Annotated in this window: 49 protein-coding genes and 18 pseudogenes (1 of these 67 running past the window's edge); 16 read left to right on the plus strand and 51 right to left on the minus strand. The window is 36.9% G+C overall.

The annotated features are described in order from the left end of the window. The first annotated feature begins 332 nt into the window (after window positions 1–332). Window positions 333–932 (plus strand): IS3 family transposase, encoded by a 600-nt coding sequence (locus J7E77_RS04340; RefSeq protein WP_214712647.1) that lies wholly within the window; start codon window positions 333–335, stop codon window positions 930–932. Between the two features lie 114 nt (window positions 933–1,046). On the opposite strand, the gene spoIIP is transcribed toward J7E77_RS04340, so the two are convergent. From spoIIP to J7E77_RS04355, 3 genes and pseudogenes are all read right to left on the minus strand, one after another. Beyond that, window positions 1,047–2,228 carry a stage II sporulation protein P gene (gene spoIIP, locus J7E77_RS04345; protein WP_214712648.1) on the minus strand — a complete coding sequence of 394 codons (1,182 nt, stop codon included), beginning with the start codon at window positions 2,226–2,228 and terminating at the stop codon, window positions 1,047–1,049. Window positions 2,229–2,437: 209 nt separating this feature from the next. Then, on the minus strand, window positions 2,438–3,166 hold the full coding sequence (locus J7E77_RS04350; RefSeq protein WP_214712649.1) for a hypothetical protein: 729 nt from the start codon (window positions 3,164–3,166) through the stop codon (window positions 2,438–2,440). A 35-nt stretch (window positions 3,167–3,201) separates the two neighbouring features. Next, window positions 3,202–3,387, minus strand: a pseudogene (locus J7E77_RS04355) (hypothetical protein); the annotation flags it as partial. On the opposite strand from J7E77_RS04355, the pseudogene J7E77_RS31075 reads away from it, so the two are divergent. Beyond that, window positions 3,387–3,653 (plus strand): annotated as a pseudogene (locus J7E77_RS31075) (YncE family protein); the annotation flags it as partial. The pseudogenes J7E77_RS04355 and J7E77_RS31075 overlap by 1 nt on opposite strands. A gap of 297 nt (window positions 3,654–3,950) precedes the next feature. Here the strand turns inward: J7E77_RS31075 and J7E77_RS04365 are convergent. Then, the gene (locus J7E77_RS04365) at window positions 3,951–4,955 is read right to left on the minus strand and encodes a polysaccharide deacetylase family protein (RefSeq protein WP_214712655.1); all 1,005 of its coding nucleotides are present in this window, start codon (window positions 4,953–4,955) and stop codon (window positions 3,951–3,953) included. A 591-nt stretch (window positions 4,956–5,546) separates the two neighbouring features. Here J7E77_RS04365 and J7E77_RS04370 point away from each other — a divergent pair. Then, on the plus strand, window positions 5,547–5,762 hold the full coding sequence (locus J7E77_RS04370) for a hypothetical protein (RefSeq protein WP_214712656.1): 216 nt from the start codon (window positions 5,547–5,549) through the stop codon (window positions 5,760–5,762). A 59-nt stretch (window positions 5,763–5,821) separates the two neighbouring features. On the opposite strand, the gene J7E77_RS04375 is transcribed toward J7E77_RS04370, so the two are convergent. The 11 genes and pseudogenes from J7E77_RS04375 to J7E77_RS04425 all read right to left on the minus strand — a co-directional run bounded on the left by J7E77_RS04375 (window position 5,822) and on the right by J7E77_RS04425 (window position 17,799). Continuing rightward, window positions 5,822–6,751 (minus strand): F510_1955 family glycosylhydrolase, encoded by a 930-nt coding sequence (locus tag J7E77_RS04375; RefSeq protein ID WP_214712657.1) that lies wholly within the window; start codon window positions 6,749–6,751, stop codon window positions 5,822–5,824. 126 nt (window positions 6,752–6,877) lie between these two features. After that, window positions 6,878–7,264 (minus strand): response regulator transcription factor, encoded by a 387-nt coding sequence (locus J7E77_RS04380; RefSeq protein WP_214712659.1) that lies wholly within the window; start codon window positions 7,262–7,264, stop codon window positions 6,878–6,880. Between the two features lie 380 nt (window positions 7,265–7,644). After that, window positions 7,645–7,983 carry a YolD-like family protein gene (locus J7E77_RS04385; protein ID WP_214712661.1) on the minus strand — a complete coding sequence of 113 codons (339 nt, stop codon included), beginning with the start codon at window positions 7,981–7,983 and terminating at the stop codon, window positions 7,645–7,647. A 425-nt stretch (window positions 7,984–8,408) separates the two neighbouring features. Beyond that, window positions 8,409–9,794, minus strand: coding sequence for an amino acid permease (locus J7E77_RS04390; RefSeq protein ID WP_214712663.1), 1,386 nt, complete (start codon window positions 9,792–9,794; stop codon window positions 8,409–8,411). A gap of 91 nt (window positions 9,795–9,885) precedes the next feature. Continuing rightward, window positions 9,886–11,268 (minus strand): NAD-dependent succinate-semialdehyde dehydrogenase, encoded by a 1,383-nt coding sequence (locus J7E77_RS04395; RefSeq protein ID WP_214712665.1) that lies wholly within the window; start codon window positions 11,266–11,268, stop codon window positions 9,886–9,888. Window positions 11,269–11,286: 18 nt separating this feature from the next. Continuing rightward, the gene (locus tag J7E77_RS04400) at window positions 11,287–12,630 is read right to left on the minus strand and encodes an aminotransferase family protein (protein WP_214712667.1); all 1,344 of its coding nucleotides are present in this window, start codon (window positions 12,628–12,630) and stop codon (window positions 11,287–11,289) included. A 144-nt stretch (window positions 12,631–12,774) separates the two neighbouring features. Beyond that, window positions 12,775–14,178: a sigma-54 interaction domain-containing protein gene (locus tag J7E77_RS04405; RefSeq protein ID WP_251029001.1), complete on the minus strand. Its 1,404-nt coding sequence runs from the start codon at window positions 14,176–14,178 to the stop codon at window positions 12,775–12,777. A gap of 279 nt (window positions 14,179–14,457) precedes the next feature. Continuing rightward, a pseudogene (locus tag J7E77_RS04410) lies at window positions 14,458–15,789 on the minus strand (glutamate synthase-related protein); the annotation flags it as partial. Between the two features lie 361 nt (window positions 15,790–16,150). Then, window positions 16,151–16,972, minus strand: coding sequence for an ATP-dependent DNA ligase (locus tag J7E77_RS04415; RefSeq protein WP_214712672.1), 822 nt, complete (start codon window positions 16,970–16,972; stop codon window positions 16,151–16,153). Window positions 16,973–17,170: 198 nt separating this feature from the next. Further along, window positions 17,171–17,350: a hypothetical protein gene (locus J7E77_RS04420; protein WP_214712674.1), complete on the minus strand. Its 180-nt coding sequence runs from the start codon at window positions 17,348–17,350 to the stop codon at window positions 17,171–17,173. A gap of 248 nt (window positions 17,351–17,598) precedes the next feature. Then, on the minus strand, window positions 17,599–17,799 hold the full coding sequence (locus J7E77_RS04425; RefSeq protein WP_285289982.1) for a DUF2798 domain-containing protein: 201 nt from the start codon (window positions 17,797–17,799) through the stop codon (window positions 17,599–17,601). A gap of 345 nt (window positions 17,800–18,144) precedes the next feature. Between J7E77_RS04425 and J7E77_RS30415 the strand changes: the two are divergent. The 3 genes and pseudogenes from J7E77_RS30415 to J7E77_RS04435 form a co-directional block, all read left to right on the plus strand. Further along, window positions 18,145–18,225 (plus strand): annotated as a pseudogene (locus J7E77_RS30415) (hypothetical protein); the annotation flags it as partial. 80 nt (window positions 18,226–18,305) lie between these two features. Further along, a complete protein-coding gene (locus J7E77_RS30420) occupies window positions 18,306–18,566 on the plus strand; it encodes a LysR family transcriptional regulator substrate-binding protein (protein WP_251027991.1) in 261 nt (86 codons plus the stop codon). Between the two features lie 231 nt (window positions 18,567–18,797). After that, window positions 18,798–19,691: a LysR family transcriptional regulator gene (locus J7E77_RS04435; RefSeq protein WP_214712675.1), complete on the plus strand. Its 894-nt coding sequence runs from the start codon at window positions 18,798–18,800 to the stop codon at window positions 19,689–19,691. 71 nt (window positions 19,692–19,762) lie between these two features. On the opposite strand, the gene J7E77_RS04440 is transcribed toward J7E77_RS04435, so the two are convergent. From J7E77_RS04440 to J7E77_RS04460, 6 genes and pseudogenes are all read right to left on the minus strand, one after another. Beyond that, on the minus strand, window positions 19,763–20,797 hold the full coding sequence (locus J7E77_RS04440) for an amidohydrolase family protein (RefSeq protein ID WP_214712676.1): 1,035 nt from the start codon (window positions 20,795–20,797) through the stop codon (window positions 19,763–19,765). A 34-nt stretch (window positions 20,798–20,831) separates the two neighbouring features. Then, entirely contained in the window at window positions 20,832–21,746 is a 915-nt protein-coding gene (locus J7E77_RS04445; RefSeq protein ID WP_214712678.1) for a VOC family protein, read from the minus strand. A gap of 99 nt (window positions 21,747–21,845) precedes the next feature. Next, complete coding sequence (locus J7E77_RS04450) at window positions 21,846–22,325, minus strand: aromatic-ring-hydroxylating dioxygenase subunit beta (protein WP_214712680.1); 480 nt, start codon at window positions 22,323–22,325, stop codon at window positions 21,846–21,848. Then, the gene (locus J7E77_RS04455; protein WP_214712681.1) at window positions 22,322–23,605 is read right to left on the minus strand and encodes an aromatic ring-hydroxylating oxygenase subunit alpha; all 1,284 of its coding nucleotides are present in this window, start codon (window positions 23,603–23,605) and stop codon (window positions 22,322–22,324) included. Before J7E77_RS04455 ends, J7E77_RS04450 begins: the two co-directional genes overlap by 4 nt. 90 nt (window positions 23,606–23,695) lie before the next feature. Further along, the gene (locus J7E77_RS31620; RefSeq protein ID WP_256942308.1) at window positions 23,696–23,788 is read right to left on the minus strand and encodes an SDR family oxidoreductase; all 93 of its coding nucleotides are present in this window, start codon (window positions 23,786–23,788) and stop codon (window positions 23,696–23,698) included. A 122-nt stretch (window positions 23,789–23,910) separates the two neighbouring features. Then, a pseudogene (locus J7E77_RS04460) lies at window positions 23,911–24,608 on the minus strand (SDR family NAD(P)-dependent oxidoreductase); the annotation flags it as partial. 520 nt (window positions 24,609–25,128) lie between these two features. On the opposite strand from J7E77_RS04460, the gene J7E77_RS04465 reads away from it, so the two are divergent. From J7E77_RS04465 to istB, 3 genes and pseudogenes are all read left to right on the plus strand, one after another. Continuing rightward, the gene (locus J7E77_RS04465) at window positions 25,129–25,389 is read left to right on the plus strand and encodes a helix-turn-helix domain-containing protein (protein ID WP_214712682.1); all 261 of its coding nucleotides are present in this window, start codon (window positions 25,129–25,131) and stop codon (window positions 25,387–25,389) included. A 616-nt stretch (window positions 25,390–26,005) separates the two neighbouring features. Next, window positions 26,006–26,224 (plus strand): Mu transposase domain-containing protein, encoded by a 219-nt coding sequence (locus J7E77_RS31625; RefSeq protein WP_374102945.1) that lies wholly within the window; start codon window positions 26,006–26,008, stop codon window positions 26,222–26,224. Between the two features lie 463 nt (window positions 26,225–26,687). Continuing rightward, window positions 26,688–27,413, plus strand: a pseudogene (gene istB, locus J7E77_RS04475) (IS21-like element helper ATPase IstB). A gap of 160 nt (window positions 27,414–27,573) precedes the next feature. Here the strand turns inward: istB and J7E77_RS31635 are convergent. The 21 genes and pseudogenes from J7E77_RS31635 to J7E77_RS31385 form a co-directional block, all read right to left on the minus strand. Next, window positions 27,574–27,879, minus strand: a pseudogene (locus J7E77_RS31635) (transposase); the annotation flags it as partial. Between the two features lie 62 nt (window positions 27,880–27,941). Next, on the minus strand, window positions 27,942–28,247 hold the full coding sequence (locus J7E77_RS04485; protein ID WP_214712686.1) for an IS3 family transposase: 306 nt from the start codon (window positions 28,245–28,247) through the stop codon (window positions 27,942–27,944). Window positions 28,248–28,273: 26 nt separating this feature from the next. Further along, complete coding sequence (locus J7E77_RS04490) at window positions 28,274–28,759, minus strand: helix-turn-helix domain-containing protein (RefSeq protein ID WP_374102947.1); 486 nt, start codon at window positions 28,757–28,759, stop codon at window positions 28,274–28,276. A gap of 176 nt (window positions 28,760–28,935) precedes the next feature. Next, the gene (locus tag J7E77_RS04500) at window positions 28,936–29,109 is read right to left on the minus strand and encodes a hypothetical protein (protein ID WP_176541128.1); all 174 of its coding nucleotides are present in this window, start codon (window positions 29,107–29,109) and stop codon (window positions 28,936–28,938) included. Between the two features lie 443 nt (window positions 29,110–29,552). Then, the gene (locus tag J7E77_RS30430) at window positions 29,553–29,765 is read right to left on the minus strand and encodes a YolD-like family protein (RefSeq protein ID WP_308160402.1); all 213 of its coding nucleotides are present in this window, start codon (window positions 29,763–29,765) and stop codon (window positions 29,553–29,555) included. Between the two features lie 330 nt (window positions 29,766–30,095). Continuing rightward, window positions 30,096–30,454, minus strand: a pseudogene (locus tag J7E77_RS31640) (DDE-type integrase/transposase/recombinase). Beyond that, window positions 30,435–30,509, minus strand: a complete 75-nt coding sequence (locus J7E77_RS31645) for a DDE-type integrase/transposase/recombinase (protein WP_374102948.1) — start codon at window positions 30,507–30,509, stop codon at window positions 30,435–30,437. The pseudogene J7E77_RS31640 and the gene J7E77_RS31645 overlap by 20 nt, the downstream one beginning before the upstream one ends. 464 nt (window positions 30,510–30,973) lie before the next feature. Further along, complete coding sequence (locus J7E77_RS04515) at window positions 30,974–31,246, minus strand: amidohydrolase family protein (protein WP_214712690.1); 273 nt, start codon at window positions 31,244–31,246, stop codon at window positions 30,974–30,976. 250 nt (window positions 31,247–31,496) lie between these two features. Then, window positions 31,497–34,940, minus strand: coding sequence for a pyruvate carboxylase (gene pyc / locus J7E77_RS04520; RefSeq protein WP_374102949.1), 3,444 nt, complete (start codon window positions 34,938–34,940; stop codon window positions 31,497–31,499). A gap of 80 nt (window positions 34,941–35,020) precedes the next feature. Beyond that, window positions 35,021–35,248: pseudogene (locus J7E77_RS04525) on the minus strand (FtsW/RodA/SpoVE family cell cycle protein); the annotation flags it as partial. Window positions 35,249–35,759: 511 nt separating this feature from the next. After that, window positions 35,760–35,948 carry a 4-oxalocrotonate tautomerase gene (locus J7E77_RS04530; protein WP_144566435.1) on the minus strand — a complete coding sequence of 63 codons (189 nt, stop codon included), beginning with the start codon at window positions 35,946–35,948 and terminating at the stop codon, window positions 35,760–35,762. 59 nt (window positions 35,949–36,007) lie between these two features. Beyond that, on the minus strand, window positions 36,008–36,796 hold the full coding sequence (locus J7E77_RS04535; RefSeq protein ID WP_214712695.1) for a 2-keto-4-pentenoate hydratase: 789 nt from the start codon (window positions 36,794–36,796) through the stop codon (window positions 36,008–36,010). A gap of 44 nt (window positions 36,797–36,840) precedes the next feature. Then, on the minus strand, window positions 36,841–37,620 hold the full coding sequence (locus J7E77_RS04540) for a 2-keto-4-pentenoate hydratase (RefSeq protein WP_214712696.1): 780 nt from the start codon (window positions 37,618–37,620) through the stop codon (window positions 36,841–36,843). A gap of 125 nt (window positions 37,621–37,745) precedes the next feature. Continuing rightward, window positions 37,746–39,233: an aldehyde dehydrogenase gene (locus tag J7E77_RS04545; protein ID WP_214712697.1), complete on the minus strand. Its 1,488-nt coding sequence runs from the start codon at window positions 39,231–39,233 to the stop codon at window positions 37,746–37,748. A 613-nt stretch (window positions 39,234–39,846) separates the two neighbouring features. Next, window positions 39,847–40,140, minus strand: coding sequence for an SRPBCC family protein (locus tag J7E77_RS04550; RefSeq protein WP_214712700.1), 294 nt, complete (start codon window positions 40,138–40,140; stop codon window positions 39,847–39,849). Between the two features lie 1,049 nt (window positions 40,141–41,189). After that, window positions 41,190–41,923 (minus strand): annotated as a pseudogene (locus J7E77_RS04555) (globin domain-containing protein); the annotation flags it as partial. Between the two features lie 308 nt (window positions 41,924–42,231). Beyond that, window positions 42,232–42,495 (minus strand): annotated as a pseudogene (locus J7E77_RS04560) (transposase); the annotation flags it as partial. Window positions 42,496–43,230: 735 nt separating this feature from the next. Then, window positions 43,231–43,347 (minus strand): hypothetical protein, encoded by a 117-nt coding sequence (locus tag J7E77_RS31650; RefSeq protein WP_168246131.1) that lies wholly within the window; start codon window positions 43,345–43,347, stop codon window positions 43,231–43,233. Window positions 43,348–43,567: 220 nt separating this feature from the next. Then, on the minus strand, window positions 43,568–43,888 hold the full coding sequence (locus J7E77_RS31655) for an aromatic-ring-hydroxylating dioxygenase subunit beta (protein WP_374102950.1): 321 nt from the start codon (window positions 43,886–43,888) through the stop codon (window positions 43,568–43,570). Then, a complete protein-coding gene (locus J7E77_RS30435; protein ID WP_251027993.1) occupies window positions 43,848–44,099 on the minus strand; it encodes an SDR family NAD(P)-dependent oxidoreductase in 252 nt (83 codons plus the stop codon). The genes J7E77_RS31655 and J7E77_RS30435 overlap by 41 nt, the downstream gene beginning before the upstream one ends. Then, window positions 44,030–44,452 (minus strand): SDR family NAD(P)-dependent oxidoreductase, encoded by a 423-nt coding sequence (locus J7E77_RS31385; protein WP_308160404.1) that lies wholly within the window; start codon window positions 44,450–44,452, stop codon window positions 44,030–44,032. The genes J7E77_RS30435 and J7E77_RS31385 overlap by 70 nt, the downstream gene beginning before the upstream one ends. A 503-nt stretch (window positions 44,453–44,955) precedes the next feature. On the opposite strand from J7E77_RS31385, the pseudogene J7E77_RS04575 reads away from it, so the two are divergent. The 3 genes and pseudogenes from J7E77_RS04575 to J7E77_RS04585 form a co-directional block, all read left to right on the plus strand. After that, window positions 44,956–45,108 (plus strand): annotated as a pseudogene (locus J7E77_RS04575) (IS3 family transposase); the annotation flags it as partial. 314 nt (window positions 45,109–45,422) lie between these two features. Further along, a pseudogene (locus tag J7E77_RS04580) lies at window positions 45,423–46,758 on the plus strand (gluconate:H+ symporter). A 164-nt stretch (window positions 46,759–46,922) separates the two neighbouring features. Further along, complete coding sequence (locus J7E77_RS04585) at window positions 46,923–47,888, plus strand: 3-hydroxyacyl-CoA dehydrogenase family protein (protein ID WP_214712701.1); 966 nt, start codon at window positions 46,923–46,925, stop codon at window positions 47,886–47,888. A 322-nt stretch (window positions 47,889–48,210) separates the two neighbouring features. Here J7E77_RS04585 and J7E77_RS31080 read toward each other — a convergent pair. From J7E77_RS31080 to J7E77_RS04605, 5 genes and pseudogenes are all read right to left on the minus strand, one after another. After that, window positions 48,211–48,397: pseudogene (locus J7E77_RS31080) on the minus strand (IS110 family transposase); the annotation flags it as partial. 212 nt (window positions 48,398–48,609) lie between these two features. Then, on the minus strand, window positions 48,610–49,413 hold the full coding sequence (locus tag J7E77_RS04590) for a hypothetical protein (protein ID WP_214712702.1): 804 nt from the start codon (window positions 49,411–49,413) through the stop codon (window positions 48,610–48,612). Window positions 49,414–49,468: 55 nt separating this feature from the next. Then, complete coding sequence (locus tag J7E77_RS04595) at window positions 49,469–49,945, minus strand: GNAT family N-acetyltransferase (protein WP_214712769.1); 477 nt, start codon at window positions 49,943–49,945, stop codon at window positions 49,469–49,471. A gap of 224 nt (window positions 49,946–50,169) precedes the next feature. After that, window positions 50,170–51,534: pseudogene (locus tag J7E77_RS04600) on the minus strand (IS1182 family transposase). 146 nt (window positions 51,535–51,680) lie between these two features. Beyond that, window positions 51,681–52,124: an ArsI/CadI family heavy metal resistance metalloenzyme gene (locus J7E77_RS04605; protein ID WP_214712771.1), complete on the minus strand. Its 444-nt coding sequence runs from the start codon at window positions 52,122–52,124 to the stop codon at window positions 51,681–51,683. 282 nt (window positions 52,125–52,406) lie between these two features. Between J7E77_RS04605 and J7E77_RS04610 the strand changes: the two genes are divergently transcribed. The 3 genes from J7E77_RS04610 (at window position 52,407) to J7E77_RS04620 (ending at window position 53,234) form a co-directional block, all read left to right on the plus strand. Beyond that, the gene (locus J7E77_RS04610) at window positions 52,407–52,733 is read left to right on the plus strand and encodes an ArsR/SmtB family transcription factor (RefSeq protein ID WP_214712706.1); all 327 of its coding nucleotides are present in this window, start codon (window positions 52,407–52,409) and stop codon (window positions 52,731–52,733) included. Between the two features lie 75 nt (window positions 52,734–52,808). Continuing rightward, on the plus strand, window positions 52,809–53,000 hold the full coding sequence (locus tag J7E77_RS04615) for a hypothetical protein (RefSeq protein ID WP_214712708.1): 192 nt from the start codon (window positions 52,809–52,811) through the stop codon (window positions 52,998–53,000). A gap of 27 nt (window positions 53,001–53,027) precedes the next feature. Next, window positions 53,028–53,234 (plus strand): hypothetical protein, encoded by a 207-nt coding sequence (locus J7E77_RS04620; RefSeq protein WP_214712709.1) that lies wholly within the window; start codon window positions 53,028–53,030, stop codon window positions 53,232–53,234. Between the two features lie 303 nt (window positions 53,235–53,537). Here the strand turns inward: J7E77_RS04620 and J7E77_RS04625 are convergent, their stop codons facing one another. The 4 genes and pseudogenes from J7E77_RS04625 to J7E77_RS04640 form a co-directional block, all read right to left on the minus strand. Next, on the minus strand, window positions 53,538–53,918 hold the full coding sequence (locus tag J7E77_RS04625; protein WP_214712710.1) for a YidH family protein: 381 nt from the start codon (window positions 53,916–53,918) through the stop codon (window positions 53,538–53,540). Window positions 53,919–53,932: 14 nt separating this feature from the next. Beyond that, window positions 53,933–54,745: pseudogene (gene lgt, locus J7E77_RS04630) on the minus strand (prolipoprotein diacylglyceryl transferase). Window positions 54,746–54,988: 243 nt separating this feature from the next. After that, window positions 54,989–55,338 (minus strand): annotated as a pseudogene (locus J7E77_RS04635) (DUF302 domain-containing protein). A 25-nt stretch (window positions 55,339–55,363) separates the two neighbouring features. Further along, a pseudogene (locus tag J7E77_RS04640) lies at window positions 55,364–56,014 on the minus strand (sulfite exporter TauE/SafE family protein); the annotation flags it as partial. Window positions 56,015–56,328: 314 nt separating this feature from the next. Here J7E77_RS04640 and rnjA point away from each other — a divergent pair. Further along, on the plus strand, window positions 56,329–57,671 hold the 5' portion of the coding sequence (gene rnjA, locus J7E77_RS04645) for a ribonuclease J1 (protein ID WP_214712712.1). Its footprint extends 331 nt past the window's final position; the window shows 1,343 of its 1,674 coding nt (coding positions 1–1,343); it begins with the start codon at window positions 56,329–56,331; its stop codon lies beyond the right edge, outside the window.

Genomic DNA, 57,671 nt, shown 5'->3' on the forward strand with positions numbered 1-57,671 from the left:
TATCAAACCCTGTTTCTTCTGAAATTGCAGTTTGAGTCCATCCTTTCTGATGTAACTCTCTGATCATAAAAAATTCCCCATCCTTTAACATGTTGTCTCTCCACTCAAAAAAAATTTGATGTATCGAGACAATTATCCGTTATTTTTGGGGAATTTTTAACCGTTTATATTGGGGATTTTAACACCGTTTTTCACATATGAGTTAATCAAAAAAATCTTTGATGAAAAGAAGGCAAAAGCAGGTGCTCTTGTTATCAAGATGATCTTGGAGAACGATTACTATATCGTAATGAACCATAAAAAGATTTAGAAGAATTATGAGGAAATTCAACTTGGTAGCGAAGATCAGGCAGATAAATCCTTACAGGAAAATGGCAAAGGCAACTCAGGAGCACAAAACCCTATTTAATCTACTTGATAGAAAATTTGATCAAAGTGAACCAGGGAAAGTGTTACTTACTGATATTACGTACATTTACTATGGATCAGCTCAGCCAGCTTATTTATCCTGTGTTAAGGATGCAGCTACAAAGGAAATTGTTACCCACCATCTTTCCAGGAACCTGAAGATGGATATCGTTTATGATACTCTTAAGAAACTTTCAGACTCACTTAAAGGTATGGTACACCCAGAAGCAATGCTTCACTCAGACCAAGGCTTTCACTACACGCACCCGGAGTTCCAAAAGCGAGTGAAAAAGATGAAACTAACCCAGTCAATGTCCCGTAAGGGAAACTGTTGGGACAACGCACCAATGGAATCCTTCTTTGGTCATTTAAAGGATGAAGTTAACTATTCAGACTGTGAAAGTTTTGAGGAATTACAGGAACTAATAGGAAATTACATTGAGGAATATAACAATGAACGTTATCAATGGGGGTTAAATAAAATGACTCCGGCCCAATACCGGAGTCATTTACTAGCTGCATAAAAAGGTCTTTTTTTAAACTGTCCACTTTATGGGTCACAGTTCAATTAAGGAGGTTGTTTTCTATATTTTCCGCTTTGAAAAGAGGAGGATTATACTGTCACATGCTTTCTACATTTAAAATTCTTCCGAGCTACTATCCCCATTTACCTCCTGAGCATTTCGATAAAATTCACTAAAAACTTCCGAAAATGCTTTTATTGTATTGTCAAGTTCTACCTTAGTATTATCAACACCACCAAATTCGAGTAACATAGAATTGCTGGATAGATCTTGATTATAAACTCCGTTTCCGTCGTCTTTTGTTTTTACAAATACTCCTCTACTAATGCCCGGATACCTATCTTCCAATTTTTTATTTAATTCTTTAGCTAAGTATAAATTTTTATCATAATTTTGGTTCTCCTTACCAACGACAAAGAATAGTCTGGCAAATGGCTTACCTTTAATATTTATTGTAGTAACCTTTTTGGATTGTGAGTCCCTGTGTATGTCTATCAAATACTGAATTGACTTTTCCCGTGCCATTGTTTCTTGAACTATTTCTCTTGAAAGAGTATAAGAATTATTGTAATTCCAATTCTTTTTTTTCAGTTCCTCAGTAGCATTAGTTGTACTATGAGCTGTCACTATTCCTTTTTTTATTAATTCTGCTTGCAAACTTTTTCCTACATCAATAACATTTTTGTTTTGATTAAAGCTAACAGCTTCATTTGGATTTTTAACGCCATTTAATTGTGGCAAAAATGATTCCCAACTATGTGAATGATATATAAAGACTACTTCTTTACCAGTTTTTATAGGAGGGGGATTACTTGTTGATTTATCTGAATCTGCCAACTCCTTTTCTGCCATTTCTTTTTCTTTTAGTAAGATTTCTACTGGTGGTGCGGACTCGAATGGGAGATTTGTAAGATTTGTTCCAATACCCGCAACTGCAATTTCTGTATTAAACTCACGAAAACCAGGTATTTCATTACCAAAAAATGTTCTAATATCTTTGTGCCATATATCAAATACTGACATTGTAATAATTTTAGAGACGGATGGCATTTTTTGATCATTATTTTTACTTATTTTCATATCTGATGCATCTAAAAGAGCAATTTCATTTGACATTAGATTAAGGAAAAATTCTGTCGGTAGATTAACACTTGTACTATATAAAAAATCTGAAGTAAATTTATTTTTAATTCCAGAAAAGTTTAATATAAAAACAATACAAAATATCAATAAAAAGATAGTGAAATAAATGGTTTTTAAATTAATATAGACCATTATAGGATCTTCATTCCTCATACTTTCCCTCCTACGTAATTGAAATCTATTAATTTCAATATATGCGGAAGTAATAATAATAGAATTAATACTTTTGGTAGCTATAAAAAACCTATTTTTATAAAAAGACTATTGAAAGCAGCTCTTTTTCCTTTAGTCAATTCTCTGTTCATTAGGATAAATATTCATATTTCTGGAGCAAAATTGTAAAGAGGTAGAATCTATAGATTTTAATCTTTTGATTCTACCTCTTCATTTTCCTTGTGTATAGAAGTTAATAAACCAACAAAAATAACAAAAATAAACAACCATTGTTTTTGTGAAACTCCCATAATAAAGTTCATTTGAGGGGATAAAAACGTAAACACCAATCCACTTAATCCTATTAACACAGCAGTTTTCATAAATAGATTACCACTTCCCTTGGTTTTAATGGTTTTATATAGAAATAATATTATCATTGCACAAGTTATAGCAAAATAGATATGGATTGGATGATAGTCTACATTTTCACTTCCTAAAGATATGCCCCATGGAAAGCGAGTTGGATAGCCATAAACTGGGATAAAAAGATTATAGATAAACATACTTGGAAGGACACTTAAAGATAGTAAGTCTAGAAATAATTTTAACGGTATAGCTTTTTTGTATATTTTAAAGGCAAGATATGCAATAGAAATTATTAACCCCAATAATAATGTTGAATTACTGCCGGTCATAAATAAAACTAATAAAGGATTACTAAGTAATAACTTAGGATTTAAGAGTACCCCACCAAATTTCCAAGTGAAAATTAGAATTAATATACAAGAAGAAAAGAGATCCATTATCACTTTTCTATTAATCTCACTTCTTTTCATTGCCATTAATAAAGTTAAATATCCAAAAATCCCTGATAGAAAAATTATCATCAATTTAAAACTAATTAAAATGGGACCAATTTTATATACATCAGCCATTTGTCTACTCCTTAGCACTTACTAGTTTATTAAATTTGGACTTCAAAAGCCGTCTTTGCTTGAAGCCCCATCAGTTTTTTAATGGCTTCTGATGATCTTCCTTTAGCCTTTGCTTCAAAAAGTTTCCCAAGAATAATTAGCGTAATTAGAATGGAACTTGTCTCATAGTAAAGTTCTACTGAATGCTCCATACTTCCGATTGACATCAATGATAAATATAAATCAATTTGCCTTTGTCGCTAACCAAGGAACGGAAGATGTCCCTTCTCATTCTTTAACAAAGATTGATTTAAAATCGAAACAAGTGGTGGCAACTATTGAGACAGGTAAAGGTTCACATGGAGTCGTTACGAGCCCAGATAGTAAATTTATATATATAACGAATATGTTTGAAGATACTGTAACTGTCATTGACAACTCCCAAAATAAAGTCCTAAAAACTATAAAAGTTGGTAAAACACCTAACGGAATTAGTATCATGCCTTAATATTTTTTCAATTGAACAAAAGATTAAGAATGGAAGCATAAACAATCAATTACTGTTTAATGAATCTTTCCTCAGATTATAATAATGACTTAAGCCCACGGTAATCGTGGGCTTTTTTAGTTATCTCTATATTAAAAACCTATAAAGTTTGCTCATTAATTTATATATTAAATATGAAAAAAACGAAAAAAAGTAATTCAATCACAGTATATTGGATTGTTTTTAATATAAAATACATTAAAAAATATTTAACTACTTGGTTAGTATTTCAAAGCTGTAGGTATTTTGTCTTTTTGACTAACTTTTAATTCTAAATTGGTAAGGGGTCATTCTGCTATCGATTGCTTTACATTCATAGCCTTGTTTACTTAAATAATCAAGCAGCTGCGGCAAATGGGCAAGTGTTTCATTTCTTTCATGTAACAGAATAACGATTGGACCTTCGTGGTTTGCCATTCTATTTAATTGCTTAATCACACTGTTGACATACCGTGCGTCTTTATAATCCCAGTCCCTACTGTCAATATTCCAATCCCACATTGAATACCCATTATCATTAACAGCTTTTCTATATTCAGCCGTCATATCCGGTACACTGCCATAAGGCGTTCTCATGATATAGGAATCGACATCAGTTATTTCTTTTAACGTGTTACGGTTCTGGGTTAATTCAGCGATAACAGAATTTGCCGATGCATAAAAAAGTTTCTGATCATGTGATACACCATGTAGTCCAACTGTCTCTCCGGACTGAACCATCAGTTTTGCTGCATCAGGGTATCTGCGAATATTTCCGTCAATCATAAAGAATGTCGCTTTGTAATGATATTTCTCTAGAAGTGCGATGATGTCACCAGAGAAAGCCGCCGGACCATCATCAAATGTTAAGTAAACGGTTTTTTTGGAGCCGGGTTGTGTATTATTTTGGCCAGGCTGCGTTGCATTGGATTCCTTATTTGGTTGTGGAGTCCCATTTTCCTTTGCGGGAGGTTGTGCCGAGGTAGTATCAGTAGTAGTAGTTTCTGCCACCTTATTAGGCTCTCGTTCTTGCTTATTTCTCAAAAACATAGCTTCATCCTGTTGCTTTAGCATCAGTTCTTTTTCAAGTTTTATATCTTTTCTGTCCCGTACAATTGATTCAGAGGTTGGATTTTTTGTCAGTACATTTTTTTGGTGATTAATAGGTCCGCTTGTAGCTTTTGCCTTAAAATAATTACTCACAAAAACCCCTGCAAACAAGAACCCAATAACAATTATGGCAATTAAAGTCCCTTTCTTCCACCCGCTCTTTAGATTCCCCATTGTTCATTCCCTCTTTGTTGGTTTTTTATTTTATTTTTCTTCCTCCATTATAGACGAAATTCAGCGGATAATTTTGCCAATCTATTAAAATATTACAATTAAATTAAAATAATTAGAGATTAATAGGAGAATTCGACAACGCATTTCATCAAAACCTTCACAGGAAGGAAGTTGAAACTTTTCACCAACATATTATACCAATAATATCCCAATTAGGGAGAAAAGAGGTAAAAATTTCATCGGAAATTTCAAAAAAGTGGACAGGCAATTTTGGCTAGAACTAACATAGATATCATTGCACGAGATTTTTCATATATAGACGGAATTCCTCTTATTTTTGTGATGGAGGTGAGATATGTGTCAGGTGGGCAAAAAGCTCTTTTTTAAATCTTATCGATACTTATTCCTAATTTCGGAATCAGGGGCAATCTGATATTAAAATGACAATTAACATCCTTACGGACGTAACCAGTTGTTGAAAAGTAGTAAGTTCGAGTTCATCGTTATCACTCATATACTTAGCGATTGTTACTAATTCATTGTGCTTAGAGCCAAAATTCAAATATCTAATGCTGAGAGTGAAAAGTTACGATGGAATATGTAAAAAAAATAAAAATTGCCGTTAACTCTGGAATAGCTATTGTTGGTGTAACTAGTATTGTACCTAAATCTAGCTTATCGATAGCAGATTTTATATCTTGTGCTGATTACGGACTTTATCAATCGAAGCATCAAGGAAGAAATAAAGTATCTGTTTATCCTTTCAATGAACTTTTATCCACTGAAAAAGCAGCGATATCTAGTTGATAATGATTTACACCCCAAAAGTTAGAGTGAAAATCTAACTTTTGGGTGTATTTTTATCGTTATTTTAACTTTCCAGATGTAATTATTTGCTCCCAATTTCCCCCGCCATCTTTTGTTTCATACAAAGAGGTTGAAAATGTGGATACCGCAATTTGTTTTTCGTCCTTTTGATTTACTGATATTGAAGAAGCAGCATCCTGGCCAAGATCTAAACCTATACTCTTCCAAGATTGCCCTCCATCCTGAGAAATCATTACTCCTGAAACCATATTGTTCATTGAGTATGCAATTATATCTTTTCCATTAGGCATAAGTGTCATGGCTGTGATAAGACGGGTATCATCAAAAATTTCCCAATTTGCTCCACCATCTTTTGATATCATAACTCCATTTTCAGTTCCCGCCAGCAAGGTATTTTTATCTTTCGGGAGAACCAGTAGGGAGTGAACTTTCATAAGGTCACTTGGTAATCCTTTTGGTTCTACCTTAGTCCATTTTTTTCCACCATCTAAACTTTTATAAATCCCAGCACCATATTGTCCGGTACCCATATCATTAAGTCCATAAATAACGTTTGGATCGTGATGATATGTTGTTAAAGTATGGAAGTCGATTTTACCAACATACTCTACCTCTTTCCAATGCAGCCCTTTATCTTTACTGATTAAAACTCCCATTGGGTTTGGATATTCAGAATCTGTACCAGGGTGTCCACTTGTCATCATTGTTCCATCTGAACGCAAATGGAATCCCATAAAGTCATCATTGGAAGAACCAACTTTATTCCAAGTTTCTCCTACATTTTTTGTCGAGAAAAGTCCTTCATGAGTTGCTATATAGGTTGTCCCATCGTTAGAAACACCTACCCCATGAATATCTTCAATCTTTTTCCCGCTTTTTACTGATGTAACCTTGGACTCCTCTTTTGAGCTACAAGCGGAAAGAATTAAACTCAAAGACAAAACTGATAATACAAATACCTTTTTCACTACTCCACCTCAAACAGTCTTATTTTCTTTAAAACAAAGCTATATTGCTTATGTGAATAATCTATCAAAAAAATATCGAGAAAGTATGCATTTTTCATTATTGTCATCAATTGGTCAACTATCATTTCATATATAATTCATTTGACGAATATTGTGACCGTCTTCAATTAGATTTTCGATATGAAATAATAACTGTTCTTCGTTTATAGGTTTTGTTAAATGACCATTAGCTCCGTTTTCAACACTACTTATTATGTCAGGAAACTGGTCTCTAGCAGTTAACATAACAATGGGGACATTAGAGAATGTGCGTATCTCCTTTACAGTTTCCCAACCGTTTGTTTCCGGCATCATCACATCCATTAATACGGGCTCAACAGCGTGTTTCTTTAGATATTGTATAGCCTTTGTTCCGCTGTTAACAGAATAGCAATGAAAACCATGTGGATGAAGATATAGCTTTAATAACTGAAGCATTCGTTCCTGATCATCTACTAAAAGTATCTTACTCATACAGGCTCCTTCTTTCCTAAACTAGCTATTATCATTAGGTTGTTTAACGTAAACATTATAAAAGAGTGTAGAAAGTAATAATTTTCTTTGAATCCTTATGAACAAGCATTACAGTTACTATTAACCAACTCCTACATTAAAAATCGTTTCCCACAGGAAACGATTTTACATTATTCCCTAAATACTAATGGCATTGACAATTATCTCCGTTACAAGAGCAATCCGACGAGCAAGAAGGACATTTCCCAATCATTTTTCACTCCACCTTTAACCAAACTTTAGATTTATTGCTAACCAGGTGATCTCGCGAATAGTGTGCCAGAGATGGCAACTTCATTATTAATCCCTCTACCGCCTTTAACAATATCTATAATAACCCCCTAATCTACAACAACAACCCCGACCACATCTTTAAATTCCACCTGCTCGAATTCCCTTGGCTTCACCTCTATCCGAAGCTGATGCGTAATTGGATCAATGTAATGTATACGGCCAATAATGTCAGCCGTAAAACCTTCGTCCCAAACTGAAAACTTTGCTTTTAGATTATATTCCATTGCGTAACAGATACGCCGGTCGAACTCCTCCGCCTCGTAATCATCTATTATTGGCTTCACTATTCGTTCCTGATCCTTATACATGGCGCGAGTCATTTCGAATCCTAACGGCATAAAAGATGCAGGCTGCCATTTAATTTTACCGCGGTCACGAATAGCCATTTCGGTCACCTCCTTCGTTGTCATCACCAATATTATACACAAACAAGTGTTCTGTATCATAAAAAAAATAAAAAACGCCTGGTTAGGCGTCAAAAACTGCTCTATTTAACTAACGCATGAGTTAGTTGAAGTACTTTCTTCCATACTATGTTTAAAGAATATAATTTTTTATGGACTGCTCTTCCAAATGCTCCATAACTTCCTAATCAAGATTGTTCCCTTTTGGTAACATTTTAATTTCCAATTGTCTCAAAGTAACCCTTTAACCAATATATCCATGACTAAAAAATCTAATTTGCTTCAGGTGAAATTAAGGATAATTATTTAAGTTGGTCGAGTTTTTGGAATTTTTAAAACTACCGTGTAAATAAATGAATGGGGATCAGATACCTTTACAAAAAGTACATGATCCCTGATTTTATTTGCTAAACTGCAGATTTTTTTGTTTTTACCGAATTTACTGCTTCGTTTTTCTTTTTTAAGATAAAATATGAAACTATAACCAAGGCTGTTATTAATAATGTTAAGAATAACTGTGAGCGCATTGAATCGATGAATGCCATGGATACAAGGATGACTAGTATACTTGCAATTGTGAAGTATGTCAGGCCTGGAAACAGCCACATTTTCATTTCCAGCTTCTCTCCGTTTGCTTCCATTCGTTTTCGAAGCACAATGTGAGAAATGGCAATTGCTAAATACACAATGAGTGCAATGGCACCTGATGCATTGATCAGAAACAGAAACATTTTATCAGGCGAAACGAAATTAAAGATCGCACAAACGTAGGAGACGATTGTTCCAATCCAAACAGCACGAGTAGGTACACCTTGTTTGTTCAGCTTAAGGAATGCGCGAGGTGCATCTCCTCTTTGAGCGAGTGAAAAAATCATCCTGGAATTTGTATACAGAGCTGAATTCAAACAAGAAAGCACCGATGTAAGGACAACAAGGTTCATAATGAATGCCGCACCTGGAATTCCGATCATATCGAGCATAGTTACATATGGACTTTTCAGAGCTGTCGTTGAATCCCATGGCAGCAATGTGACAAGAATGGCAACAGAACCAATATAAAAAATAAGAATACGCCAAACGACACTTTTAATGGCTATTTTTATTGTTTTCTTCGGATCTTCTGACTCACCAGCTGCAATAGCTGCAATTTCAGCACCGAAGTAGGCAAAAATAACTGTCGCTACTCCAAGGAAAATGGAGCTTACTCCATTAGGCGAAAAACCTCCTTTGCCAAAAAGATTAGAGGTCCCTGGTGACTCCACTCCGGGGAAAATATCCAGAATAATAGATAATCCAATTCCCATAAAGATGGTAATGGCTACAATTTTAATGAGTGCAAACCAATACTCAAATTCTCCGAACGATTTGACTGAGAATACGTTTGTAAGCGTTAATAAAAATGTCAAGATAAGACTCCAGGTCCAAATCGGAATAGATGGCATCCATTCATGGGCAATTGCCCCGCCTGCAACGGCTTCAATAGCAATAACAATTACCCAGAAAAACCAATAGAGCCAGCCAATTGTGTAGCCAGCCCAAGGTCCGATCGCTTCCCGAGCGTATGTAGCAAATGAACCGCTATCCGGATTACGAGCAGACATTTCACCCAGCATCCGCATAAGAAACACAACAAGCAAACCTGCAAAAGCATAAGACATCACAGCACTAGGGCCTGTTGTATTAATAACTGTACCTGCTCCTACAAATAGTCCAGCACCTATGATGCCGCCTAGAGAAATCATCGTTATATGCCTTGTTTTCAATTGTTTCTGAAGTCCCTCTTTATTTTCCAATATTCTTTCGCCTCCTTGATAGTAGTCGCTTTACCAACTTTGATCAGTGTCTGTACCATGAAATGAATAACAGGAACAGACACCGCCACGATTATAGCCCGATTGAGATGTATTTCACTTCCAAGTATTCTTCAATGCCAATGTGGCTGCCTTCTCGTCCCAATCCGCTTTGCTTCATGCCGCCGAATGGAGCTTGAGCTACAGATGGAAGTGCATCATTCAATCCTACAATGCCGTACTCCAATTGCTCTGTAATCGTAAACGCTTGGCTCAGATTTTCTGTGTACACATAAGCAGCCAAACCGTATGGTGTGTCGTTCGCTCGTTTTATAACCTCTTCAGCTGTTTTAAATAGAGCGATTGGAGCAAGCGGCCCAAATGTTTCTTCGTTCATGCACAGCATGTCGTCAGTAGCACCTGTAATAACTGCTGGCTGCATGAAGAACCCTTTGCTGCTTTGCAGTGCGTCCCCTCCGTATACCAGAGTCCCGCCTTTCGAGATTGCATCATTAAGATGTTTTTTCACTTTTTCAACTGCGTTCTTATCGATGAGTGGCCCTACATCTGTTCCTTCTTCTAAACCATTTCCTACCTTTAATTTGGATACTGCTTCAACAAACATTACACTAAAAGATTCAGCAATGCTTTCGTGCACGTAAACACGGTTTGTACAGACACACGTTTGGCCCGCGTTGCGGTATTTAGAAGCGAGCAGCCCTTGTACGGCTTTCTGTATGTCTGCATCAGCCATTATGATAAATGGAGCATGACCGCCTAATTCAAGTGATATTTTTTTTACCGTGTTAGCCGCTTTTCTCATCAATAGCTTTCCTACTTCAGTAGATCCAGTAAACGAGATTTTGCGTACTCTTGTATCTTCCATCCATGCATCACCGATTTCCGACGCATCGCCAGCCACAACTTGCAGCACACCCTTTGGAATTCCAGCAACTTCAGCAAGCTCAGCTAATTTGATAGCTGTCAGAGGTGTTTGTTCTGCCGGTTTCACTACAGCTGTACAGCCTGAAGCAAGAGCAGGTGCTACTTTTCTCGTAATCATCGCAGCGGGGAAGTTCCATGGCGTAATTGCTGCAATAACTCCTACCGGCACCTTTTGCACCAAAATTCTTTTATCAGGATGAGATGCGGGAATGGTCTGCCCATAAATACGCTTTCCTTCCTCTGCAAACCATGATATGAAGCTATTTGCATAGGTAATCTCCCCGATCGCTTCTTTTAAAGGCTTTCCTTGTTCTTGAGTCATTAGCTTGGCAAGCTCTTCAGTCGATTGTTCAATTAACTGGTGCCACTTCATCAATAATTCACTGCGCTCCCCAGCCGTTTTTTTCGACCATGATTGAAAAGCTTCATATGCACGATCAACTGCTTCAATCGCTTCTTTACCTCCGCTGTAAGGTACAGTAGAAACTATTTCATTCGTTGCCGGATTTAAAACTTCGAAACTAGCATTCATGTAATCACTCCTCGTTGTTTACAGTGCGGAAGCTGCCGTTATTGTTTTTTCAACTGCCCAAATTGCTTCATTTAAAATATGGATAAGTTCGTTCATTTCGTCCTGATTAATAATAAGAGGCGGTGCAAATACAAGTGTGTCTTGCTTATCAAACACGACAGACCGACAAATCAACCCTCGTTTTGTCGCTTCTGTTACAATTTTTGGAGCGAGAGGCTCTTCAAACTTTTCCCTTGTTTCTTTGTTTTTAACAATTTCAACAGCACCCATTAACCCAAGCGCTCTTACGTCTCCTACAATGTTCCGCTTTGACTGCAGCTGCTTAAACCCTTCTAACAGCTCCTCACCCATAAGCCGTGCGTTTTCTATTAAGTTCTCACTCTCCAGAATTTCAAGGTTTTTCAATGCTACCGCACATGCCATAGGATGTCCGCTGTATGTGTAACCATGAAGTAAAGTCCCTTCAGAAAATTCTGACAAATCCTTGTGAATATCTTCAGAAATCATAACGCCGCCAAGCTGTGCATATCCGCTCGTTACCCCTTTTGCAAAGCACATCATATCAGGAGCGACACCATAATGATCCATACCAAAGTACTTTCCTGTTCTACCAAAACCAGTAATTACCTCATCTGTAATGAACAAAATACCGTACTCGTCACAGATTTTTCTTATTTCCTCGAAAAACCCTTTTGGGGCAATGTGCAGCCCGCCCGCGCCTTGTACCGGCTCTGCAATAAATGCGGCCACTGTTTCAGGGTTTTCTGATTCTATTTTTTCACGCAGTGCTACAGGGGAAAAATGGTCAACATAACAAAAGTCAGGTGCTAATGAATTTGTAAAATCCCTGAATGGTTTTAATCCTGTCGCACTCGTCGCACCCATAGCTACCCCATGATAGGACTTTGACCGTGAGATAATCTTCTTGCGCTCCGGCTGGCCTTTCAAAATCCAATAATGGCGCGCCAGCTTATAAGCCGTATCGTTGGATTCAGATCCGCCCGATGTAAAAAAGGTTGCGGTTAAATTTCCAGGTGCAATTTCAGCGAGCTTTGCAGCTAATTGGATGGCAGGCACATTGCTGTACGTCGCGAAACAGGAGCTATAACCGAGTGTTTTCATTTGGTCGTATGCTGTTTGAGCAATCTCCTCGCGGCCGTGACCGATATTTACATTCCAAAGTGAAGATAAGCCGTCAATTGCAGATCGCCCCTTAAGGTCATAAAGCCGGACACCTTTTCCTTCAGTAAAAATAAACTCCGGTCCGTTATCCTGTTGCTGTTTAATAGAAGTTGTTGGATGCAAGAAATGTTTTTTATCAAGATCAGCCAGCTGTAGATATTTGTCTTTCATAATAACCATCCTTATCTTGTCGTTTTTTAAGCGTTTACATATTTACAGTGCAATTTCTATGCCAACTATTAATCTATTGATAATGCCGCTTCCGAAGTTATTGTCAATTCATTATTGAATCGTCCTAGAGATAATTAATTCAATAAAGAATCATTAATTCATTTTTGAATTAATATTATACTTTTTCATACGCCGTACGACGGTAGGCTGGCTAAGTCCGAGGTATTCGGCCATTTCATAGGTTGATTTACATTTACGGAAAGCACGAAGCAGCCAGCTCTTTTCCACTGCTTCTAAAGACTCTTGCAGCGATGATGCTGGCAGTTCCCCTTTATTGTCCACATGTAATAACGATCGATTAACACTTTGCAAAAAAGGGAGATTTTCCACAGTGATTTTTTCGTGTTCAAGCGTAACCACTAACCGTTCTACCAGGTTTTCTAACTCTCTTACGTTCCCTGGCCAGTTATGGTTTAAGAATGCTTCAATTGCGGAAGAGTGAAATGTATTAGACTTCATGTATCTTTCATTGAACTTTTCTAAATAAAAATTCATCAAATGCAAAATGTCTTCTTTTCTATCCCGCAACGGAGGAATTTCAATTGGAACAACATTCAGCCTGTAAAAAAGATCCTCCCGAAACGCACCTTGCTTGACCATAAACCCAAGATCCCTGTTTGTTGCCGCTACTATTCTAAAATCTATGGTTCTGCATTTGTTCCCGCCCATTCTTGTAACCTTTTTTTCTTGCAGTACTTTTAGCAGTTTCACTTGAATAGAAAGCGGCAATTCACCCACTTCATCTAAAAACAAGGTCCCCTTATCAGCAAGCTCAATGAGGCCTATTTTCCCTTTGTTATTTGCTCCGGTAAACGCTCCCGCCTCATACCCGAACATTTCCGACTCGAACAAACTATGAGGTATAGCTCCGCAGTTCACTTCAATAAGCGGTGCATCTTTCCGGCTGCTGCCCTTATGCAGCGCTCTTGCAAAGAGCGTTTTTCCTGTCCCTGACTCACCTTCCAGCACAACCGTTGCATCACTGCGTGCCACCCGATTCACGAGTTCCCATACTCTTTTCATTCTTTGACTCTTAAAAACAACCCCACTTGAGGTTAAACTTTTATCACGCAGCAGTTCGATTTCTGTTTCATAAAACTTCATTTTCTGCTGCAGTTTCTCGTATTCACCTTTCAGTTCTTCGATTTCCGTTATATCGTAAGAAAAACTGATAACCCGAATGATATTATTTTTCTCGTCAAAAAGAGGGATACCGTGAGTCATGATTATTTTTCCGGTCCCTGTTTTTTGCATAAACCGGACAGGCTCCTTCTTTTTAATAACACTCAGTGACACCGAGGGATTAAATATCTTTTCCTTCTCCAGATCCTTAACCGATTTCCCTACCAGCTGCGCAGAAGCGATCCCGTACATTTCTTCACTTTTTTTAATAGCCCGTAAAATAATTCCCTCGCCATCCGTGATGATTATATTCTCACTAGAAGCGTTAATAATTCCTTCTATCTCAAGCTCTAAAAGTTTCTGCCGATTTGACAATCCGATCACTGCTCCCAAATTATAAGAATATTTTGATTCATTATAGCATTGGATGTCAGGGACGAGAAGGACTATATCGGCCATAATATATACCTTTCATCTTTAGAAGTTTGAATAGTCTTTTCAGAAAACAATGAGTGAGTTCTCACTTGACATCTTCTTGTCCTCTCTACTCCTTCTTTCTTTTTCTCTTGCAACTGTAATTGCTTAAGGAAACCGTATTAAAACAACTATTGCTAAAGATGTTGTATGGATTGTCATTATACCCATTGAATTTCATTATAAAGTTCTTTTTAATAATTCATCCGAAGAATCAGGAATTGGAAACAGTTCTGATAACCTTTTTATTTTTCCATCGACATCTTTAAATACAATGTGATCACGAGTGAACTTACGGGGGCTATCAATGCCACAAGCCGCAGCTAAGGCAAACAAACCTTGACGTACATTAATGATGTAGTTCATGACGCGCCATTTCTTTTCCTCTAGCACAAGTGCTTCTTGATATTTTGGATCGGTGGTCGTTACGCCCGTAGGGCATTTACCAGTATGGCATTGAAGAGCCATTATACAGCCGTTAGCAATCATAAATCCTCGCGCAGAGTTCACGGCATCTGCACCGATCGCAAGGGCAATAGCAATTTTATCGGCTGAAATTAACTTTCCTGAAGCAAAAATTTTCAGCTTATTTCGTAGACCAAACTGATAGGCCTTATCAACAACCGCAATTAAAGCAGGATATAAAGGAAGTCCCATTGTATCTGCCATTGATTTGTAAGTGGCGCCTGTTCCACCTTCTCCGCCATCAACCGTAATAAAGTCCGGATAAATCCTAAGATTATTCATGGCCTCGAAAAATTTATCCAAGCTGGATGGATATCCAACGACAATTTTGATTCCGACAGGTTTTCCACCTTCATCTTGCAGCATTTTGATAAACTGCAACGTTTCGAGCACATTATGCAAAAATGGAAAGCGATTTGGTGAATTAATGGTTTTCCCCACTGGAACTTTACGAATGTTTGCTACCTTCGTTGTAACCTTTGACCCCTCCAGATGTCCGCCACGGATTTTTGCTCCTTGGCCGAATTTAAGCTCAAATGCTTTTATATTCGGCTCTTGGGCTTTAAACTTAAATTCATCAATAGAAAAATTCCCCTCATCATCGCGAAAACCAAATAAACCAGGGCCAATTTGAGCGACCACATCTACACCACTTTCTAAATGCTCTGGTGCAACTCCGCCCTCCCCCGTATTAATCCATGAACCGCCTGCCAAATGGCTGCCATGACCTGTTGAAAGTATATAGTTTTCGCCGACTGCTCCGTAAGATGTGGCAGAGGCACCAAATGGACCGCGAAGTCTCCATGGAAATTTCCGATCACCGCCAACGATTATGGCATCTTCCTCATGGTAAAGCCAACGTGTTGTTTGGTCCTTTTCAAGCTGTTCGTGACGAGTAAACAATCCTTCATGATCAATTTTATATTTCATGGAATGGACTTTTTCTTGATTGTCAACCCTTAATTCTTCATTTAATAGGGGAAACAAACCATTCGCAATATAATAACCAGGCTTATCAAAGTCACGTTTGGAACCGAACCCTTTTATAATCGGAAATATTTTATCTATGATGATTTCGTTTTATTTTAATGGAAGTATGTCGGATACAGTTATGTGGGATGGTGGTTATTTTAAACCATTTTCTTCTTCTCAACTATTAGTAGTAGTAAGTCTTTTAAATTTAATTCCACAGTACATAGCAATGATTTTAGCGAAAAAAGTTCATAATATTTTTAAAAATTAAATTCAAAAGGAATACTTGTTAAATAGGATACTTAATAAGATTGTGAAATGATTCACTTAAAGTAACGGGTGCTTTAGTTGAAGATGAAGTCCATAAAAAGTTCCTTTTTCTTTTGACAAAGTTATCAACTTTATTGATTAGCAGAGTAGCAAAAAGAGTGGGCAATTAAACCCACTCTACGAAGCTTGGCAAGCGCAATAAGCCCGCCTTTGTTAAATTACGGTATTTCACACGTACACCAATCGGAGTAATATACGCAAAATCATCGGTTTCCTTTAAAATTGGAGCGCGGTAAACCTTCGCTTTTTCACTCGCAGGTACTCCGAGCTCCATCACGCCCATGTACTTACCTTCAGTGTCCGTCAACAGCCAGCCGAAATCCTTCGGTTGCTTGCGGTAGCCCACGACGAACACATCGGAGTATTGATAATTGATTACCTTAAGCCATGAATGCGACCGTTTGCCAACTTCATAGCGAGAGTCTTTGCGCTTTAAGACAATACCTTCTAATCCTTGGGCCTTGATCGCGTCAAAGTAAGCCTCACCGTGGCCTTCGATAAACTGTGACTTGGTAATCAGCGCGGAATCATTCGGCACCAGGTCCGCAAGTATTTCCTTACGTTCAAGCAACGGAAGTTTAGTGACACGTTCACCTTCACGCTGTATGACGTCGAAGGCCACAAAGCTGACTTGCGATTTATCTTTCGAACTCATGAACCGGCTCATCATCGCCTCGAAGTCTGGTTTCCCATCGTTGTCGCTAATGATCAACTCGCCATCAAGAGTGGTTCCAGGCGGAATATCGAGATTGTGAAGTTCGGGGAATTTCGATGTGATTTCGTTGTTGTGGCGTGAATATAGGCGGACTTTGCCCGCATTATCAACTGAATATATTAAACGGATGCCGTCGAGTTTCAATTCCGTGATATATTCGGAGTCGTCGAACGGCTGATCCGATTTGTGTAAAAGCATTGGTTTAACGAACATATAAAAACACCTCGCCTTAATATTACCACGAATAATAGAACGGAATATTAGGAGACTAATGGAAGTAGTATGTAATGCCTTTTGGCTGCTTAATCTATATAATACAACATTTGCAAAGCACAACCATTTTAATGAAGAGGTTGTACCAACGTTATTAACAAAAAAAGAGCCATAAAAGGCTCAACATGATAATTTATATTAATTGTATAAACCTTCTAGAATTTCTTCAAAATCAAGCAATTTATGTGACTTTATGATATAACCAAGGTTCATTGGAATTTGCGAAACTGAAATCGGTCTAGAAGAAGGAATATTCAATACAGCTATTTCACCTGTCGCGGTAAATTGCGGACCTGCATACAAGATACCAAGTAACATTACACGTGTACCTAAATTAATACCTTTTCCTGAACTATAACTAATCAAAATGCTATGACTTTACTTGATAGGCAGCAATAACCAAGGTTCTTTAGAAATAAGATTTTTCACTGACGGAAAGTTGTTGTATAATTTCTCGATTAGGTACATAACCAATTCCTGGTTTCTCACCCGCCTATTTCTTTTGGAGAACTATCAGCCATAAATTTAATTTTTATTCGTTTTGTTCTCTCACTAAAATATCATTGTCAATTATTAGTGGTTTTTTCTACAAAATTAATCTTTTTCATTATTTTTTGTATTACTCTCGGAAAAAAGTAAGCCCCAAAAAAAGCGCAAATAAAAGCCTGTAACCAAGTTATTAACCATGAATGTAAAAATGTTTTATCATAACCCCTATTTATTGAGATTAATATAAATGAAATAAAAAAGGACATACTAAAAGCCATTAAAAATGCAAAAATGATATTTTTATATTTAATATTAATATTTATTATTACTCATCTCCTCATCATTTAATATAACTACATTTTTATCTTAGGAATCCCTACATATATTTTCAAGTAAGAACAGAACAAATAACAGATGTTCCCTAACCTTTATGTATTTTTATTAACACTAGCTATATAGTAACAATTACATTCACATTAGTAAAACAAGTATTTATGATGGAATTATAAGTAATTCTTATATAAAGGAGTTAGTGAGAGTGAATACTTATTATTCTTTTATAAAAGCAATAGAAAACAGGCAGTTTTACAGAAGCGGCAGAAGAACTTGGGTATTCTCAATCCGCCATTAGCCAAATGGTGAATTCTGTAGAAGAAGAACTTTCTAAGAAACTTATTTACGTTCTAGAAAGGGAATTACACTAACACCAGATGGAGATGAATTTTTTCCATATATAAAAGCATTTAATAATTCGCATAAGGAATTGATAGAAAAACGCAAAGAGATGGAGGGACTACAAAGTGGACTCATAAGAATTGGTACCTTTTCTAGTGTTACAAGTCATTGGCTACCAGGATTGATAAAAGACTTTAAGGAACAGTACCCAACTGTTCATTTCGAATTACACCAAGGTAATTATACGGACATCTCTAATTGGATTAAGAAAGGAAGCGTAGACTTTGGGTTTGTGAATTCAAATTCTCTATCGAATCTAACTACCAATGACCTAATCTCAAAAACATTATTATTATTAATGAATCATTAGACACAATTTATTGAAGCCCCGGTATTATAAAAAATATTTTGAATTTTAGCCGTAAAAAGAAGATTTTTTTGATTAGAATTTAACATTAATAAAATCTATAATTAGTTTAAATTATTGGTTAGTTATAATTCTTTACATAAAAATGAAAGCGCATTAATACAAGCGTCCGGAATGTTTTTATTGATATCATAATATAAAAGGAGCTCATTTTTTTTATAAGGAAGTGATGTTATGGATGATGAACAACTTTTAACCTTCATTACTGTTTTTGAGTTAAATAATTATACGCGTACAGCAGACTACTTGAATTTAACACAGCCCGCGGTAACGGCAAGAATTCAAAAATTAGAAAATGAACTGGACTGTAAATTATTTTACCGCGACGGAAAAAAAATCCTATTGACTAAGGAAGGAACTGCCCTGCTTCCATATGCACGTAAAATATTAAACAATGTAAAAGAAGTAAGACAGGTGATTAAAGGTATTAAAACTCCAACGATTACCATTGGATTATCACCTGCCATCTCTGTTTCGATTGTCTTAGAGGTTTTATCACTGCTGCGCAAAACAAGTGAGTTTTCGTTTGAATTAGTGGAAGCAGCGGACTCTGTAGAAGTTTCTAAAATGATTGAAGATGGGTCAATCGATATAGGGCTGGTAAGAGATGTAATCCCATTTACAAATCTGGAATCTGAATATATTTTTCATGAAAAGCTTGTTTTTATTGTTGGAAAAGACCATCCATTAGGTGGAAAAGCTGAAATTTTTAAAGACGATCTTATTGACCATACGATGATTTGCTATCGTAGAGAAACAGCCTTATGGCGAAAAATTGATGAAAGATTAATCGGAGTAAGAAATCTAAAACGAATTGAAGTCGGCGGATTCGAAATGGTAATATCGATGATTAAAAATAACTGGGGTTTTAGTGTCGTACCAGAACTAATTCTAGCTAATCACACAAATACACACAATAAAGATTTATGTACCGTCCCTTTTGCTGAATTTAAAGATCTCACTTATAATGTTACTGGAATATATAAAAAGGATTCTCCAAAATTAGAAAGGCTTCTTCTGTTTCTTCATACTTTTGAAACTACTTTAAAAAATTTAAAATCTATTTAAATATGTATACGATATGGATCAGCAATAACAAAGGACATTCCATTTAAACAGAAATGTCCTTTGTTATAAATCTATACCGTTTCTTTAATAAAACTTGCTTTATTTAACCCTAGAAACTCGATAGCATTTTCTCCAAGCATTTTTATCTTTTCCTCATCCAACACGTTTTCTAGCATTTCGACTACATTTCCTGGCGGTGCTTCTCGCAGCAGAAATGGATAGTCAGTACCCATGATTATGTGATCAGCCTCAAATTTTTCAAGCATAAATTGAAGATTGCGGGGGTCATAGACTAGTGTATCGTAATAAATTTTCTTCGCATAATAGCTTGGCGGCTGTTCCGTTGTGCGGATATGCGGCCATACTTCCCAAGCTTGATCGATTCTCGGTAATAAATAAGGCAGGGTTCCTCCGCCATGGGCAAAACAGATTTTTAAATCTGGATACTTATCAAAAATGCCGCTGAAGATTAAGCTCCCTGCAGCAAGCGCTGTCTCAGAAGGCATCCCGATTGAGTACATAAAATTATGTTTAGGCATTCTTTCTTCGCCAACTGTCATCCAAGGATGGACTAAAATCGGAACATCCATTTTTGCCGCTGCTTCTAAAAATCTTTGGATCTCCGGATCATCAAGAGTTTTGCCGTTTGCATTGCTCCCGATTTCAATCCCAACCAGCCCAAGCTCGTTTATAACTCTTTCCATTTCTGCAATTGCCAAATCGGCATCCTGCAAAGGTACCGTACCTAAGCCTACAAAACGGTCAGGATATTCCGCTACTACCGAAGCGATGAAATCATTTTGTGCCTTCGAAAGCTCTAAGCACTTTTCGGCATCTGCCCAATAGATAAACGTAACGGGAATCGGGGATAATACTTGGACGTCGACACCTTCCGCATCCATTTCAGCGATGCGCTTTTCAGGATTCCAGGCATTTTCGTCGACTTTTCGGAATGACTTTCCATCCTTGTAAATTTCAGCTCCACAGCTGCACGTATGCTTTAAAATCGGAAAACGATCATCCGCATATTTTTCCGCAAAATCAGGAAAATTCTCAGGAATAATATGGGTGTGAAAGTCAACACGGAAATTCTCACCTTTTGACACGATGTTGCCTCCTTAAAGGATAATTGTTGATTGATTATTGATTAACTTTTTCCAGGTCTTCCTTTATAAATTTACCAACTTTTCCCCATCCTGGTTTAGGTCTTCCTCCCCATTCATCAAGGGTATGCATGGTTGGTTCTAGACGGCGAGGCTCTCTTGGATTTTCCTCCGGAAATTCTTCCATTCCTTGACTATACTCAATCGTTAAGCCGTCAGGATCCGCAAAATATAGGAAAATGCTGCCCGATGGGTGATGTTTTCCTGGCCCAAAAAGAATCGGAACATTGTTATCCCTTAATCTATTAACTTGAATCCCCACATCATCTACACGTTGAGCTTGATAAGCAAGGTGATTCAATTTATTTTCTTTTCCTTTTGTCAGGGCAAAATTATGGTGAAATGGAGTTCCAGCTGCCCTTAACCAGGCCCATCCCGTTTCCCTTCCTTGGATATCTGAAATGTTGAAGTTCAAAACATTCGTAAAGAAATCAAATAATTCGTCAAATTTATTAGTTTCATAAACGACATGAAGAAGTCTCGTAATTCTGGCCTTCTTAGGAACAAATGGGGTACCCATTTGCATAATTTGCACATAGAATTCATACGTTACCCCTAAATATGGATCTTTAAAACGCAATGTTCTACCTTGGGCCAAATTTTGGCACTCCTTTGCGCTTAATTCGACAGGATTTACACCTTGTACCGTTAAATGGTCAAACACTGCTTGAAATTGGTCTGCCTTTTCAAGCTCAAATGCTACTCTTTTTAACCCAGGTTCTTCTCCTTGTTCAAGAATTAAATTGTGATGGTCCCCGCTGCATCGAAGGTATGCCGCATCAAGAACTCTTTCAACAAATTCCATACCAACAATATTTTCATAAAAATCTACCGATTTATTAAGATCAGTCACGCTTAACACAACATATCCCAACTTTTTATAGCGAATCATTCAAAAACCTCCTATATTATAGTAGAGGGTCTGACCCTCATAGCTTAACCGCGTTAATGTGTTAATTCATATAAACCCCAATCAAAATCTGACTTCATATTATAAAATGATACTTACTTTTCCGTGCGGGCGGAGACTGTCCAATTTGAGAATGACTTTCTTTGATTGAATCTTTAATTCTCCGTTTTCTTTTACCAAGATGTATTTGAGGACCCCGACATAATTGTCAAGTACTTCACGTTTCGTACGGTAGGTAGAGAAATTGCATCTGACTTTTACGGCATCCTCTTCATTATTAACGATTCTTACATTCGTCACATTGTGAAGAGTAGTGGAGTGCGGGTATTCTACATGGGCTTCTCTTTTCAGTAATCGTAACGCCCGCTGTTCTAAACGGGCACGATCATCATGAACAAAGAAAAGCGATTTTTTAAAATCCGCATCAGGATTTCCGATGGGCGGAATCACATACGTTCCATTGCTTGCGAATAATGCAACCCACTCCTTTAACTTAAACTCATCAAGAAGCTCCGCCTCATGGAATAAAAAATCTTCAATTTCCTGACGTGTTATGTTCATACTTCCACCTTCCCAGCTTCTTCTTTTTTGCTTTCCGCTACTGTCATCCGTTTATCCCATTCACGCCAAAAGGCACGCATTTGTTCTTCATCCGTCGCTTGGGGAATTTCCCTGTTCATTCCTTTTGAAATATCATTCCATCCGACTTCTTTAGTATTTAAAAAGCCTTCCTGGCATAGTTCAAGCGCTTCATTATCATCCGGAGTCGCAAAACCGCCTGGCCCTAAAAACTCTAAGTAGCTGTCATTCCGGACCTCCCTGAAACCGTCTGTTTCATTTATAGGAGATAAAGCATAGGCGGTTACTTGCATATAACCCGGTTCAATCGGATAAAAGGTTCTGATTGCAATCGCCATGATATCATTGATGACTAGGTTAGGGAAAATTAAAATATTACGGTTCTTTTTCGAAATTCGGTGGGCTCTTTCTTCGCCAAATTTTTCTACTAAGCGGGCATTGATTTTGTCGATAATTTCTTTCGCCTCTTCACCGTAGCCTTCAATCCATTTTCCGATTGGTCTTGGCCATGGGGCATAATATTCCATTACGGCATGTCCATTCCCCAGAGCGCGTGCTTCCCCTGCAAGACTGTCTTTTTCCATTATTCCGCCGCGGGTCGCAACAATATCAAAATAGGTTTTATGGGTTGGTACCCCGTGGTATAAATCAAAACTATTTTCACAAAGTAATTTCCAGTTCGATCGTACGCTATATTCTTGGGAATCCTGCAAAACTTCCATTCCAACTTCTGTTTGATCTGCCACCAAGTCGAGATACTCTTTGGCGCCTGCCAGGTATTCCTCTAATGATATGGCGTTGTCATCAAAGTTAACGAATACGAAACCGCGGTAACTTTCAAGTTGTTTGACAGCCAGCATATTTTTAGAGCCATCGCAGTTATGGTCTTCCAAGAAACCAAATTTATCAGGTAATCCGACTAATTCCCCTTGCGTATTAAAGCTCCACGCATGATAGAAGCAGCGGAATACTTTTGAGTTTCCTTTTCCTTCACGGCATACAAGCGCACCCCGGTGTGGACAGGTGTTATATAATGCCCTTATCACCCCATCATTGCCGCGGGTAAATAAAAGGTTTCGTCCACCAACTTTTCTTCTATGAAAATCGCCTTTATTCGGTACTTCTGATTCATGCCCGATATATAACCAGCATTTATCAAAAATTTCTTTGCGTTCGATTTCTAAAATTTCCGGATCAATAAAAACTTCACGATTTACTTTAAATAAACACTTCTGTTGATCTTCCTTAAGATAATTGCTCATTGGCTTTCCCCCTAAATAAGTTTTTTCAGTAAACCTGCTCATCATCTGTGTCAGTTCTGAAAGAGGTTTTAGAAAACCTTTAAATCATTTTTATTGCATCGTGCTTCCGCCATTTACACTAATCACTTGGCCCGTAATAAAAGTCGCCTTATCGGAAGCAAGGAATACGACGGCATCCGCCACTTCTTCCGGATAGGCCCCTCTTCCTTTTTTGGAATGATGTTAATATAGCGATCTACCAACCCGGTATCTCTCTTTCTGATCTCATCCAGCAGTTCCCCCTCTACTGCCGGGGGAGCGATGACATTCGCGGTAATATTATTTTTGGCGATTTCTCTTCCTAATCCGGAAACAATGGCATGGACCCCGCCCTTTGCAGCATTATAGGCTGCATGGTCCCATAAACCATTGCGGACAGAATCTGCCCCTATGTTAATAATCCGTCCGTAATTTTGTTTCACCATATGTGGCAACACTCTGTAACATGACCACAGCATGGTCCAGAGGTTGCGGCCGATTGTTGTTTTTAAGGTTTCCGGTGTTTGTTCAAGGAACGGGAGAATCACGCCGCCGCCGGCATTATTGACAAGAATGTCGATTTTGTCCCATTTATTATGGCTTTTTCAACCATCTGGATAACGTTTTCATCTTTTGATAGATCACCAATAAAGTAGTCTGTTTCCCGCCCTGTTAATTGGGCCACTTCCTCGGCGACTTTCTTCGTACGTTCGGGATTGGTTCCTGTAACCAATACAGTCGCACCTGCTTGTGATAAACCAATTGCAACCGCTTTCCAAATTCCTTGTGAAGAACCTGTTACAATGGCTACCCTCCCTTCCAAAAGATAGGCTTGTGATTGACTCGACATGCTAAAATCTCCTCTTTTCCTTGGAATCTCTTTTTTGGTTCGTAAAGAAAATGGTCTGTTTTCTTTTTGTCGTGCAACTATCAAATGCACAAAAACTAGCATCGATTTGGATACCTCAGGAAAATGTAATCGCATCCAAATCTTAACTCAGTGTGCTAAGGTGAACAGCGTTTAATGCATTTTTCCAGATAATATCTGAACATATTGACATTTAAAAATATCAGAATATTATCTTAATTGATTTAATTTTAAATCTTTTTTTTGTGAAAATCTAATCGAAATATTCTTTCTTTTAGTGCCTAAATTCAAGATTTTATTTATATATAAACATTATGAATACGCTGTTAATTCGCGTGCAAAGAGATGATTTAAGAGGAATAATTAATAGATTTCGTTTGTCCTGAGTAAGTTCTAAAGACATTTAAATGGGCATGACATAATAAAAAAAGGGTAAGGGGATCTCGAAATTATAAATAAAACCAAGAATAAACTAAAAGAATCTTTATATTTGTTTTTGATAATCTAGATTTGAGCCACTTTTATACGATTTGATCACATAAAAAATGAGCCACATGATTTCCAATTCTATTAACCTCTCTTATGATAGGAAGTGACTAAACTTACTTCAAATGAGAGGACGAACAGGATGATCGAAATGGCTCAATTTCATAATATCAAATTCTTAAAAGAGGTTGAAGGTTTATCGCAAAGGCAAATTGCGGCAAAACTTGGAATTTCACGTAACACTGTTAGCAAATATCTTAAAAATGATACTGCACTAACGACCGTTTTACGAAAAAAAGTTTATGGGACAAAAGAGTATTCTCCAGAAACAAAACGCGTCATTCCTATCATTAATCAATGGTTAGAAGGCGATGTAAAGAACTGGAAAAAAATAAAAGCATACAGCTATTAAAATCTTTAAAAGATTATAAAATGAATACGATTTAAAGGCTCTGCCTCCAACATCCGTAAAATCGTAGCCAAGCGCAGGCAACAAATTCAAGAAGTCTTTATTTCCCTTGATTTCCAACTCGGCCACCAATTCCAATTCGACAAGGGAGAGGCGGATATTATTCTACAGAGTCGAACACAACGCATTTACCTTTTCTGCATTCAGCTCTCAGCAAGCCGTATGCGGTTTGACAGAGCGTATCTTCTTGAAAAACAGGAAGCATTCCTGGATGGCTTTGTCCATGCGTTTGAGTTTTTAGAAGGTGTTCCAACTGAGGTCTACTTGATAATCTGAAAACATGTGTACAAAAAATCCTTCAAGGAAGAGATAGGCTTGAACAGGAGTCTTTCATTGGACTACAAGCACATTACGTGTTTAAAGCAGAATTTTGTAACCCTGTAAGTGGGAATGAAAAAGTTCGAGTCGAAGGTGCCGTAGGTTACGTAAGAAGGAATGCATTGGTACCTTTACCTGAAGTTCAGTCAGTAAACGAATTGAATGACTATCTCCTGGATTGGTGTTTAAAAGAGCCCGGAAGGACTCACGTCCCAAATAAATCAGAGACTGTCCTAGAAATGTGGGAGAAAGAAAAAGAATATCTTCATCCCTTCCAACGAACCGTTTTGAAGCTTGTAAGCTTTTATCATGCAAAGTTAATAAAACTTCCCTTATTACAGTGGAGACCAATCGTTATTCTGTACCCTGCAGCTATGTGGGTCAAGCTGTATGGGCAAAAATTTTTGTCGATCGTGTAATAGTAGTGGCTCAAAACCATGTGATCGAAGAACACACTTGATCCTATGAACGTAATCAGATGATTACTGTTTTGGATCATTATCTGGAAGTATTACTTAAAAACCACGGGCAATCCGTGACGCTCACGCCTTTCAATCAACTGAAGTCCCTGAAGTATTCAAGCGATTCCATTTGAAAATGCGCGAGCAGGAAGGATTTTTTCAACCGCACGTTTAGCAACTAATTCACCGACCGCTTTTGCACTGTAGGTGATAGAAAGTTCATTCGACTTCTCCTCCTCCACTGTGATATTGTATGGATAATTTAACGAAGGCCTTTTTGGAAGCAGAGAAAACGCAAGTTTTCCGATATGAGAAAGTCCATGAAATCATCCAAAGGCTTACAAATCAGCACATACCAATCAGTACTCTTACTTTGGGCAAAACACCTGTTAATCTTCTCGATTACAAAGTGAACAAGACCAATATTAAACAGGACGCCCAATTGACTGGAGCCGCGCGGAAATGAAAACTGAACTACTTTTAGATTACTTAACTAAACAACTACGGATTCCGACTATTACAGCACAATATCGTTCTCTCGCAAGAGAGGCCGAGGATTGGAACTTAAGCTATGAGGAGTTTCTATTAGCTTTACTAGAAGCGGAATCAGAGTCTAGAGAAGAAAATCAGAGACAAAGAAGGCTTAAACAAGCTGCTTTTCCTGTAAAGAAAACTCTAGAGAGCTATGATTTTAGTTTGATGCCAAGCCTGGATCGAATCGTTTTCTGGCCCTATCAAAGGGAGATTTTGTTGGAGAAAAAGGAAAACATAATATTTTTAGGAAATAGTGGGACCGGGAAGTCGCATCTTGCCACTGCTCTTGGTATTGAAATGATAAAAAATGGCTATAAGGTTAAATTTATCTCGGCTGCAGAATTAGTTGAAGAACTTCTTTTGGCAAATGTAGAACACAAGCTAGGTGCATTGGAAAAAAGGTAGCTCAAATTTGATTTAATCATCATAGACGATCTTGGCTATGTACCGTTTACGAAAATTGGAACTGAACTCCTGTTCCAATTCTTTGCCGGTCGTTATAAACGTGCTAGCGCTATGATAAATACGAATCTAGAATTTACGGAATGGACGTCTATATTTGGAGATAAAAAAATGACCGCAGCCCTTCTAGATCGACTAACCCATAGGGCTCATATTCTCCTTGATCTGACCCCGAAAAGTTGGACAAAATAATAGGATGCTTTCTCGGTGTTAAGAAGCCTGTACTTTACAGGGCTCTTTCCACCGAGCTTTTCTTTAATCCGATCGTTATTGTAGTAAATTATCTAATCTGATGCAGCCTGAGCTACCTCCTCATAAGATAGATATTCATGAGAATAACCTGTTTCACATTTCACGAGGTGGAGGAACTTTCCATTGCTGCGTTATCAAGACAAGTGGCTTTGCGTGACATACTTTGAAAAACACGATGTTCTTTAAGCTCTTTGACCCAGCTATGGTGTTGATATTGAAATCCTTGATCCGAATGAACAGTTGTTCGATAAGGAAGTACTGGAATTGATTCCAAGGCTTCATGTAACGGTTTTAAGGCAAATTTCACAGTAGGATGTAGGTCAATGTTAAAGGCAAGAATCTCACCAGAGTAAAGGTCCATGACTGGTTCAAGATAACAGCGGTGCTCAGTGGACCTATTTCCCCAGCGTAATTCTGTAACATTTACTGTAAGCTTTTAATAAGGTCTATCTGTTTTAAACCGACGATTCACCCGATTTTGTGCAATTTTCCCATCTGTCCCTTTATAAGAGTTGTATTTACTTTTTTCTTTGTATATGCTTGGGACTGTAAGTGTTGCTCTTGCATATCACGTTGTACTCTTTTGTGGTTAACTTTCCATCCACGATGTTTTAATTCCAATGTTACGCGACGATAACCATAAGCTGTGTTATCAGTCTTGATAGCTTTAATCTCTTCAATTAAGTCCCAATCACTCTGTTTTGATTCTTCATGATTTTGATAAAGAAAATACACAATTTTAGGAAGGTCGACGACCTTTAAAATCTCAGTCAAACTATATTTTTGCCTTAATTCAGTGACTACTTGCACTTGCTTTTGTCGGTATCTCCTGGTTCCTGCATTAAGGCTTGTAGCTTTTTTAGGTACTCATTTTCAATCCTTAACATTCGAATTTCACGTTGTAGTTTTTCGACTTCAATGGATTCTTTCCCCTGGTTGTGTTTATGATTAGTTGTCATATCTTTAGGTCTTCCTCTCCGATTGAACAGAGCTTCGACACCTTTCTCTTTGTATTTCTTCTCCCACGACCAAATTGTACTAGGTGTAGATAAATCAAAATGAAGAGCAGTTTCGGGTAATGATGCTCTGTTACTACACATCCATTCGAGTACTTCCAACTTTAAGTTACCATCATAAACACTTTTAGAACTTCGTATATTGAATGCTTTATCCCCATATTTTTTGTAGCGATTTACCCAATCAAGTATAGTTTGAGGACTACCAATGCTAAATTTCTTTGCCAGTTCTCTTGATCCTCCCCCTCCTTCTAAATACTCTGATACAATCTATTTTCTAAAATCACTTGAAAACTTTACCATATTAAAAACCCCCTTAAGTTGGATTATTAGTCCAACTTAAGGGGGTAACTTCATTAAGTTGCCTTTTTCTAATGCTAAAATATTGTTTATTACAGTGTTATTTACTGCTAAAAAAGTTACCTTCCCTCCGAAAAGAGAACCCGTTACTTTTCCTCCTGGCTCCTATTTGTTGAAACTGGATGAATTACATAATAGAATCCTAAAATACTTTCAATCTCTCCTATGTCTAAATATTCATCTGATGAATCTTTAAGCACTATCTGTGCATCTTGAATATCCAATTTCTCTAGTTTTTCAATGAGTTCAGATACTGTCATTTTTTATTTTCCTCCATATTTATTTTATAAAATTATAATACCACAGACTCTATTTATCGTATAAATTACCTTTAGAAATCAAACAGGAGTCTGCACTTTTTTTATGTTTGGATAATTTATTGCAAAACAAGGTAATCAAGTTCATCGTCAATTTAGAAAAGCTACAAATGCAAAACATATTTTTCCTAATTATGATAGTTTAAGAAAAAATATCTATCAAATTAGTATAAATATCCCCTACAGTCAATATGTTATTCCCTTTTAATTTTAGGAAATATATAATTTTAGACCTGATAAAATAGTCCATCGTAAATCATACGCAAATTTTACTCTTTTCTTCTATGAAATACTCCTAATTGGTATATTTGAATATCTTCCTAATCAACGCCAAGCACTCCAACTACGTCAAGAAATGCCACTCGCTCGATTTCACCTGGTTTCACTTAATTGCGGAGCTGATGCGTAAGAGGATCCACGTATTGAACACGACCAGTTATATCTATAATAAAGCCGTCAGTCCATTCGCTAATATTTATCTCAAGATTAGATTCCATTGCGTAAGCTATGCGCAAATCAAACTTCTCCGCCTCATATTCGTGGATGATCGGTTTAGCAATCCGTTCAGTATCCCGCCACAAATTACGCTGCGTCTCCACCAGTTCAGGCAATTGAAATGCGGGTTACCATTTAGCCATACCGCGGTCATGTATCGCCATACAAATCTCCTCCTTTATTTTTATTCACACGAACAAATGTTCTAAATATAAAATAATAATAAAATTCCATTCACCGCTGTTTTACGCTCCTAAGAAAATTTTGTAAAATAAACATCAAACGGGAAGACGAACATTCCAGCAAAATCAGCAAAGAACGTTCGCCTCACTTTTATTACTTATTAGAGTCACACTTATGGTGGTTCTGGTGCAAAAATAAAGTAAAAATGAAAGAAAGCGTATCTATTCCTAACGGAGTCATGTGTTATGTTGCTAGCTCAAACAATTGATGAATGAATTCTTTCTGATTTTGAACAGACTGATGCCGTAAAGATCAATTTGTTCTTTTTTAATCATGTGCATAGCTTCCACTCCTGAAAGAATAGAAGTAGCCGTTTCAATAGATTTGAAACCTGACATATAGCGAAATCGCTTTTTAATGAACCGATGTTCCTGTTCACGATGTTGTTTAGATATTTTATTTGCCTTATTTGTATGTCTTTCGGTACTTGTTTTTCTTCTTTTAGCTCCTTAATGGCTGATGGATAAGCTGGGTTCTTATCTACTGTAATGCCACGTGGCCTGGAAACATGCAAAAAAGCGCTTGGCTTCTTATTTATCTTTTGATTCACTTAGATAAAAATCAATGGTATTCCCTTCTGAATCAACTGCACGATATAAATACATCCATTGGCCTTTTACCGAGATATACGTCTCATCTACTCTCCAAGAATCGTTTGTTTTCTTAAAGTGACGGCGAACTCTCTTATCTAATTCAGGCCCATATTGATGGACTCAACGCATTATCTTGTTGTGGGTAATAGAAAAGCCCCGCTCCTCCATTATTTTTACTAGGTCACGAAAGCTTAAATTGTACCGGAGGTGCCATCTCACTGTAAGCATGATAATTTCTGGTTGATAATGCTTCCACTTAAAAGCACTTGGCTTAGTCCTACTGACTCCCACATCCTTTTTAGATTAGTAGTATCAGTATATACAAGTTTAGGAGATTACTAACAGTTCAATTGAAGTTTTTGCACCAGAGCCTTTAAAACTACTTTAAAGAAAGTAAATATTTCTTGAATCTATAAAACCTATCGGTTGGTGAAAAAAGAACATTCCTATCAAAATGGAATGTTCTTTTGTTTGACCTATACCGTTTCTTTAATAAAACTCTCTTTATTTAATCCTAGAAACTTAATCGCATATTCTCCAAGCATTTGTTTCTTTTCCACATCCGAAACATTTTCCAGCATTTCGACTATTTTTCCCGGCGGTGCTTCCCACAGCAGGAATGGATAATCTGTACCCATGATAATATGATCAGCACCAAATTTTCCAAGCATAAATTGGAGATTGCGCGGATCGTAAACGAGCGTAACGTAATAGAGTTTCTTCGCATAACAGCTTGGCGGTTTTTCCATCTTATTTTGGGATAAATAACTCAGTAATTTTCTTGCCTGATTTAAAACTTAAGGTTCAGTCTCAGCTGAAAAACGGGCACAACTGCTTATCCTCGAATGTACTTTTGCACCACCGAGATTTTCGGCAGTAAGTTTGCTTTTTCGATGCATACTAGAAGAATAGAAAACAGGAATTAGAAAATCACCTTACATGTCAGTTTGTTGCCATATAAGGCAGCCGATTTAATTTTTCCGTTATAAAGTGAGTTTCTTATGACTTCGAAAATTCAATTAATAAATCTCCTGTTTGAATCGAATCACCATTTAATACATAAATATCCTTGACAATCCCTGAGAACGGGGCTTGAACGGTTGTTTCCATTTTCATTGCTTCCGTAATCATTAAATGGTCACCGCGTTCTACCTTTTCTCCTATCTCAACGAGCACTTTCACTACTGTTCCCGGCATAGAAGCAGAAATATGATTTTCATTTTTCAAATCAGCTTTCACCCTGGCAGTTACTGTGGTTTTTATACTTTCATCCTTTATGACCACTTCACGAGGCTGGCCGTTTAGTTCGAAATAAACGACCCTTGTTCCATCCGCCTGCGGATGTCCGACGAAATCAAGTTTCACTAAAAGTGTTTTACCGGTTTCTATTTCCACTTCAATTTCTTCACCTAAGCGCATTCCATATAAGAAAGTTGGCGTATCAAGTACAGATAAAGCTCCGTATAAATCAACGGATTTAATATATTCACTAAAAACTTTAGGATATAATGCATATGCAATAACCTCAAAAGTTGTAACCGGCCGGCCAAGTTCATGAAATAAACCATCCCGGATGGCTTTAAAATCAACGTCTTCAAGCAATTCTCCCGGTCGAACCTCTAATGGTTTTCTCCCTTTTAAAATTATCTTTTGAAGCTCCTCTGGAAATCCCCCGTTTGGCTGGCCAAGGTAACCTTGGAACAATTCAACAACGGAATCAGGAAAGTCAAGCGAATCTCCTCTTTTTATAACTTCCTCTTCTGTTAAATCGTTTTGCACCATAAACAGAGCCATATCGCCAACTACCTTTGAGGACGGGGTAACCTTGACAATATCCCCAAACATACGGTTTACCCTGGCATACATTTCTTTAACCTCATCCCAGCGATCACCGAGTCCAACCGCCTTTGCCTGCTGCTGAAGATTACTGTATTGCCCGCCGGGCATCTCATGCTGGTAAATTTCCGTATGAGGAGCGATCATTCCGCTCTCAAAATCTTGGTAGTATTTACGAACATCCTCCCAATAATGGGAAAGCTGTTCAAGTCCTTTAATATTTAATTCGGGCCTTCTTACATTTCCTTCAAGTGCATAATAAAGAGAGTTTGCGCTTGGCTGTGATGTTAAGCCGGCCATCGAGCTCAACGCCACATCGACAATGTCGACACCTGCATGAATGGCTCTTGCATACGTAAAAATACCATTTCCGCTCGTATCATGGCTATGAAGATGAATCGGTATATCAATGGTTTCCTTTAATTCAGAAACAAGCTGGTAAGCAGCCTCAGGCTTCAACAGTCCTGCCATATCCTTTATTGCTAAAATATGGGCACCTTGTTGCTCCAGCTCTTTTGCAAGCGACTTGTAATAATCCAAATTATATTTTGTTCTATATGGATCTAAAATATCGCCTGTATAGCAAATCGTTGCTTCAGCAATTTTCCCTGATTGCCGGACAGCATCAATGGCCGTTTCCATTCCTTTTGCCCAGTTAAGGCTGTCAAAAATCCTGAAAACATCAATTCCGGAATAGGCTGCTTTTTCGACAAATTCCCTTATTACATTATCCGGATAATTTTTATAACCGACCGCATTTGACCCTCTAAACAACATTTGAAATAAAATATTCGGTATTTTTTCTCGCAAACTTAATAAACGTTCCCATGGATCCTCTTTTAAAAATCGATAAGCCACATCAAAGGTTGCTCCTCCCCACATTTCAAGAGAAAACAGGTCCGAAAGTAATTTGGCCGACGGTTCAGCTATATGCAGCAAATCCGTTGTCCGAACCCGCGTTGCTAACAATGATTGATGCGCATCCCTAAAGGTAGTATCCGTAAACAGAACCTTCTTCTGATCCTTCACCCACCGGATGAGTCCGTCTGCACCTTTCTCATCCAATATTTGCTTTGTACCGTTTGTGGTTGGCATGTCATATTTCAGCATCGGAATTCTTGGCTTAGCAAAAACAGGTTTTTTCTTTTTCTTTTCGATGCCAGGGAAACCATTGACGGTGACATTGGCAATATAATTTAGCATTTTGGTTCCCCGGTCTTTTCTTACCGGAAACAGGAAAAGCTCAGGTGTCTGATCAATAAAGGATGTGTCATATTCACCTTTAATAAACTTTTCATGTTTAACCACATTCTCAAGAAAAGGAATATTCGTCTTAATTCCCCTTATCCTGAATTCACGCAAATTACGGACCATTTTGGCAGCGGCGTTTTCAAACGTTAACGCCCTTGTTGATAATTTGACCAGCAATGAATCATAGTACGGAGTAATCACACTGCCAGTAAAGGCATTACCGGCATCAAGGCGAACTCCAAATCCGCCGCCGGAACGATAAGCCATAATTTTCCCTGTATCTGGCATGAAATTATTTAATGGATCTTCTGTTGTTACCCGGCACTGAATCGCATAGCCGTTTAATTGAATTTTGCTTTGTTCCGGTACACCAATCACATCACCGTGTAGATCATGCCCCTCCGCAACCAAAATCTGTGTCTGAACAATATCAATCCCTGTAATCATTTCTGTAATGGTATGTTCCACTTGTACTCGCGGATTCACTTCAATAAAATAAAATTCCTGTCCTGCAACCAGAAACTCCACTGTACCTGCATTCACATAGCCGACGTTTTTCATTAGCTTGACAGCTGCATCACAAATATCTTTGCGTAATTGTGTGGAAATTGATACGCAAGGTGCCACTTCGACAACTTTTTGATGGCGCCTTTGAACCGAACAATCGCGTTCATAAAGATGAATAATGTTGCCATGCTTGTCCCCAATAATTTGAACTTCAATATGCTTTGGATTTTCAATTAGTTTCTCGATATATACTTCATCATTACCAAATGCGGCCTTTGCTTCGGACTTCGCCCGTTCAAACGCTTCCTGCATTTCTTTGGCATCTCTGACAATTCTCATACCCCTGCCGCCGCCGCCAAGAGCTGCCTTAATCATAACCGGATAACCAACCTGTTCTCCGAAGGCAATCGCTTCTGTCAGGCTGTTGACCGGGCCATCGCTGCCGGGAATCACAGATATTTGGTCAAGTTCAGCTTGTTTTCTTGCTTTTACTTTATCCCCAAACATATCAAGATGCTGAGTTTCCGGTCCGATAAAAATAAGCCCTTCTTCTTCACACCGTCTGGCAAAATGAATATTTTCCGATAAAAATCCATAGCCGGGATGAATAGCGTCAACCCCACTTTCTTTAGCAATCTCAATGATTCCTTCAATATCTAAGTAGGCATCAATTGGCTTCTTCCCCACCCCGACAAGATAGGATTCATCGGCCTTATAACGGTGAAAAGAACTCGAGTCCTCTTTCGAGTAAATCGCTACTGTACGAATATTTAATTCCGTACATGCCCGAAAAACTCGAATCGCAATCTCCCCTCTATTGGCCACTAACACCTTATTAATCTTAACTATCACCTTTAACACCCCAATCATATTTTAAAAGGCGCAAAAAATAATTTTTCCTGTACAAGGAAAGAATATGATAAATATTGTTACCAGATCTTGTTTGTATTTCTTTCATAATTAACAAACATAGAAACGTTAACCAGTACACCTGTAACAATCGCTAATTGAATGAAGGATGAACCGCCGTAGCTCACAAATGGAAGCGGGACCCCCGCAAGCCGAATGAATCCGGAAATCCCGGCAGGGTTGATAATAACTTGAGTTCCTATCATGCTAGAACCCCCAATTGTCAGCAAATTTCCAAAGGAATCTTTTCATTTTAATGTAAATTTTCTCTTAATGCGAAACCAATTAAGCAATTTACCCTTGGTTCATTTCATATTTGTAAAATCTTTTAAATAAACCTTCACCATGTCTGCAATGTTTTTATAATGAGTTTGCACCTGTAAGATAGACCTGAAAACAATGGATTATCATGATTAAAAAATTCGTTAATGAAATGATTAAATCAGACAGATATAAAAAATACCAATTCAACAAGATGAATGGGTATGCCTTTAAATCTATTTCTACTATGGCTAATCATAACGATATGAGTGAAAAACAAGAAGAGGTGTAGCGAACCTCCCTTGAGGGGATGTCAGTACCTCAGGTATATCGACAAACCCGAATATTTTCGAATTTGTCGACAGTCTGAACTCCCTTTCAAAAAATATAGGGAGTTTTAATTTTTTATATCTAAGGTTGTGAAAAATTACCTTTATATAAACAACTAATAGTTTGTCAATTTTCTAGAATACAGTTACTAGACTCATGCTTATTCGTTTATTTTCTTTCAGAAACCGGTACACCGGCAACTCCCCAATGAGTTTTTGGCATTTCATTTACCAATACTCGAACGCTAGTTTTTGGTGCAACTAATGTTTCAACAACAGTATCAGTAATATTTTCAATTAATGCTTTTATTTTTTCAGGTGGTCTGCCTTCCATAATATTTACTTGAATAAGTGGCATGATAATTCCCCTTTCATAAATTATATTTTCCTATTGTAATATGTTTTAAAATTGCTCATTTATTCACCAACAGAGAAAGTTACTTCGCCCAGCCCATCAAATTTACCTGAAACAACGTCGCCAACTTTTAACAATATTGCACTTGTTAAGGCTCCCGATAAAATGATTTCGCCTTTTTTAATTTTATCTCCTTTTCTAGCGAGCATGTTTGCCAATACTGCAATGGCATTGGCAGGATGTCCTAAAACGGCAGCGCCAGCGCCCAATTCTTTAATTTGGCCATTAATCGATAAAGTTGCCCCTACTAATTCAAGTTCAAAGTCATTTGGTTTTCGAAGTGTATTACCGAATACGACCCTTGAAGTAGATGCATTATCAGCAATTACATCTGTGTGGGTAAAGTTAAAATTTTCATAACGGCTGTCAATAATTTCAAGTGCAGGTAAAACATACTCTGTTTTAGCTAACACTTGTGAGCCGGTAATTCCAGGTCCTTCAATATCTTCTCCAATCAAAAACGCAATTTCTGCTTCCACTTTTGGATGGATCAGATCAGAAAATGGAAGAACACCACCGTTATCGATCAACATATAATCAAACACATATCCGTAAATTGGCTCAGTAACGCCCATTTGTTCCCACTTCGCCTTGCTTGTTAATCCCATCTTAGGGCCAATGATTCTTCGGCCCTCGTCTAATTTTTTTTGAACAAGCAGTTCCTGTGCCTGATAAGCTTCCTCAACTGTTAAATCAGATTTAAACGTCTTAGTTACCTTTACAACTTCACGTTTTTCTACTTCCGCAGCAACTAAGTAATCAGCAATTTGTTTAATAATATCACTTGCCATTCCTTTTCCTCCTTTGATCCAGATTAAGTATCTATTTAAGCCAATTATTTAAAGTTAACGCTTACTTGACCAAGATAAGCAAATCTTGCTGTAAAATTGTCGCCCGGATTAACGACAACCATGCCGGAAAGTGCACCCGAAAGGATTACTTCACCTGCTTTAAGAGTAATATCATAATCTGCTAAACGATTCGCCAGCCATGCAACACAAGTTGCCGGATTTCCAAGTGCAGCGGCTCCAACACCTGTATTGGCAACTTCACCATTTTGCAAAAGTACCATGCCCATTAATTCCAGATTAATATCTTTAATTTTTGTAGGCTTACCACCCAATACAAATAATCCGGATGAAGCATTATCAGCGACCGTGTCTGGTAGCTTAATTTTCCAATCTTGTATCCGACTATCAACAATTTCTAAAGCAGGAACAACATAATCTGTTGCTTGCAGCACATCAAGAACAGTCACATTCGGACCTTTTAAATCTTTCTTTAAAATAAATGCAATTTCACCTTCTACTTTCGGCTGAAGCATGGTTTCACAAAAAATAGTACCGCCATTTTCAACGACCATGCTGTCTAATAGATGTCCATAGTCAGGCTCATCAACACCCAACATTTTTTGTACAGCAACAGAGGTTAATCCAATTTTTTTGCCAACAATTTTCTGTCCTTCAGCTAGCTTCTTTTTAATATTTTCCAATTGAATATAATATGCCTCATCGACAGTAATTTCTGGATCTACTACAGATAGCGGATTAATTCCAACGCGGCTTTTTTCAGCTTCTAATAATTTAGCAGCAAACTTTTCAATTTTACAAGTCAATTGAATATATCCTTTCTATTATAAATGTATTTTGACACTGTTTAGTATAAGCTGAGAAACATTCAAAAAAGTTGCACGGTATATCTTATTTAAACCGTGCAACATATCCATGTTAAAAACTAAAATTAAAGTTTAACACAAATATTAGTTATTTCAGTGTAGAATTCCCAACTGTGACTACCGCCAACACGACCTAGTCCACTGTCTTTCGTACCTCCGAATGGAGTTCTAAGATCACGTACAAACCAGCAGTTGATGTAAGATACACCTGATACAATTTTTTGGGCTACACGGTGTGCACGACGGATATCGTTAGTCCAGATTGTGTTACTTAAGCCCATCCGAGTATCGTTTGCTGCCGCAATCACTTCTTCTTCTGTGTCAAATGGAATAACTGTAACAACCGGTCCAAAGATTTCTTCACGAACACAACGAGATCTGTCATCTAGACCAGTAATGATGGTTGGTTCTATGAAATATCCTTTATCCAAACCATCAGGGCGCTTACCTCCTGTAACGAAAGTACCGCCTTCTTCTTCAGCAATTTTCAGGTAGCTCATTACTTTATCATAGTGTACTTTGGCGACTAATGCGCCTTGATCATTGCTCATATCAAATGGATCGCCAACTTTTAATTCTCTTGTTTTAGATGCAAATCTTTCTACGAATTCATCAAAAATTTGGCGTTCAACATAGATTCTTGAACCGCAGACACAAACTTCCCCTTGATTTGTAAAACTTGATCTAATGGTTGTTGCCACTACTTCATCAATATCCACATCTGCAAATATAATGTTAGGGTTTTTACCGCCTAATTCGAAAGAAAGCTTTTTTAGTGTAGGCGCAGCTTCTGCCATGATTTTAGCACCTGTAGATACTTGCCCGATAAAACCGATACCTGCAATGTCAGGGTGTTTGTTGATTGCACTTCCAGCACCAGGTCCAAAACCGTGAACCAAGTTTACAACTCCATCCGGAACACCAGCTTCTTTAAGAATTTCCATTAATCTTGTTGCAGTCATTGGGGTTAATTCAGATGGCTTAATCACTACTGTACATCCTGCAGCCAAAGCTGGAGCTAATTTCCATGTTAATAAGAATAATGGAAGATTCCATGGCTGGATTAATCCAACTACTCCAATCGGGCGGCGATATCCGTAGTTAAGCGCATTGTGAGTTTCATCTTGGTATGCCTCTGTTCCTATAGAAATCATGTAATCTGCAAAAAAATGGAAGTTTGCTGCTGCACGAGGAGCATCAACATGACGTGAGAATTTAAGGTGCTTACCAGTATCTAATGATTCTAATTGTGCGATTTCTTCTTGTCTTGCTTCAAGAATGTCACCAACTTTGCGGATAATTCTTGAACGTTCATTTACAGTCATTTTTCCCCATGGGCCTTCTTCAAAAGCACGTTTAGCAGCTTTAACAGCTAAATCAATATCTGCCGCGCTTCCTTCTGCAACTGTACCATAAACTTCCTCGGTTACAGGGTTCACGTTATTAAACGTTTTTCCATTTACAGATTCAACAAATTTACCGTCGATATAATGTAAACAATCAAATGGGTTTACGATAGGTTCAACTACTGTTTTAGTTTCGACTTGCACCATTCATAATTCCTCCTTGGTTTTGATTTTAATATTTTCTAAATATAGCGTTAATGCTTACATGTTTTATGTTAATGCTTATTTGTTTATGGAACTTTCCACTTCACTTAAAAGAGTTAAAAAAGTGTGCGTCTGACCCAACCTAAATTATAAGATAATGCTTACTTTTCCGTGCGGACGGAGACTGTCTTGCTTTAGGATGACTTTCTTGGATTGAATCTTTAATTCTTCTTTTTCTTTTACCAAGATGTATTCGTTGACTCCGACGTAATTGTCGAGCACTTCACGTTTTGTGGGATAGGTTGAGTAAATGCAGCTTACCTTACGGCATCCCCTTCATTACTAACGATTCTTACATTCGTGATATTGTGAAGAGTGGTCGAGTGTGGATATTCTACATGGGCCTCTTTTTTCAATAATCGTAACGCCCCTGTTCTAGACGGGCTCGATCATCATGAACGAAGAAATTTTTTAAAGTCCGCATCAGGATTTCCGATGGTCGGAATCACATACGTTCCATTGCTTGCTAATAATGTAGCTCACTCCTTTAGCTTAAACTCATCAAGAGGTTCCGCCTCATGGACTAAAAGATCCTCAATTTCCTGACGTGTTATGTTCATACTTTCACCTTCCCAGCTTCTTCATTTTTGCTTTCCGCTGCTGTCCTCCGTTTATCCCATTCACGCCAAAAGGAACGCATTTGTTCTTCATCCGTTGCTTGGAGAATTTCCCTGTTCATTCCTTTGGAAATATCATTCCATCCGACTTCTTTAGTATTTAAAAAGCCTTCCTGGCATAGATCAAGTGCTTCATTATCATCCGGAGTCGCAAAACCGCCTGGCCTTAAAAACTCTAAATAGCTGGTCTGATTCCTTCTTGTCGAGACTATCAAATGCACGAAAACTAGCATCGAACCCGGGCACCTCAGCCAAATGTAATCGCATCCAAAAGTTAACCCAACGTGCTAAGGTAATCAGCGTCTAATGTATTTTTCAGATAATATCAATATTTTAAAATGTTAATATTTAAATATTGAATATTATCTTGATTAATTTAATTTTAAATCTTTTGACCATGTAATTCTAATCGAAATTATCTTTCTTCTAGCGCCCGAATTCAAGATTTTATTTATATATAAACACAATGAATACGCTGTTAATAATATAGTAAACCATTGTTTCTTCTAGTTACATTTCGATTAAATGGGATTAAACATACCATTCAATATAATTTTTGTATCAATCCGTTTTGCAAGTGGTTCGGAAAGCTACAAACACGATTTACTGCGGTCAAGAACAAACCTTATCGGTACAAGCTCATCCGGAAAGCGGGACACAAATCAATTCAATGTAACTTGTGACGCTATATATCCTAATCAAGGTATGACATTCGATTGCGCCACCACACCCTATTCTAATTAGAGCATCGCACAGGAAGTAGAACACTGAATCCGTATTAATTCTGTGAAGGATGTTGTGTCTGAATACCAATTTCATAAGGAAACGTGTGTAAATTCAGATAAAAATCCAGTTGAACATCCTTCCTATTTCTACAAAAGAGAAAAAAGCAAAACTTGCACGCAGCGATGGCAGTGTAAAGAGTGTGGGAAATATGATGCCGACCAGAAGAAAACATCCACCTTTAACCAAAAATGAAATGGCATCCTGCCGTTATTCATCAAGCTATTGGTAAATAAAATGCCAGTTTCAAAAACTATTGATGTTCTAGGTATTGGGGTAAAAACTTATTATAGTAAATTGGAATGGGTTTATCGCAGATACTTAGAATTTTTGGACGACACGAACAGAAGCCATTACAAAACAAATGCTATAGTTATATAGGTTGAATTTGTATGCAAGCCTTCAATATAGTTATCTCTGCGGTTGAATTTATCGAGCTTAGAATTTTTCCCAATGTTGATGTTGATTGAAAAAAATACTCTTCAGAATATTAGTCTCCACCGCCGCTTAACAGGACAACAGGTGATTTTTTATCCAAATCCAGGACAAAGTCCCCGGCAGTGCACTTACTTGAAGAATGTCTCCCTCCTCCACATGGTCATGAAGATAATTTGATACCTGGCCGTCAGGATTTGTGGTTCCCGCCTCACGTTTGACGTTGATTCGATAATAGTCTTTTCCCGGAGCATCAGAAAGGCTGTATTGACGAATATGTGTATACTTTTCACCTTCGATTTTTAACTTTATGCTAATATATTGCCCTGGCTGGAAGCTGACAAATTCCTTATAATCTTCGGGTTTTAAATAAAAAGAGGTGATAAGGTCGCTTTCCACTACTTTCCGCTCAACGATGAAAGGTCAGAACCCGTCCCATCCGCCATTTTGATTAGACGCTTGTTTGTACAATTCAGCTTCTACATTAATAAAGGTAACGGCAATTTCTTTATAAGCGTCTGTCCATGCATCGATAATTTCGTCTGTTGCTGCATAACCCAGCACATCCTTGATTGCTAATAGCAAGAATTTTCCTACGATGATTGGATAATGTTCCGGTTTAATCCCGAGACTGCGGTGTTTGTGGGCAATTTGGTTCACAACAGGAAGAATGGCAGAGAGGTTATCGATGTATTTGGCTGCAGCATATACTGCGCTTGCAAGTGCCTTTTGCTGTTTTCTTTGTTTTTGGTTTGCATGATTAAATATATTAAGGAGTTCAGGGTGTGCTCCAAACATTAATTGATAAAAACGGGTTGTAATTTTTTTCTTCTCTAACACTGGAACAGTTGATTTTACAAGCTCTATTTTTTTTGATCTAACAAATTAAACACTCCCTTTAAGTTATTACTATTTACAAGGTGTTATTTTAAAACACTTCATTCCGGGACTATGTGATATAAATCACATATTTTCGAATATAGTCGTAAGAGCCACAAATGGGGCTTATTAGCTAATTTGTTAATATTAATTTCAAAATTGGAGGGGAACAAGAACAAGTTCTTCCTCTATTGTTTCTCTTATCCTTAACGTTACGATTAAGGAAGCAAGGTAGGTGTTCCAACAATTTGTGTGTAAACAGGATCTATAGTTAATTGATCTGCAGCGTCATCTTCGGAATACCCAGCAATGATTTGATAAATCTTTTGGCATTTAAGGGTTTCATCTGAATGAAGTTAATAGGCCCTTGAATCATTCAGTTTTATGTGCTCTCCTAAAGTCTTCGAAAATCCGATTTTTCATCGAATTCTCTAAAGAGAAATTCACCTGTATCGGGAGGAAAGAGATCCTCCATCACTTGACAATTTAATTTTCCGGTTGAGATCAAGAGTTACTTGCGTTAAAGAATCCTTTCTGTGTGGTTTTTGTGTGGTTACTTAAACTCTAATAGAAGTGGATTCTTTTTTCATTTTTTTAGCGCAAACCAAATTGGGTGAGAAAGTTTATATACAAGGCTATAAGCTTAAATCTTAAATTACTATGAATGAATCAGATTAAATGATATTTTTTCTCTAACGCTAAGAAGAAGAAATAATTTTAGTTCCGCCTGTTTGCCACAAAAGGAACATGTTTTTTTTGTTTGGGCAGGCACTTTTTTTACATGTGGAACAGGAAGTAATTCCAATCCTTTTGTGAGATGTTCTTTACAAACCATTACCATAATGAATGCTCCCTTCTAATTAGACTCTACTCGAGCAAATTAAGTAAATAGGTTGGTTCTCCCCCCACCTGATGAAACAGTTGTTTTAATCCTCCTAGAAAATTCTGTAATTTGACTTGGAATAGGATAGGCAAAACCCGTATTTCTTCTGACGAGGCGACAGGATTCACTTTAGGTTACAACCTGTCTGTTAATTTGCAAGCACTCTCAAAGAGTTACTTTGTCACAGGGATTCAACCTTAGCCACCAGTTACCTGTCAGCTACCGAGAAGTCTTGGCAGTTGGACTTAAACCAACTAGCAATTAACGGCTTGCTGGGCACCAAATAAGGAAGAAGTTAGAAGACCTTAGGCTCCCTTACCCCATAAAGAATAATGAAATTAAACTAATTTCCACTGTTATTTTTCTGTTGCGAGGCTCTTGGCTTTTGCAATTTCTGCAGCCATACCCAAATCATGTCTTCTTGACCGCCAACAAACTTACGTTTTCCTAATCTAACGATTTATTAAGATCCGTCACGCTTAACACAACATACCCCAACTTTTAATAGCGAATCATTCGAAAACCTCCTAATATTTTAGGGGGTCTGACACCCACTGGTTCACCGCGGTAATCCAGCGTGGGTCAGCTCCAAAATTTGTCTACAAATTATAAGATGATACTTACTTTTCCGTGGGGGCGGAGACTGTCCAATTTGAGAATGACTTTCTTGGATTGAATCTTTAATTCTCCATTTTCTTTTTCAATGATGTATTCGTTGACCACGACAAATTGTCAAGTACTTCACGCTTCGTACGGTAGGTAGAGAAATTGCATCTAACTTTTACGGCATCCTCTTCATTATTAACGATTCTTACATTCGTCACATTGTGAAGAGTAGTGGAGTGCGGGTATTCTACATGGGCTTCTCTTTTCAGTAATCGTAACGCCCGCTGTTCTAAATTTTTGGCGAATTCTCTTCCTAATCCGGAAACAATGGCATAGACCCCGCCCTTTGCAGCATTATAGGCTGCATGGTCCCATAAACCATTTTCGAACAGAATCTGCCCCTATGTTAATAATCCGTCCGTAATTTTGTTTCACCATATGCGGCAACACTCTGTAACATGACCACAGCATAGTCCAGAGGTTGCGGTCAATTGTTGTTTTTAAGGTTTCCGGTGTTTGTTCAAGGAACGGGAGAATCACGCCTCCGCCGGAATTATTGACAAGAATGTCGATTTTGTCCCATTTATGTATGGCTTTTTCAACCATCTAGATAACGTTTTCATCTTTTGATAGATCACCAATAAAGTAGTCTGTTCCCGCCCTGTTAATTGGGCCACTTCCTCGGTGACTTTCTTCGTACGTTCCGGATTGGTTCCTGTAACCAATACAGTCGCACCTGCTTGTGATAAACCAATTGCAACCGCTTTCCCAATTCCTTGTGAAGAACCTGTTACATGGCTACTCTCCCTTCCAAAAGATAGGCTTGTGATTGACTCGACGACTCGACATGCTAAAATCTCCTCTTTTCCTTGTAATCTCTTTTTTGGTTTGTAAAGAAAAAGGTCTGTTTCCTTTTTGTCGTGACTATCAAATGCACAAAAACTAACATCGATCCGGATACCTCAGCCAAATGTAATCGCATCCAAAACTTAACTCAGTGTGCTATGGTCAAAAAATGTTAATATTTAAATATATCGGAATATTATCTTGATTAATTTAATTTTAAATCTTTTCCCCATGTAATTCTAATCGAAATAATCTTTCTTCTAGAGCCAAAATTCAAGATTTTATTAATATATAAACCAATGAATACATGTTAATTCTAGTGCAAGGAAATGTTTTAATAGGAATAATGACTAGACTTCGTTGTCCTGAGTGAGTTCTAAAAAACATTTAATTAAAAAAGGGTAAGGGGAGTTGGAAATCAAAAATAAAACCACGAATAAACAAAAAGACATCTTTCTATTTAAATCCTTCCAAATTTATTTTTTTCCAAAAAAAAAGCCGTTCTCCCTATAAAATGTACCCTAATAGAGTACTTAAAAAAAGTCTACCTAGAGGGTACATTTTTGTATAATAAAGAAATACAACTCAGCGAACTAAACATGGAGACGGATTAATTATGAGTAAAAAGATCTTCACAGAGAAAGAGATCAAGTTGCAATCAGCTAATAATTACGTTAAATCTGTAAGCTCAAAAGGAATCACCTATACTGATCAATTTAAGCATATATTTATTGTGGAAAAAGAGAAGGGCAAATTCGCAAGAGAAATTTTGTTGCTGTTTGTACCATCTTGTTTTCTCCTCCTAATATGGCTCTGATTTTCTAAATAAGAATTATTAATCAATACAGTAATATTTTCTCCTTATAGATCCCGTTATTGACTTACAACTATAAAAAATATTTTTAAAAAACCGCCTTTTTATAAATTATATTCTATTAGATATTTCAATAGCTTTTTATTACAATATAAACATTCGAAAAATTCTCATATATCTAAAATATTTATTTCTGAATGTTTAAGACAAAGGGAATTCTTTAAGTTAATGGAAGATTTAGGGTTATATAAAAAAGGGGGACAATGAAAATGCCATTATTAATGGTTGCACTTGGAGTTATTCTATTAATTATTTTAATCAAAGTCTTCAAATTAAACGCAAAAGGTCGAACAGCATAACATTCTCCCACAGGCCCGCTGATGCAGGTGGAGCCTATCGAATTTCAATGACATTAATCGATAAGTTTGGAAGAAGGAATGTGCAATGGGCAATTGCTGCTTCTTCCTTTATCGTAGGAATTGCTTTATTCTGGGACGTTGCCTTTATTCTATTAGTTCCAATCATCTATATGATTTCTAAGGAACTAAAGATTTCCATTACACACTTTGGCCTTACGTTAGCAGGTGCTTTAGTTGTCGCACACAGCTTCTTGCCACCTCATCCAGGAATCACTGCCGTTACACAGGAGTACGGAGCAGACCTCGCCATGGTATTAATATACGGAATCATTATTGGGATACCACAATTGTAGTTGCGGGAGTTTGGTTCCCTAAAATCAACAAAAAGTGGATCCCAAGTGCTTTTGAAAAAACAGGCAATGCGGAAGCAATAGGAGATCAAAAACTATGGAAATTAGAAGAAACACCTGGATTTGGAATCAGTGTCTTAACAGCGGTATTCCCGATTCTATTGATGTTTGCAGCAGCTTTTTTAGATATTTTCCAAAAACAATTGGGATTTGCCGATAATCTTTTAGTTGTAATTATTCGTTTTGTCGGAAACGCTCCAGTAGCTTTGTTAATCTCACTATTATTAGCTATGTATACAATGGGAATTGCCAGGAAAACTCCAATGAAAGACTTAACGTCCTCTGCAGGGGCATCCATCAACGCGATTGGTTTGCTAATCTTAATTACTGGTGGTGGTGGTGCATTCAAACAAGTTATTATAGATGGCGGAGTTGGGGAATATATTGCTAGTCTGTTTACTGATGTTTCCATTTCTCCAGTTCTTCTTTCGTGGATTATTGCCGTAATTTTCCGTATTTGTTTAGGTTCAGGAACTGTTGCAGCATTATCAACTGCCGGATTGGTGCTTCCAATGCTAGAATCATATCCTGAGGCAAACTTAGCACTTGTTGCTCTTGCTACTGGAGCGGGAACAGCTTTTGCTTCACACGTAAATGATCCTGGCTTCTGGATGGTAAAAGAATTTTTTGGCTTATCAATGAAAGAAACATTTGCGACATATACGATTCTTTCATCAGTAGCATCAATTGTTGGAATTATTCTTGTCCTCTTAATGGATACTTCTGTCATATTAGCTGGTGTAACCATTGCAGCTATCCTAGTTGCTGCAGTTGTTATTCACACGATTGAAGGGGCTGGAAACAAGAAGAAGCAAATTAAAAATATTTCTGTTTAATCTTTATATATTAACATAACACCAAGAGAAAGCTATCTGATAAATTCCTTTCACAATGAAGTTACTATTATAAAAATAAATAGCAAGATGCTTCCTATTTTTAATAGACTTTCTATTCTAATTATGAAAAATGAAGAAAATATAATACGAAATGGGGTTTTTAAATGAAGATCATCACAGTACTTGGAGCAGGTATTATGGGTCATGGCGTTGCTCAATTACTAGCACAAGCAGGATATATTGTACGTATTCAAGCTAGACGCGAGACATCATTGGAAACAGCAAAAAAAATGATTACGAACAGCTTGAAAATTATGGTTAATAAAGGAATGCTGTCACAAGAAAAAATGGAGCAGACTTTGGATAATATTAAATATACAACAGATTTACTTGAAGCGATCCAGGATACTGATTTTATTCTAGAATCTATTCCAGAAGTGCTTGAGACAAAATTAGATACTTACGAGATTATTGAAAGCATTGTCTCTGAAAAAACGATTATTGCATCTAATACATCTACTTTCCCATTAAAAGAATTAACACAAAGAGCAAAACATCCAGGAAGATTTATCATTACACATTACTTTAACCCTCCACAACTTGTACCAATTGTAGAAATTGCTAAATTTGAGAAGACAGATGAAAATGTCGTAAAAGTAACTTATGACCTAATGAAAGAAATCGGTAAAACTCCAGTGGTACTGAAAAAAGAGATTACCGGCTTTATCGTTAACCGCATACAAGTAGCTTTTCTACGGGAATGCTTCAACTTAATTGAATTGGGAGTATGTACGGCAGAAGATATTGATATCGCTGTAAGAGGAAGCATGGGCTTTAAATGGGCTTTTTGCGGACCAATGGAAAGTCAGGATTTAGCAGGTCTGCAAACAACACAAGCTATGGTATACAACATCGAGCAGGATTTATCGAATACAAGAGAAGTTCCTAAATTCTTAAAAGAAATGGTCGAAAAAAGTGAACATGGTATTCGTTCAAATAAAGGTTTCTATGAATACGATGATAATGGGGCAAAAGCAATTTATACACGTGATGATAATTTCCTAGATCTTCTAAAATTAATTCAAGACAAAGAAGCAAAGAAGGAAAAAACAGCATCAGCAGTTAAATAAGCAATGTGACAGTTTAAAAATAGTGAGAAAGAAGTTGGTTTAGCCGGCTTCTTTTTTTTTGCTCCGTACAGCGTCTCCGATTCTGGGATAGAAAAAGCTTTTGTTGATTAACTTAGATTTACCCTCGGACCCAAGAAACACTTATTTTAAGTTCAACTCTCCTGTTACTTGAAGAAGAAAAAGGCTACTGAAGAAACATTTCCTTCAAAGGCGAATTCCCTTCTTAGTTCAAAAGCTATTTATTGTTTAGCGCTTTTTTTAGTCCTTCTAGTTCTGCCAATGCACCTGTTGCTGAATAAAATTTAATCTTATTTTCTAATATCTCTTTTTCCTCTTCTATCCACTCTATGAAACAGTTAAAGCTAGAATTTGTATTTTCAAAGTAAAAGGGTGCCGAAAACTCTAAAGTCTTGGGCTCTTGCCACATGCTTATATTTAGCAATATCAACACCTATAATTAATGTTTGAGAAGTAATTTGAGCAATCTTCTCATTTTGGTTATAATTCATTTAAATAGCCTCCTGGTATTTGTGATTGTTGTCCTTTTTGCCTGCAAGCTTTGGACACTCATATCATACCAAGGGGCTTTTTTATGTCAAACCTCATATTTCTTCATTACAGGAATGCTGCCCTTTAGTTGAAGAAGGAAAAGGCATTACCTTTGTTGTAGTAGTTCCCCTTTGTTATAATCCTTCATGAGTTTCTTTTTAACCCCAATTATTTACTTTGAATCCCAAAGCCTTTTTCGTTTATCCAATAGATAACTATTACTAACTTTAACCATCTGATCGAAAGTAACTTTAGGAGGTATCGACGATTTAGATCCTCTTGGATACATAATATTATTTTTGTTGTTATTATGAGTTCTATCAAATTTTAGATTCCCGTGAGCATCTCTCATTGCCTCTCCTTTAGAGTTCACAACTAAATATGGATTGGGATCATCTTTATCATTAAATTTATTGGTGTAATACAAAATATGTCCTATTTCATGCGCAACTACCCATGGATAGTCATCTACACCATCGGAGACTACAATTAAATAAGGGGGTATTTTTGTATCATACGCAAGTGAAAGTCCATTCGCTTGTCCCTTAAATTCCAACCCGGGTAAATATATAATAATAACATCTGGTTTTGTTTTTCTTAACAAAAAATATTCTACTGCCTTATTATAGAGGGCTTTTAAAGGCGCATTTTTACTTAGTGGTTCTCTACTTATGTTCGTTGTCTTAAGACTAGTACCAATATGAGCAAACCCAACATTTTCAAATGCAATTCCTTTCCATACCCTTTGTGCATTTTCATATTGTCTAAGAGGCTCTTTTATTTCATTTTCACGTAGATTAAAATAATTTAGTACGTTTTCTATAGAAAGATTATCATAATAAGTGTTTTTAGCGTTATTCGTTATTCGGTACTTATTCGACTCAATGAACAAATTTACGGTCTTTTGATCAGTTTTAAGTAAAGTTGATAAAGATTTTATTGTTGTTTCAATTGTTGAACAATCTAGTATACGCAATTTATTTCACCTTCAATAGCATAGAATTAACCCTATGTTTTTCGCTGGAATAGAATTAATTAATTCCAACGATATTACTTCTTCTTTCTAACAAAATAGTATCACGCCAAACACCATCCATTTTCCCAATACGCTCTCGTCTACCAACCTCCCGAAAACCATGCTTACTATGTAATTTAAGGCTAGCAACATTTTCAGGAAATATACCTGATTGTAACGTCCAGAAACCGTTCTGTTCGCTTTGTTCAATCAATGAATTTAAAAGTCTACTGCCAATCCCCTTTCCATTATTGCTTTGACTAACATAAATGCTCACTTCGGCTACGCCCGAATAGACACATCGCCCTGAAACTGGGGTTAACGCAGCCCAGCCTAAAACCTTATCCTCTAAGAGTGCAACAAGACGACACTCCTTCACATGACCACTATCCCATTCTTCCCATGACGGAGCCTCTTTTTGAAAGGTGGCATTACCAGTAGCAATTCCTTCTAAATAGATTTCACGAACCTGTCCCCAATCATCCTGTTCCATTTGATCGATAACTATTGAATCTTGCACTCAAACCACCAGCTTTGTTTATTTATTAAGTTAAATATAAGTGCTTTACATTTTTCCATCAAGTAATTAAAAGCGTTTCTGCTTATACAGAAACGCTCAGAGTGTAGACAAAAGGCATCCGAATGGACTCATTCGGATGCCTTTTGTCCCTTTTATGCTCTTAATATCTTAAAATGGACCTCTCCTGAGGTACATTTTTACACCATTTCTGGACTTCTCCATGTCCAGTTGGCCATCTTCTTCAAATTCATGGATGCCAAAAGTAAGCATCGCTTGCATGGACAATTTTTTTAGGCCCCTTAGGGTTGTCCAACGCATACCATGCTTTTCCTTAGCATCTGCAAAAACACGTTCAATCGTTTCTTTCCGTTTTGCGTAAATGCTTTTATTCTCTTGTGTATGACGAAGATGGTCGGCTTCTTCTAAGTATTTTTCCCATACATGACGCTGAATGAGCTTTTTATGTTCCTTACTTTGCGTACACTCTGAAAGTAATGGGCAAGTATTACATTGAATCGGATTTGAGAAGTATTGATGATAGCCTTCTTTCGTCGTCGTTGCATATTTCAGTATTTGTCCTTGCGGACAAATATAACAATCGTAATGTTCATCATAAACATATTCATGCTTTTTCATATATCCTTCCTTCGTACGAGGGCGAGTATATGGTAAAGCAGGTGTCATATCATTTTCAAATAGATATTGGGCAATAGCAGGTGATTTGTATCCAGCGTCAGCAGCAACCAGCTTCAGGTTTTCCATGGTTCTCAATTACCTTTTCCAGTAGTGGCTCGAAGATGGCACTATCATGGATGTTCCCAGGCGTAACAATCGCTCCCAAAATAAAACCCTTACGATCAGAGGCTGCATGAAATGAGTATGCAAATTGCTTTGTTCATTCATCCTTCACGTAATAACCACTCTCAGGATCAGTAGTACTTTCTTTGATTTCTTTCAGTTCTTCTTTATCAAATTTATCTGGAGGAAATGGTTTCTTTCCATGGTCTTCACGGTCACCATTGATTTCATCTTGAAGACGTGATTGGTACGCTTTCGTTTCTTTACGTACCACTTTCTTCTCAAATTTACGCTTATTCGCACTCGCTTTTACATGAGTCGAATCAATAAATACGTGCTCGCCACTTACCAACTTCTTATCTGCGGCTTCCTTCAAAATACGATAGAAAATCTGTTCAAATAAATCTGTATCCTTGAATCGTCGTTCGTAATTTTTCCCGAAAGTTGAGAAGTGAGGTACTTTATCATGAAATCCAAATCCTAAAAACCAACGGTAAGCTAGATTTGTATCAATCTCTTCTATAGTTTTGCGCATGGAGCGAATACCGAAGGTATATTGGATGAAAGCCATCTTAATTAATACCACAGGATCAATACTTGGACGACCACGTTCGGTAGAGTACATTTCTTGAACAAGTGAAATATATAAATGAAAAATCGATAGCAGCTTCCATTTTACGAACCAAATGATTCGCAGGTACAAGCTGGTCTAAAGTAATCATTTCTAATTGGTCCCGATTTATCTGTGTGTTTTTCGTTAGCATTTCATCACCTCATGAAAATCTAATATGTATCTTAATTATACAAAAAAAATACCATCGATAAATCCGATTTTTTTCGAATTTGTCGACAGTCAGAGCGTTTCTGCTTATACAGAAACGCTCAAGGAGTTGATGTTAACCTTAGAGATTTAACAACTTGTTGAAGTTTTTGTTTCTTCCCTGGTCGGTTGAGTTGCACAACAAGATGGTCCCGTAATCATAGTTTCTACATCACCTTTTGTATAAAAGAACTCCCATTCGTTCCCGTCTGGGTCTGTCACCCAAAATTTATCTTGAGTAGCATAGCAACAGGTAACATCCATCTCTTCCCTTGCAAAGAACCCTAATTTTTCTAAACGGTCTTTATGCTGAAGAACTTCTTCTTGATTTTCCACTTGAAAGCCAAAATGCCCTACCTGGTTTCCTGAAACAGCGTCTTTTAAGTTTAAAGTGAAGTTGAGTCCAGGATCATCAAGTAAAAACTTGGCATAGTCTGGTTTAACCTTTACAGGCTCCGTATTAAATACTTTAGTATAAAACTCAATTGACTTTTCTAAATCCGTTACATTGACTCCAACATGCATTTTCATTATTAACAACTCCCTCATGATTTTTTATAAATCAAATATTTTTGATTTATAATCCATAAATCAACTTTTTTTGATTTATGGTTTCAGTATATTAGTAATTTTTTCTAATTACAACCCCTTTATCAAAAAAAATTGATTTATTATTTGTATAATTTTAGCTCCTCAGAAATATAATAAAATATAAACTTAAATCAACTTTTTTTGATTTAATCAATTGACACATGAAAATATTGGATATATCATGAATGTATCAAGATTATTTGATTTATGAAGTGGGTGATAAAGATGAAAGAAGAAATTCCATTACAAGATATATCCTTAGATAAAGTGTTTGAAAAATATGAGCTAAAATTTAAAGCTATTGCTGATAAAAAAAGACTTCAAATCATGAATATTTTAACTCAGAATGGTTCTATGTGTGTGTGCGATCTGGCTCCTATGATGGATATGGCCCAATCAAAATTGTCATATCATTTAAAGATTTTATTAGATGCCAACATTATCAAAAAAGAAACAAAGGGCACCTGGAGTTATTATGAACTGAATCAAGAGGAACTAAATCATTTATTGTCCCATGAACTTTGCTGTATCTTTAAACCAACCTGTTGCTAATTTTTTTAAACTTTATATCAATTTTTTTTGATTAATAAATCAATATTATTATTTGATTAATAGGAGGAAATCAATATGTTTAATGAGTATGAGGTATATCAATTGATGAAAATACGCCAAGAGGAAGTTGAAAGAAAAGCACAAAATTCCTGGAAAATGGAAGATTTTCAAAAGGACACATTTTTTCAAAAGCTAGTTAAGAAATTTAAACCGAACCAACAATTAACTATCTTAAAAACAAATTGCGATTGCGTGTGCTGTTGTTAAGCACTCGGCCCTATAGGAGGTTGTATTTTGACTGTTAATCATGCTAGTACCTTGAGAAAAGAGTATTTTCTTTCCTATATCAATTTAGTAATGATTTCTCGAAATTGTTCCCTACAACAGGCAAAGGAATTAACAATAGAACTGTTTTTCAAAAACAACATTGAACAATATGGTAAACAAACTTATGAGAGATTTTTAGAAGCTTTTAAACATTTAAGTAAGAATGAAAATTAACTATTTCACGGGCCTTGTATTTGGCAATAAAACTGCTGTTTATTGCAGTATGTTTTTTGAATGTAAAAGCTGAAAATTCCAAGAAATGAATAAAAACTTGCATATTTTCGGCTTTTTTTATAATTTGTATATTGAACAAAAGCACCCTATAGTTTAAGTAATTCTTCACAATCTTTATTTATTCCTTAAATAAGACTATAGTTCCTCTAATTTCTCCAATTATAAATTGGAATTGACATCAAAAATAATCCCCCCCAAAAATAAAAGTGCCGCTGTAATAATTCAAAGCGACACTTTAACGGATTATATCAATCCCCAAGCAAATAAATAGTAAATACCGAAAATTAGAAAGATAAGCAGCAATACAAGCGATAAAAAGATAACTAAATTTCGTGGAAATATAAAAGTTTGTTGATTAATATCTTTCCCTTTTTTAAAATAGCCAATGGTTGACATCATTAAGGTCATAATCCCTACGAATATAGAAGCTAATCCAATTGTTTGAGCTAATCTATCTCCAATGGCTATGTTTTCAGTTATAGAAGAAAAGTGAAGGTTGGTTATTAAAAAACCAACGCCAATAATCGTAATGCTTGTTCGTATCCAGGCCAAGTAAGTGCGTTCATTCGCTAAGTGTTGCTGAATATATTTTGAATCAAGCGTCTGTTGGTCGTTGTTTTTCATTTTTTATCCCTCTTTTAATCCGTTAAATACCGTTTGGTAGAAAATCCTTTCATTCTTCTGAAAAGAAGAAGCGATATACATCCAGTGAGAATCAAAATGGAGATGACTTGAGCGATTCTTAGATGATCAGTTAGCATTAAACTGTCTGTTCGCATTCCCTCGATAAAGAAACGTCCAATTGAGTACCAGATAAGATACATTAAATACAATTCTCCCCGACGAAGATTAACTTTCCGTAAAGAAATCAAAATAATTACTCCAGTTAAACTCCACAAAGATTCCTATAAAAAGGTTGGGTGATAATAGGTACCATTAATATTCATTTGGTTAATAATAAATGTAGGAAGGTGTAAATTTTCAAGAAATGTACGTGAAACAGGGCCTCCGTGAGCCTCTTGGTTCATAAAGTTACCCCAACGCCCGATAGCCTGTCCTAATAAAATGCTTGGTGCTGTAATATCAGCTAATTTCCAAAACGATATTTTTCTTTTATTTGTAAAAATGATGGCTGTAATAACTGCTCCAATCAATCCCCCATGAATAGCTATACCACCGTTCCATATAGCGGGGATTTCACTTAAATGATTTTTATAATAACTCCATTCAAATAAGACGTAATAAATCCTGGCTGAAATGATGGCAATAGGTAAAGCAAATATAACTAAATCAACAAGAACATCGGGTGAAATTCCTCTTTTTTTACATTCTTGAGTCGCAAGATATAAGCCCAACATTGCCCCTAATCCGATGATAATACCATACCAATGGACACTAATAGGACCTAATTCAAAAGCAATTGGGTTTATAGGAGTAAGATTCGTATTCATATTATGTCCTCCCGTTTTTATTTCATTTTTTTATTATATCATTTAAATGTTAAAAAACTTTTAATTATCTATTACCTTTTGGCACTATTAAAATCATAAAGGGGTCAGTTATAAGCCAATAATTGTCTTGTGAAACTCTAGACTTGTTAGTCGTAAAAAAAGACGATGCCTTTTAAAAGCATCGCTACGTTAGTTAAAGAAGAAAAATATATTCCACCATTAGAGACTGATGATAATAATGTCTTACTTACTTTTATCCAATACTTTCACTAAAGTAACTTCGATATTTTCTGCGATCTCTTTTAATTGTGGGTCATCAATCATACCAACCATCATTGTTGATTATTCCATTGCTTTCATAAACTGTTATTTTACACGGTAGAAAATAACCAACTAGTTCATTTATTTCAAGAACCTTCCCTGCTTCAACTGGTACATACTTCTAAGATTCGGTATGGATTGTTGTAGCTTTCTACACCCTTTTCATGCAACTTTGCAGGAAGATCTAGCTGCCATAAAATGCCGAATTTTTCTTCTAAAGATGAAATAGCCTTATCAATTGATTTATTCGTTTCTACTGTATAATGAAACATTGCTAAGATCACTCCTTATTGGTAATTAAACAAGTATTCCAAACCAAATTTTAAAGGTAGTAATGACAATTAAAGTAGCTAAAGCTATTTGCAAAACTTTTGTATTTAACTTTTTTCCTAGCCGCACTCCTATAGGGGATGCAATAAGACTAACGATTACCACTAATACAGCAGGTAGGAAAGGTACTTGCCCTGTTGAGACCTTTCCTATTGTGCCTCCGATGGAAGATATAAATGTAATAGCTAAGGATGTAGCGATTGTAATGCGGATAGGGATTTTCAGCACAACAAGCATAATAGGAACAAGAATAAATGAACCACCAGCACCTACTACTCCAGAAGCAAGCCCTACGATAAAGGAAAGGGCTGTTGCCAACCCTTTATTAAAATCTTCGCCCCAATCAGTATCAATTTCCTTTTTAGGAACCAACATAAGTATCCCCGCTAGTAACGCCACTAATCCATAAATAACATTGATACTCTTCTCTGAAAAAAAGTGTGAAGTGTATCCCCCAATCAAACTTCCGATTAAGATACTTGAACCCATATACAGAATCAATGTTTTCTTTATATGTCCCCCATTTCTATGGGCCCAAATCCCTCCAAGAGCTGCAAAAAATACTTGAACAGCAACCACTCCAGACACTTCATGGGCTACATAAAATAATTGATTGAATTATTATATAAACTCCTTTGCAATCAAATAACGGAAGGGGAGGATTCCTTTAGTTTATTTATATCAAAATACTCTGTTCTTAAGGATGAGTTTGATTTCATAAATAGGTCTCATTAGCGGCTTTTTTGCACTAACCTGCCCGTTACATTGATGAGTCTTAATGTTGGTGAAGACATCGGTTTAGAAATTCATCAGGTTAGTTTAAGTGCATTTATTCACAATATTATTAAAAAATATACGAATAGAAGAAATTTAGTAAGACCCAATTCTGTGTTAGAATCAAAGTAACAGTTTATTAGGAACGGAGTGGGTTAATGGCGATTGTAAAAAATAATAACATCATTGAAATTTTTGCACTTGGTGGTTTAGGTGAAATTGGTAAGAATACTTATGTTATTCAATACCAAAATGAAATTATTCTAGTGGATGCAGGCATTAAATTCCCTGGAGATGAGTTGTATGGGATTGATTACGTTATCCCAGATTATTCTTATTTGATTGAAAATGAGGATAAAATAAAAGGTTTATTCGTTACACATGGGCACGAAGATCATATTGGTGGTATCCCTTTTTTATTAAAGGAAATAAACATCCCCATCTATGCAGGAAAATTGGCCATTGAATTAATAAAAGAAAAACTAAAAGAACATGGCTTATTAGACAAAGCGAAGTTATATGAAATCGAAGAAGATAAAACTATCTCTTTTAAGAATGTTGCAGTAGATTTTTTTAGAACAACCCATAGCATACCTGATTCTTACGGTATTGTTGTAAAAACACCGAAAGGTAATGTCGTTCATACAGGAGATTTTAAGTTTGATTTAACTCCTTTAGGTCATCCATCAAACATTTCTAAAATGGCTGCTATCGGTAATGAAGGAGTTGTCTGCCTACTTTCAGATAGTACAAATAGTGAAATACCTGGATTTTCAATGTCTGAAAGGAAAATAAGTCAAACGATACACGACCTTTTTAATCATATTTCTGGTCGGATCATATTTGCTACTTTTTCCTCCAATATGTATCGATTTAAACAAGCCATTGATGCGGCAATTATAAATAAACGTAAAATTGCTGTCCTCGGAAGAAGTCTTGTAAAAGCGGTTAGAATAGGCCAAGAGCTTGGCTATCTAACCATTCCAGATAACACACTGATTGATGAAACTGAAATTAACCAATATCCTGATCAACAAATACTGGTTATCTGCACGGGAAGCCAGGGAGAACCTTTTGCTGCTTTATCAAGAATCGCAAATAAAAGACACCCCAGACTCTCAGTCAAGAAAGAAGATACTGTGATTTTTTCATCGTCCCCAATACCAGGTAATACAACCAGTATCAACAAAATTATTGACCAATTAAGTCGTGCTGGTGCGAATGTTATCCATCATAAACTTACTGATATTCATACATCTGGTCACGGTGCCCAAGAAGAACTTAAACTCATGCTTCGATTGATGAAACCTAAGTTTTTTGTACCCATTCACGGGGAATTCCGAATGTTAAAAAAACATGTAGAATTAGCACAGGAATGCGATGTGCCTTTCAGCAATTCATTTATATTGGATAATGGTAATATACTCGAAGTCAATGAAACGACTGCCAAAGTGACTGGCAGTGTCCCAGTAGATCCAGTTTACGTTGATGGTGAAGGAAT

The organism is Bacillus sp. ISL-77 (assembly GCF_018613105.1).

Excerpts from the sequence above, each read along its gene's own strand:
- J7E77_RS04535 (WP_214712695.1), bottom strand. The coding sequence starts at position 36,796 with ATGGCAAGTGATATTATTAAACAAATTGCTGATTACTTAGTTGCTGCG.
- J7E77_RS04530 (WP_144566435.1), bottom strand. The coding sequence starts at position 35,948 with ATGCCACTTATTCAAGTAAATATTATGGAAGGCAGACCACCTGAAAAA.
- J7E77_RS04585 (WP_214712701.1), top strand. The coding sequence starts at position 46,923 with ATGAAGATCATCACAGTACTTGGAGCAGGTATTATGGGTCATGGCGTT.
- J7E77_RS04435 (WP_214712675.1), top strand. The coding sequence starts at position 18,798 with ATGGATGATGAACAACTTTTAACCTTCATTACTGTTTTTGAGTTAAAT.
- J7E77_RS04515 (WP_214712690.1), bottom strand. The coding sequence starts at position 31,246 with ATGGAAAAACCGCCAAGCTGTTATGCGAAGAAACTCTATTACGTTACG.
- J7E77_RS04425 (WP_285289982.1), bottom strand. The coding sequence starts at position 17,799 with ATGGCTTTTAGTATGTCCTTTTTTATTTCATTTATATTAATCTCAATA.
- J7E77_RS04350 (WP_214712649.1), bottom strand. The coding sequence starts at position 3,166 with ATGGCTGATGTATATAAAATTGGTCCCATTTTAATTAGTTTTAAATTG.
- J7E77_RS30420 (WP_251027991.1), top strand. The coding sequence starts at position 18,306 with ATGGAGGGACTACAAAGTGGACTCATAAGAATTGGTACCTTTTCTAGT.
- J7E77_RS04545 (WP_214712697.1), bottom strand. The coding sequence starts at position 39,233 with ATGGTGCAAGTCGAAACTAAAACAGTAGTTGAACCTATCGTAAACCCA.
- J7E77_RS04415 (WP_214712672.1), bottom strand. The coding sequence starts at position 16,972 with ATGTTCGTTAAACCAATGCTTTTACACAAATCGGATCAGCCGTTCGAC.
- J7E77_RS04445 (WP_214712678.1), bottom strand. The coding sequence starts at position 21,746 with ATGATTCGCTATAAAAAGTTGGGATATGTTGTGTTAAGCGTGACTGAT.
- J7E77_RS04550 (WP_214712700.1), bottom strand. The coding sequence starts at position 40,140 with ATGCTAGTTTTCGTGCATTTGATAGTCTCGACAAGAAGGAATCAGACC.
- J7E77_RS04610 (WP_214712706.1), top strand. The coding sequence starts at position 52,407 with ATGAAAGAAGAAATTCCATTACAAGATATATCCTTAGATAAAGTGTTT.
- spoIIP (WP_214712648.1), bottom strand. The coding sequence starts at position 2,228 with ATGAGGAATGAAGATCCTATAATGGTCTATATTAATTTAAAAACCATT.
- J7E77_RS04365 (WP_214712655.1), bottom strand. The coding sequence starts at position 4,955 with ATGGGGAATCTAAAGAGCGGGTGGAAGAAAGGGACTTTAATTGCCATA.
- J7E77_RS04395 (WP_214712665.1), bottom strand. The coding sequence starts at position 11,268 with ATGAATGCTAGTTTCGAAGTTTTAAATCCGGCAACGAATGAAATAGTT.
- J7E77_RS04450 (WP_214712680.1), bottom strand. The coding sequence starts at position 22,325 with ATGAACATAACACGTCAGGAAATTGAAGATTTTTTATTCCATGAGGCG.
- J7E77_RS04385 (WP_214712661.1), bottom strand. The coding sequence starts at position 7,983 with ATGGCTATTCGTGACCGCGGTAAAATTAAATGGCAGCCTGCATCTTTT.
- J7E77_RS30435 (WP_251027993.1), bottom strand. The coding sequence starts at position 44,099 with ATGGTTGAAAAAGCCATACATAAATGGGACAAAATCGACATTCTTGTC.
- J7E77_RS04400 (WP_214712667.1), bottom strand. The coding sequence starts at position 12,630 with ATGGTTATTATGAAAGACAAATATCTACAGCTGGCTGATCTTGATAAA.
- J7E77_RS04595 (WP_214712769.1), bottom strand. The coding sequence starts at position 49,945 with ATGGAACAGGATGATTGGGGACAGGTTCGTGAAATCTATTTAGAAGGA.
- J7E77_RS04465 (WP_214712682.1), top strand. The coding sequence starts at position 25,129 with ATGGCTCAATTTCATAATATCAAATTCTTAAAAGAGGTTGAAGGTTTA.
- J7E77_RS04380 (WP_214712659.1), bottom strand. The coding sequence starts at position 7,264 with ATGAGTAAGATACTTTTAGTAGATGATCAGGAACGAATGCTTCAGTTA.
- J7E77_RS04500 (WP_176541128.1), bottom strand. The coding sequence starts at position 29,109 with ATGACAGTATCTGAACTCATTGAAAAACTAGAGAAATTGGATATTCAA.
- J7E77_RS04370 (WP_214712656.1), top strand. The coding sequence starts at position 5,547 with ATGGAATATGTAAAAAAAATAAAAATTGCCGTTAACTCTGGAATAGCT.
- J7E77_RS04625 (WP_214712710.1), bottom strand. The coding sequence starts at position 53,918 with ATGAAAAACAACGACCAACAGACGCTTGATTCAAAATATATTCAGCAA.
- J7E77_RS04420 (WP_214712674.1), bottom strand. The coding sequence starts at position 17,350 with ATGTTACTTGGTATCTTGTATGCAGGTCCGCAATTTACCGCGACAGGT.
- J7E77_RS04615 (WP_214712708.1), top strand. The coding sequence starts at position 52,809 with ATGTTTAATGAGTATGAGGTATATCAATTGATGAAAATACGCCAAGAG.
- J7E77_RS04455 (WP_214712681.1), bottom strand. The coding sequence starts at position 23,605 with ATGAGCAATTATCTTAAGGAAGATCAACAGAAGTGTTTATTTAAAGTA.